59 protein-coding genes (1 of these 59 running past the window's edge) are annotated in these 55586 nt (G+C 72.7%); 36 read left to right on the forward strand and 23 right to left on the reverse strand.

The genetic code is table 11. From position 1 onward, the window contains the following. Together ACIRFL_RS04965 and ACIRFL_RS04970 are read left to right on the forward strand one after the other, a co-directional pair. Positions 1–568: electron transfer flavoprotein subunit alpha/FixB family protein (locus ACIRFL_RS04965; RefSeq protein WP_404023933.1), on the forward strand; the 568-nt coding region annotated here is incomplete at its 5' end. A gap of 130 nt (positions 569–698) precedes the next feature. Next, positions 699–1046, forward strand: coding sequence for a DUF190 domain-containing protein (locus ACIRFL_RS04970; RefSeq protein ID WP_404023936.1), 348 nt, complete (start codon positions 699–701; stop codon positions 1044–1046). A gap of 26 nt (positions 1047–1072) precedes the next feature. Here ACIRFL_RS04970 and ACIRFL_RS04975 read toward each other — a convergent pair whose 3' ends face one another. The 5 genes from ACIRFL_RS04975 to ACIRFL_RS04995 form a co-directional block, all read right to left on the reverse strand. Continuing rightward, entirely contained in the window at positions 1073–1426 is a 354-nt protein-coding gene (locus tag ACIRFL_RS04975; protein WP_404023938.1) for a DUF190 domain-containing protein, read from the reverse strand. Beyond that, entirely contained in the window at positions 1423–1869 is a 447-nt protein-coding gene (locus tag ACIRFL_RS04980; protein WP_404023939.1) for a hypothetical protein, read from the reverse strand. Before ACIRFL_RS04980 ends, ACIRFL_RS04975 begins: the two co-directional genes overlap by 4 nt. Before the next feature lie 40 nt (positions 1870–1909). Beyond that, complete coding sequence (locus ACIRFL_RS04985) at positions 1910–3097, reverse strand: SPFH domain-containing protein (RefSeq protein ID WP_404023942.1); 1188 nt, start codon at positions 3095–3097, stop codon at positions 1910–1912. Positions 3098–3156: 59 nt separating this feature from the next. Beyond that, positions 3157–3321 (reverse strand): hypothetical protein, encoded by a 165-nt coding sequence (locus ACIRFL_RS04990; protein WP_404023943.1) that lies wholly within the window; start codon positions 3319–3321, stop codon positions 3157–3159. A gap of 279 nt (positions 3322–3600) precedes the next feature. Next, a complete protein-coding gene (locus ACIRFL_RS04995; RefSeq protein ID WP_404023946.1) occupies positions 3601–4215 on the reverse strand; it encodes a TetR family transcriptional regulator in 615 nt (204 codons plus the stop codon). A 97-nt stretch (positions 4216–4312) separates the two neighbouring features. Between ACIRFL_RS04995 and ACIRFL_RS05000 the strand changes: the two genes are divergently transcribed. Next, positions 4313–5356 carry an NAD(P)-dependent alcohol dehydrogenase gene (locus ACIRFL_RS05000; protein WP_404023949.1) on the forward strand — a complete coding sequence of 348 codons (1044 nt, stop codon included), beginning with the start codon at positions 4313–4315 and terminating at the stop codon, positions 5354–5356. 840 nt (positions 5357–6196) lie between these two features. Then, positions 6197–6781, forward strand: coding sequence for a TMEM165/GDT1 family protein (locus ACIRFL_RS05005; RefSeq protein WP_404023952.1), 585 nt, complete (start codon positions 6197–6199; stop codon positions 6779–6781). 59 nt (positions 6782–6840) lie between these two features. Here the strand turns inward: ACIRFL_RS05005 and ACIRFL_RS05010 are convergent, their stop codons facing one another. After that, the gene (locus tag ACIRFL_RS05010; RefSeq protein WP_404023954.1) at positions 6841–8853 is read right to left on the reverse strand and encodes a heavy metal translocating P-type ATPase; all 2013 of its coding nucleotides are present in this window, start codon (positions 8851–8853) and stop codon (positions 6841–6843) included. 125 nt (positions 8854–8978) lie between these two features. Here ACIRFL_RS05010 and ACIRFL_RS05015 point away from each other — a divergent pair, with 125 nt between their 5' ends. Further along, on the forward strand, positions 8979–9392 hold the full coding sequence (locus ACIRFL_RS05015; protein WP_404023956.1) for an ArsR/SmtB family transcription factor: 414 nt from the start codon (positions 8979–8981) through the stop codon (positions 9390–9392). 43 nt (positions 9393–9435) lie between these two features. Here ACIRFL_RS05015 and ACIRFL_RS05020 read toward each other — a convergent pair whose 3' ends face one another. After that, on the reverse strand, positions 9436–10419 hold the full coding sequence (locus ACIRFL_RS05020) for a phosphotransferase family protein (protein ID WP_404023959.1): 984 nt from the start codon (positions 10417–10419) through the stop codon (positions 9436–9438). A gap of 201 nt (positions 10420–10620) precedes the next feature. On the opposite strand from ACIRFL_RS05020, the gene ACIRFL_RS05025 reads away from it, so the two are divergent. After that, positions 10621–11244, forward strand: a complete 624-nt coding sequence (locus ACIRFL_RS05025) for a histidine phosphatase family protein (RefSeq protein WP_404023961.1) — start codon at positions 10621–10623, stop codon at positions 11242–11244. 72 nt (positions 11245–11316) lie between these two features. Here the strand turns inward: ACIRFL_RS05025 and ACIRFL_RS05030 are convergent, their stop codons facing one another. Together ACIRFL_RS05030 and ACIRFL_RS05035 are read right to left on the reverse strand one after the other, a co-directional pair. After that, a complete protein-coding gene (locus tag ACIRFL_RS05030; RefSeq protein ID WP_404023962.1) occupies positions 11317–11451 on the reverse strand; it encodes a hypothetical protein in 135 nt (44 codons plus the stop codon). After that, positions 11426–12226, reverse strand: a complete 801-nt coding sequence (locus ACIRFL_RS05035) for a hypothetical protein (RefSeq protein WP_404023964.1) — start codon at positions 12224–12226, stop codon at positions 11426–11428. The genes ACIRFL_RS05030 and ACIRFL_RS05035 overlap by 26 nt, the downstream gene beginning before the upstream one ends. Positions 12227–12764: 538 nt before the next feature. Here ACIRFL_RS05035 and ACIRFL_RS05040 point away from each other — a divergent pair. Both ACIRFL_RS05040 and ACIRFL_RS05045 read left to right on the forward strand, forming a co-directional pair. Beyond that, positions 12765–13571 (forward strand): SDR family NAD(P)-dependent oxidoreductase, encoded by an 807-nt coding sequence (locus ACIRFL_RS05040; protein WP_404023966.1) that lies wholly within the window; start codon positions 12765–12767, stop codon positions 13569–13571. Positions 13572–13667: 96 nt separating this feature from the next. Continuing rightward, entirely contained in the window at positions 13668–14480 is an 813-nt protein-coding gene (locus ACIRFL_RS05045) for a polysaccharide deacetylase family protein (protein WP_404023969.1), read from the forward strand. A gap of 104 nt (positions 14481–14584) precedes the next feature. Here ACIRFL_RS05045 and ACIRFL_RS05050 read toward each other — a convergent pair whose 3' ends face one another. Next, positions 14585–15772: a galactosyldiacylglycerol synthase gene (locus ACIRFL_RS05050; protein ID WP_404024418.1), complete on the reverse strand. Its 1188-nt coding sequence runs from the start codon at positions 15770–15772 to the stop codon at positions 14585–14587. Between the two features lie 231 nt (positions 15773–16003). Here ACIRFL_RS05050 and ACIRFL_RS05055 point away from each other — a divergent pair, with 231 nt between their 5' ends. From ACIRFL_RS05055 to ACIRFL_RS05070, 4 genes are all read left to right on the forward strand, one after another. Continuing rightward, positions 16004–16912, forward strand: a complete 909-nt coding sequence (locus tag ACIRFL_RS05055) for a DMT family transporter (RefSeq protein ID WP_404023971.1) — start codon at positions 16004–16006, stop codon at positions 16910–16912. 99 nt (positions 16913–17011) lie between these two features. Beyond that, positions 17012–17167 (forward strand): DUF6131 family protein, encoded by a 156-nt coding sequence (locus ACIRFL_RS05060; protein WP_404023973.1) that lies wholly within the window; start codon positions 17012–17014, stop codon positions 17165–17167. 247 nt (positions 17168–17414) lie between these two features. After that, positions 17415–18512, forward strand: coding sequence for a Dyp-type peroxidase (locus ACIRFL_RS05065; protein WP_404023976.1), 1098 nt, complete (start codon positions 17415–17417; stop codon positions 18510–18512). 19 nt (positions 18513–18531) lie between these two features. Then, entirely contained in the window at positions 18532–19368 is an 837-nt protein-coding gene (locus ACIRFL_RS05070) for a family 1 encapsulin nanocompartment shell protein (protein ID WP_404023977.1), read from the forward strand. Between the two features lie 49 nt (positions 19369–19417). Here the strand turns inward: ACIRFL_RS05070 and ACIRFL_RS05075 are convergent, their stop codons facing one another. After that, the gene (locus tag ACIRFL_RS05075; protein WP_404023979.1) at positions 19418–20176 is read right to left on the reverse strand and encodes a DUF1275 family protein; all 759 of its coding nucleotides are present in this window, start codon (positions 20174–20176) and stop codon (positions 19418–19420) included. A gap of 254 nt (positions 20177–20430) precedes the next feature. On the opposite strand from ACIRFL_RS05075, the gene ACIRFL_RS05080 reads away from it, so the two are divergent. The 5 genes from ACIRFL_RS05080 to ACIRFL_RS05100 all read left to right on the forward strand — a co-directional run bounded on the left by ACIRFL_RS05080 (position 20431) and on the right by ACIRFL_RS05100 (position 25064). Then, complete coding sequence (locus ACIRFL_RS05080; RefSeq protein ID WP_404023982.1) at positions 20431–20934, forward strand: hypothetical protein; 504 nt, start codon at positions 20431–20433, stop codon at positions 20932–20934. A 181-nt stretch (positions 20935–21115) separates the two neighbouring features. Beyond that, entirely contained in the window at positions 21116–21862 is a 747-nt protein-coding gene (locus ACIRFL_RS05085; protein WP_404023984.1) for a hypothetical protein, read from the forward strand. Between the two features lie 432 nt (positions 21863–22294). Continuing rightward, positions 22295–23437: a cytochrome P450 gene (locus ACIRFL_RS05090; protein WP_404023985.1), complete on the forward strand. Its 1143-nt coding sequence runs from the start codon at positions 22295–22297 to the stop codon at positions 23435–23437. A 108-nt stretch (positions 23438–23545) separates the two neighbouring features. Further along, entirely contained in the window at positions 23546–24145 is a 600-nt protein-coding gene (locus ACIRFL_RS05095; protein ID WP_404023988.1) for a cysteine hydrolase family protein, read from the forward strand. A gap of 10 nt (positions 24146–24155) precedes the next feature. After that, positions 24156–25064, forward strand: coding sequence for a GlxA family transcriptional regulator (locus ACIRFL_RS05100; RefSeq protein ID WP_404023990.1), 909 nt, complete (start codon positions 24156–24158; stop codon positions 25062–25064). 35 nt (positions 25065–25099) lie between these two features. Here ACIRFL_RS05100 and fumC read toward each other — a convergent pair whose 3' ends face one another. The 3 genes from fumC to ACIRFL_RS05115 all read right to left on the reverse strand — a co-directional run bounded on the left by fumC (position 25100) and on the right by ACIRFL_RS05115 (position 29331). Continuing rightward, positions 25100–26584, reverse strand: coding sequence for a class II fumarate hydratase (fumC, locus tag ACIRFL_RS05105; RefSeq protein ID WP_404023993.1), 1485 nt, complete (start codon positions 26582–26584; stop codon positions 25100–25102). Then, a complete protein-coding gene (locus tag ACIRFL_RS05110; RefSeq protein ID WP_404023994.1) occupies positions 26581–28254 on the reverse strand; it encodes an NAD-dependent malic enzyme in 1674 nt (557 codons plus the stop codon). Before ACIRFL_RS05110 ends, fumC begins: the two co-directional genes overlap by 4 nt. Positions 28255–28515: 261 nt before the next feature. After that, positions 28516–29331, reverse strand: coding sequence for an SAM-dependent methyltransferase (locus tag ACIRFL_RS05115; protein ID WP_404023996.1), 816 nt, complete (start codon positions 29329–29331; stop codon positions 28516–28518). A 162-nt stretch (positions 29332–29493) separates the two neighbouring features. Here ACIRFL_RS05115 and ACIRFL_RS05120 point away from each other — a divergent pair, with 162 nt between their 5' ends. Then, positions 29494–29817, forward strand: a complete 324-nt coding sequence (locus ACIRFL_RS05120; RefSeq protein ID WP_404023997.1) for a hypothetical protein — start codon at positions 29494–29496, stop codon at positions 29815–29817. A 105-nt stretch (positions 29818–29922) separates the two neighbouring features. After that, positions 29923–30873, forward strand: a complete 951-nt coding sequence (locus tag ACIRFL_RS05125; RefSeq protein ID WP_404023999.1) for an NAD-dependent epimerase/dehydratase family protein — start codon at positions 29923–29925, stop codon at positions 30871–30873. A gap of 45 nt (positions 30874–30918) precedes the next feature. Here the strand turns inward: ACIRFL_RS05125 and ACIRFL_RS05130 are convergent, their stop codons facing one another. The 3 genes from ACIRFL_RS05130 to ACIRFL_RS05140 are packed head-to-tail and all read right to left on the reverse strand — an operon-like array spanning position 30919 to position 34896. After that, entirely contained in the window at positions 30919–32253 is a 1335-nt protein-coding gene (locus tag ACIRFL_RS05130; protein ID WP_404024002.1) for an aldehyde dehydrogenase family protein, read from the reverse strand. 52 nt (positions 32254–32305) lie between these two features. Further along, complete coding sequence (locus ACIRFL_RS05135; RefSeq protein WP_404024005.1) at positions 32306–33406, reverse strand: alcohol dehydrogenase catalytic domain-containing protein; 1101 nt, start codon at positions 33404–33406, stop codon at positions 32306–32308. After that, entirely contained in the window at positions 33406–34896 is a 1491-nt protein-coding gene (locus ACIRFL_RS05140; protein ID WP_404024007.1) for an APC family permease, read from the reverse strand. The genes ACIRFL_RS05135 and ACIRFL_RS05140 overlap by 1 nt, the downstream gene beginning before the upstream one ends. Before the next feature lie 200 nt (positions 34897–35096). Here ACIRFL_RS05140 and ACIRFL_RS05145 point away from each other — a divergent pair, with 200 nt between their 5' ends. The 6 genes from ACIRFL_RS05145 to ACIRFL_RS05170 all read left to right on the forward strand — a co-directional run bounded on the left by ACIRFL_RS05145 (position 35097) and on the right by ACIRFL_RS05170 (position 40925). Then, a complete protein-coding gene (locus ACIRFL_RS05145) occupies positions 35097–35735 on the forward strand; it encodes a TetR/AcrR family transcriptional regulator (protein ID WP_404024009.1) in 639 nt (212 codons plus the stop codon). A 228-nt stretch (positions 35736–35963) separates the two neighbouring features. Next, on the forward strand, positions 35964–36683 hold the full coding sequence (locus ACIRFL_RS05150; RefSeq protein ID WP_404024012.1) for a GntR family transcriptional regulator: 720 nt from the start codon (positions 35964–35966) through the stop codon (positions 36681–36683). After that, a complete protein-coding gene (locus tag ACIRFL_RS05155) occupies positions 36680–37672 on the forward strand; it encodes an ADP-ribosylglycohydrolase family protein (RefSeq protein ID WP_404024014.1) in 993 nt (330 codons plus the stop codon). Before ACIRFL_RS05150 ends, ACIRFL_RS05155 begins: the two co-directional genes overlap by 4 nt. Before the next feature lie 144 nt (positions 37673–37816). Beyond that, on the forward strand, positions 37817–39295 hold the full coding sequence (locus ACIRFL_RS05160; protein WP_404024016.1) for a purine-cytosine permease family protein: 1479 nt from the start codon (positions 37817–37819) through the stop codon (positions 39293–39295). Continuing rightward, the gene (locus ACIRFL_RS05165) at positions 39292–40260 is read left to right on the forward strand and encodes a PfkB family carbohydrate kinase (protein WP_404024018.1); all 969 of its coding nucleotides are present in this window, start codon (positions 39292–39294) and stop codon (positions 40258–40260) included. The genes ACIRFL_RS05160 and ACIRFL_RS05165 overlap by 4 nt, the downstream gene beginning before the upstream one ends. Positions 40261–40619: 359 nt before the next feature. Then, a complete protein-coding gene (locus ACIRFL_RS05170) occupies positions 40620–40925 on the forward strand; it encodes a PadR family transcriptional regulator (RefSeq protein ID WP_404024020.1) in 306 nt (101 codons plus the stop codon). Between the two features lie 15 nt (positions 40926–40940). Here ACIRFL_RS05170 and ACIRFL_RS05175 read toward each other — a convergent pair whose 3' ends face one another. After that, positions 40941–42218, reverse strand: coding sequence for an APC family permease (locus tag ACIRFL_RS05175; protein ID WP_404024023.1), 1278 nt, complete (start codon positions 42216–42218; stop codon positions 40941–40943). 221 nt (positions 42219–42439) lie between these two features. Here ACIRFL_RS05175 and ACIRFL_RS05180 point away from each other — a divergent pair, with 221 nt between their 5' ends. The 7 genes from ACIRFL_RS05180 (at position 42440) to ACIRFL_RS05210 (ending at position 49046) form a co-directional block, all read left to right on the forward strand. Continuing rightward, complete coding sequence (locus ACIRFL_RS05180; protein ID WP_404024026.1) at positions 42440–43510, forward strand: glycoside hydrolase family 43 protein; 1071 nt, start codon at positions 42440–42442, stop codon at positions 43508–43510. A 164-nt stretch (positions 43511–43674) separates the two neighbouring features. Beyond that, positions 43675–44043 (forward strand): aldo/keto reductase, encoded by a 369-nt coding sequence (locus ACIRFL_RS05185; RefSeq protein ID WP_404024027.1) that lies wholly within the window; start codon positions 43675–43677, stop codon positions 44041–44043. 85 nt (positions 44044–44128) lie between these two features. Then, complete coding sequence (locus tag ACIRFL_RS05190) at positions 44129–44728, forward strand: DinB family protein (protein WP_404024029.1); 600 nt, start codon at positions 44129–44131, stop codon at positions 44726–44728. A 241-nt stretch (positions 44729–44969) separates the two neighbouring features. Next, on the forward strand, positions 44970–46205 hold the full coding sequence (locus ACIRFL_RS05195) for a hypothetical protein (protein WP_404024031.1): 1236 nt from the start codon (positions 44970–44972) through the stop codon (positions 46203–46205). A 92-nt stretch (positions 46206–46297) separates the two neighbouring features. Then, a complete protein-coding gene (locus ACIRFL_RS05200) occupies positions 46298–47806 on the forward strand; it encodes a sensor histidine kinase (RefSeq protein WP_404024033.1) in 1509 nt (502 codons plus the stop codon). 4 nt (positions 47807–47810) lie between these two features. Beyond that, a complete protein-coding gene (locus ACIRFL_RS05205; RefSeq protein WP_404024035.1) occupies positions 47811–48473 on the forward strand; it encodes a response regulator in 663 nt (220 codons plus the stop codon). Between the two features lie 93 nt (positions 48474–48566). Continuing rightward, entirely contained in the window at positions 48567–49046 is a 480-nt protein-coding gene (locus ACIRFL_RS05210; RefSeq protein WP_404024037.1) for a GNAT family N-acetyltransferase, read from the forward strand. A gap of 304 nt (positions 49047–49350) precedes the next feature. Here ACIRFL_RS05210 and ACIRFL_RS05215 read toward each other — a convergent pair whose 3' ends face one another. Next, positions 49351–49878 (reverse strand): GNAT family N-acetyltransferase, encoded by a 528-nt coding sequence (locus tag ACIRFL_RS05215; protein ID WP_404024421.1) that lies wholly within the window; start codon positions 49876–49878, stop codon positions 49351–49353. A gap of 104 nt (positions 49879–49982) precedes the next feature. Between ACIRFL_RS05215 and ACIRFL_RS05220 the strand changes: the two genes are divergently transcribed. Further along, positions 49983–50534: a DinB family protein gene (locus tag ACIRFL_RS05220; protein ID WP_404024424.1), complete on the forward strand. Its 552-nt coding sequence runs from the start codon at positions 49983–49985 to the stop codon at positions 50532–50534. Between the two features lie 42 nt (positions 50535–50576). Here ACIRFL_RS05220 and ACIRFL_RS05225 read toward each other — a convergent pair whose 3' ends face one another. Together ACIRFL_RS05225 and ACIRFL_RS05230 are read right to left on the reverse strand one after the other, a co-directional pair. Continuing rightward, positions 50577–50714: a hypothetical protein gene (locus ACIRFL_RS05225; RefSeq protein WP_404024040.1), complete on the reverse strand. Its 138-nt coding sequence runs from the start codon at positions 50712–50714 to the stop codon at positions 50577–50579. Between the two features lie 104 nt (positions 50715–50818). After that, entirely contained in the window at positions 50819–51688 is an 870-nt protein-coding gene (locus tag ACIRFL_RS05230; RefSeq protein WP_404024042.1) for an SDR family NAD(P)-dependent oxidoreductase, read from the reverse strand. 61 nt (positions 51689–51749) lie between these two features. Here ACIRFL_RS05230 and ACIRFL_RS05235 point away from each other — a divergent pair, with 61 nt between their 5' ends. Continuing rightward, the gene (locus tag ACIRFL_RS05235) at positions 51750–52205 is read left to right on the forward strand and encodes a MarR family winged helix-turn-helix transcriptional regulator (RefSeq protein WP_404024044.1); all 456 of its coding nucleotides are present in this window, start codon (positions 51750–51752) and stop codon (positions 52203–52205) included. Positions 52206–52390: 185 nt separating this feature from the next. On the opposite strand, the gene ACIRFL_RS05240 is transcribed toward ACIRFL_RS05235, so the two are convergent. Together ACIRFL_RS05240 and ACIRFL_RS05245 are read right to left on the reverse strand one after the other, a co-directional pair. Then, positions 52391–53224 (reverse strand): pentapeptide repeat-containing protein, encoded by an 834-nt coding sequence (locus ACIRFL_RS05240; protein WP_404024046.1) that lies wholly within the window; start codon positions 53222–53224, stop codon positions 52391–52393. A gap of 8 nt (positions 53225–53232) precedes the next feature. After that, positions 53233–53415 (reverse strand): hypothetical protein, encoded by a 183-nt coding sequence (locus tag ACIRFL_RS05245; protein ID WP_404024048.1) that lies wholly within the window; start codon positions 53413–53415, stop codon positions 53233–53235. Between the two features lie 388 nt (positions 53416–53803). On the opposite strand from ACIRFL_RS05245, the gene ACIRFL_RS05250 reads away from it, so the two are divergent. Together ACIRFL_RS05250 and ACIRFL_RS05255 are read left to right on the forward strand one after the other, a co-directional pair. Continuing rightward, a complete protein-coding gene (locus ACIRFL_RS05250; RefSeq protein ID WP_404024050.1) occupies positions 53804–54910 on the forward strand; it encodes a LacI family DNA-binding transcriptional regulator in 1107 nt (368 codons plus the stop codon). A gap of 82 nt (positions 54911–54992) precedes the next feature. Beyond that, a protein-coding gene (locus ACIRFL_RS05255) for an FAD-dependent oxidoreductase (RefSeq protein ID WP_404024051.1) crosses the window boundary here: on the forward strand, positions 54993–55586 show its 5' end (the start). 1005 nt of this gene lie beyond the right edge of the window; only the first 594 of its 1599 coding nucleotides appear in the window; the start codon lies at positions 54993–54995; its stop codon lies beyond the right edge, outside the window.

The following is a 55586-nucleotide window of genomic DNA, read 5'->3' on the forward strand; positions in this document are numbered from 1 at the left end:
CGCGGCGTCCTTCACCACCAAGTCCCGTGTTTCCAGGGGCACTCCGGTCATCACGGTCAAGCCCAACAGCGCGGCCGTGGAGGCCGCCCCGGCCGTGGGCGCGGTGGAGGCCCTGTCCGTGTCGTTCTCCGGGCAGGCGACGGGTACGAAGGTGACGGGGCGTACGGCGCGTGAGTCGACGGGGCGTCCGGAGCTGACGGAGGCGGCGATCGTGGTGTCCGGTGGGCGTGGTGTCAACGGCGCGGAGAACTTCGCGGTGATCGAGGCGCTGGCGGACTCGCTGGGTGCGGCGGTGGGTGCCTCGCGTGCGGCGGTGGACGCGGGCTGGTATCCGCACACCAATCAGGTCGGGCAGACGGGCAAGAGTGTGTCGCCGCAGTTGTACATCGCGTCGGGTATCTCGGGTGCGATCCAGCACCGTGCGGGGATGCAGACGTCGAAGACGATCGTGGCGATCAACAAGGACCCGGAGGCCCCGATCTTCGACCTGGTCGACTACGGCGTCGTCGGCGACCTCTTCGACGTCGTCCCGCAACTCACCGAGGAGATCACCACCCGAAATCCCTGAGCGGCCGACGCACGCTGTGCATGGGGTCCACGGTGGTGGTCCTGAGCATGCCCTGCCCTGCCTGGCACGGCCCGGGGCCGGGATTACGGTGGAGGTGTATCCGGTGCCCGGTGACGAGAGGACCGCGATCATGGCACTGAGTGGACGCGCACTGCGCCTGACGGTCATCGTCGACGACACCGACACCTGGCACCACAAGCCCCTGTTCACGGAGATCGTGCAGCGTGCGCATGCCTTCGGGATGGCCGGGGCGACGGTCTTCCGGGGTGTGGAGGGTTTCGGGGCGACATCGGTCGTGCACACGACGCGACTGCTGTCCATGGCCGACGACCTGCCGACGGCCGTCGTCATCGTCGACGAGGAGGACCGCGTCCGAGCGTTCCTCTCCCGGCTCGAAGAACTGCCCGTCAACGGGCTGATCACCCTGCAGCAGGTCGAGGTGGTCCACTACAAGGGCCAAGAGGCGACGGCCACTTGACGCACCTGCGGGCGCGGCCGGCCGGCTCAGGCGGGTGCCCGCGCCGTGTCCCGTGCGGGGTCGTGCATGACGTCGACACGCTCGACGATCACCAGCCCGCCCTCGACCAGGTCGCGCACGGTCGGAAGGAAGCGACGCACCCGCTCCTCCTCGTCGACGATCACGATCGCCAGCGGTACGTCCTGCTTCAGGGACAGCAGCCGGAAGCCGTGGATCACCGAGGAGGCCCCGAACCCCTCGATCCCCCGGAGCACCGTGGCACCGGCCAGCCCGGCCTCATGCGCGCGGTGCACGATCTCCGCGGACAGCGGCCTGTGATGCCAGGTGTCGCATTCCTCTATGAACACCGTCAGTTGCAGGGCCGGTCGCATCGGCGTCATGGCGTTCTCCTCTGCCGTCCGCCGTGGTGGATCCAGTGTGCCCGGCGCTGGAGCCGGGCCACGGGCGGGCCGGCCGGGGCGCCCTCCGTGGCGGGAGGCCCGGCGGCCGGTGGCGGCTTCGCCGGGGAGGCCGGGGGCGCCGGGGTGTCCTGGGGCGGGTGCAGGCCCTCCGTGGAGTACCGCGTACTGGCGATGCTGTCCACGATCTGCTCTTCGGTGAAGTTCTCCGAACCGGGCACATGGGGGACGAACCCGATGAGCACACCGTCGCTGACGATCTCCGCGTCCAGCCCCGATGCGCCGTCCATGTCCCACAGCGCCTCGATGCCCTCGTCCAGGACCACCCTGATCCCGAACTCGTAGACACCCGCCTCCACCAGATGGGCCATCACCTTTCGGGCCCGCAGTGCCGCCACCACACGCTTGGCACGATCCGCATCCATGACAGCCGTCCCTCCTTCGCGTCCAGGGCTCCCGGCGGGTTCAGGTCTGCTCCGGCTCGGCCCGTACCGGCTTGGTGCCGGCGGGCGACGGAGTCGAGCGGCGGAGCGTGTCGAGGATGGCGAGCCCCTGCGCCACCACTCCGGCCGCCACCTGGTTGATGCCGTCGGTGCCGTTGAGGACGGTGAGATCCGCTCCGGACATTCCGTGGGCCGCCGCCTCGGCGAGGGCGGGCAGATTCTCCACGACCCGGTTGGCCGCGATGAGTTCCTGGTTGCCGTCGCGGAGCGAGGCGGCCCGCGCCGTGTTGGCGTCGGCCTGGGCCTGGGCGATGGCCCGCTCGGCGTAGGCGGTCCCGTCGGCCTCGAACTTGGCCCGGTCGCGGCCCGCCTCGGCCAGGGCCCGCTGCCGGTAGGCCTCCGCGTCCGCCGGGCGCCGTACCTCCGCCTCCAGGCGCTGGGCCGCCAGACCGGCCTGCCGCTGGGCCAGCGCGGTCTGTTCCTCGATGACCTCCTGGGACGCCTTGGCCTGGGCGAGCGGGCCCGCCTGCGCGGCGCGGGCGTTGGACTGCTCGGTCTCGGCGGTGAACCCGGCGCGTTTGATCGCGGTGTCCCGTTCGTACTGGGCCTTGAGCGCGGCGGCCTGCTGCTCCCGCTCGGCCGCCTCCTGATCGGCCCTGGCCTGCGCGATCCGGGCCTGGCTGGCCACCGCGGCGGCGTGCGGCGCGGCGAGGTTGTCGATGTATCCGGTGGCGTCCTCGATCTCCTGGATCTGGAGGGCGTCCACGACGATGCCGAGCTTCTCCATCTCGCCGTGGCTGCCCGCCACCACTTCCTGGGAGACCCGGCTGCGCTCGCGGATGATCTGCTCGACCGTGAGCCCGCCGACGATGGACCGCAGATGCCCCGCGAAGATCCGGCCGACCAGCTCCTCCATCCGCTGCTGCTCCGACAGGAACCGGCGGGCGGCATTGGCGATCGACACCGCGTCGTCACCCACCTTGAACACGCACACCGCCCGCACCTTGAGCCGGATTCCCTGCTGGGTCACGCAGTCCTCCACGATCTCCGCCTCGCGCAGAGCCAGCGACAGCATCCGGGCCTTCTGCTTGACGGGCAGCACGAAACTGCCGTGACCGGTGACGATCCGGAACTGGGTTTCCTCGGCCCGCCGTTTGGAGCCCGAGATCAGCATGGCCTCGTTCGGAGCGGGAACGTGCCAGAAAAACATGAGGGACCACCTCGCGTCCTGCAAGGACCGGGAAGACGCTTCCCGTGGGGGAAGCCGCTTCAGGACGGCAGCGGCTCGACGATCACCGAGCGTGCCGAGACGGAGTCGACCACGATCACGCGGACGTCCCTGGCGACCGGCGCCGCGGACCAGGCCGCATAGGCTTCCGAGCCGCCCCGGACGGCCACGAGGACTTCCCCTGGGCCGTCCTGCGGGATCGCCACCGTCACTTTCCCCAGTGCCCCCACAGGACTCTGCGAAGAGTCGTCGGCTGCGCGCATACGCCCTCTTGACACACGGATACGGAACGTCACCTCACGTGGGCTCAGGGCGGCCGACGCACGAGGGCCGCTCGCGCCCGCCCACTCCTTCGGAGAACATCAAGCCGCTGGGCACATCAGCGAAGACGCTCCCGGCGTCCGGACACCGGTCGTCTTCGCACCTTCCACGCTACTCCGCCTCGCTTCCCCCGGCGCCCCGCGCCCGGGCACGGCCGCGGGCGCTCAGCCGGCGGCCATGGCGCTGCGCACGCTCTCGCGCAGCAGGGCACGCCGCCGCTCGTGCACGTCCTCGGGTTCCCGTGCGGTGGCCGCGTAGACGTTGCTGACCGGGGACCAGGCCATGGACATCGCGATGACCACGGCCATCACGTCGAACGGGTCGCCCTTCCGGACCAGGCCCGCGGCCTGGCCCTCGGCGATGGCGCGCAGCTTGCGGTCCTCACGGCGGTCGTGCTCCGCCACGAGATGGCCGGCGGGGCGGCGCTCCAGGCGGGACCAGGTGGCCAGCCGGATGAGGTCGGGGCGGCGAAGGTATTCGTCGTAGAGGCGTACGGCCCAGTCCGCGAGGCCGTCGGCGTCGAGCGGAGCGGCATCGGTGTCGGCGTCGATCGGCACGACGTTCGTGATCCGGTCCAGGGAGCCGAAGAAGATGGCGTCGAAGAGCCCTTCCTTGCTGCCGAAGTAGGCGTAGAGCTGCGCCTTGTTGGTGCGGGCCGCGGCCACGATCCGTTCGATGCGCGCGCCGGCGATCCCGTGCTCGGCGAACTCCTGGGTCGCGACATCGAGGATGCGCTGGTAGGTGGCGGCACCACGCGAGGTCAAGGGCTGCTCGGGCATGCCGTCACGCTACCAGACAGAACAGTTGGTTTGCTTGGCGATGCCGAGTGTGCCTACGCTGCGACAGACAGAACAGTCTGTTTGGAGGAGGCGTACTGTGCGGAAGACAACGGGCTGGCAGGCGGACGGCCGTACGGCGACGCTGCGGCGGACGCCGCTGACACGGCGCGACCTGCGCCCCGACGACATCGCGGTCCGCGTTGACTACTGCGGCGTGTGCCACTCCGATCTGCACGCCCTGCGCGACCACGACGGCACGGAGGGCCGGCCGCTGGTGCCGGGGCACGAGTTCACCGGCGTGGTGACCGAGACCGGGCCCGCGGTCACCCGCTTCGCCGCCGGCGACCCCGTGGCCGTCGGCAACATCGTCGACTCGTGCGGCTCGTGCCCCATGTGCCGGGCCGGTCAGGAGAACTTCTGCCACGGCTTCCCCACGCTGACCTACGGCGGCGTCGACCGGCTCGACGCAACGACCACGCTGGGCGGCTACTCCCGCGAGTACGTGGTCCGCGACCGGTTCGCCCACCCGCTGCCCGCCGGCCTGGATCCGGCCGCTGCCGCTCCGCTGCTCTGCGCCGGGATCACCGTGTGGGAACCGCTGCACGCCCTGGGTGTGGGACCGCACAGCCGGGTCGCGGTGGCGGGCCTCGGCGGCCTGGGGCATCTCGCGGTGCGGCTCGCCGTGGCGCTCGGCGCCGACACCTCGGTCATCAGCCGCTCACCCGACAAGGCCGACGACGCCCGCCGTCTCGGCGCCCGCTCGCTCGTCGTCGCCACGGACCCGGAGCGGATGGCCGCGGCACGTGACCGGTTCGACGTGGTCATCGACACCGTCTCCGCCCCGCACGACCTCGGCCCCTACCTCGGCCTCGTCGCCATGGACGGCACCCTCAGCCACCTCGGGCACCTCGGCCCCGTCACCGTGCAGACCATGGACCTCCTGGTGGGACGCAAGAAGCTCAGCTCCGCGGGCAGCGGCGGCATACCCGCGACGGCCGCCATGCTGGACTTCTGCGCCGAGCACGGCATCACCGCGGACATCGAACTGCTCCCTTCCCAGCGGGTGAACGAGGCCCTGGACCGCCTCGCCCGCAACGACGTCCGCTACCGCTTCGTCCTCGACATGTCCGACCTGGACTGAACGACCGGCCCCCCGGTCCCGCCCGGACCGCCCCCGACACACCGCCGCCACGCACACCGACGCACGGGCCCCCGGCCGCACCGACCAGGGAGCCCCACGCCGCCGCAGGGCCCGCCCGGCGGGCGATCGGGGCGGATGTGACCGCCGTAGCGGGCCCGCAGGACATGGCCGCCGCCGGGCTGCGGCCGGGCCGTGAAGCTGCCCTGGACCGAGACGAACTCCCTGATGTCGCTGAGCGCCATCCGGTCCGCGCCCGCCGCGCGGCCACCGGCGGCCGGCACCTCGCGGGTGAGTGCCCGGTTCAGGGTGAGGGAACCGGAGCGCAGATCGACGTACTCCTGGCTGGTGCCACGGTCCGCCTTCAGGACGAGCCGGCGGCGTCCACCACACGTCCGTCCGGTCGCCGCCGCGGGCCTCCGCTCGGATCTCGTTCGTGGACACCAGCACCGCGTGACGGGGTTGGATCGTGAATCCGGGTTTCACCCTCGGCCACGAGGGCCCCCGCGCGCGTCGTCTGCGTGCGGCCGTCGGGCGGACGGCGGCGTGAGGCGTGCCACCCGGCAGCGGCTTTGCCTCCGCCGTGCCGATTGCTTAGGCTGTGGGCGGCGAAGGGGAGTAGTCCCGCAACACCGCTGGTCGACACACTGGACGTCTTCACGGACGTCCCGGCCAGTGGGCCGGCCCGCAGCGACGGGCCGGTGGACGAGACCTTCGGCCACGGCACAACACGGCCCGCACACACGTGGGGGCCGCGTCATCGTGCCGGGCCGCAAGGGTCCTCCCGTCACCTGTGTGGGTGCCGTCCGAGCCTTCGGCCCGGCCCCAGGAGAAAGCACCAGGATGACCCTCGACCCCCTGGCGATCATCACCGCCTTCGGGCTGATTTTCCTCGCCGAACTTCCCGACAAGACCATGTTCGCGTCGCTGGCCATGGGCACCCGCATGCGCCCGCTGTACGTGTGGTTCGGGACCTCCACGGCCTTCGTCGTCCATGTCGCCCTCGCCGTCGGTGCCGGCAGCCTGCTCAGCCTGCTGCCGACGACGGCGGTCAAGCTCGTCTCCGCCGCCCTGTTCGCCTTCGGAGCCGTGATGCTGCTGCGCGGAGGGGACGACGACGAGGACGGCGAAGGCGGCTCCAGGACCGTCACCGGTTTCTGGCCCGTCTACACCACCGCCTTCATGGCCGTCTTCATCAGCGAGTGGGGGGACCTCACCCAGATCACCACCGCCAACCTCGCCGCCACCAACGGCTGGCTGCCCACCGCCATCGGCTCGGCCGCCGCCCTGATGTCGGTGTCCGCGCTGGCCCTGCTCGCGGGCCGCTTCATCGCCAAGCGCGTCCCGCTGAAGACGGTGCAGCGCATCGGCGGCATCTGCATGGCCGGCCTGGCGATCTGGACACTGATCGAAGCGTTCGCCGGCTGACGGCCCGGCCCGTCGTCGGTGCCCGACGCGCACCGACGACGGGCCGCGCCGCCCGGGTGTCACCCCGTCGCGGGGGTGCGGGCGGCCTGGCCGCCGCCCGGGACGGCCGCCCGTCGCCAGGCCGCCTCACGCAGCAGCCGCAGTCCGTTGAGTCCGACGATGACGGTGGAGCCCTCGTGACCGGCGACGCCGAGCGGCAGGGGCAGGTCGCCCGCCAGGTCCCAGACGACGAGACCGGCGATGAACACCGCGGCGATCACGAGGTTCTGGACGACGAGCGCGCGGGCCCGCCGGGACAGCGAGATCACCGCGGGCACCGCGGCGAGTTCGTCGCGGACTACGACCGCGTCGGCGGTCTCCAGCGCCAGATCCGAACCCGCCCGGCCCATGGCGACACCGGTGTGGGCGGCGGCCAGCGCCGGCGCGTCGTTGACGCCGTCCCCGACGACCATCACCCGGCGCCCGGCCGCCGCCAGTTCCCTGACCGCGCTCACCTTGTCCTCGGGCAGCAGTGCGGCCCGTACGTCCTCGATGCCGGCCTCAGCGGCCAGTCGCGCCGCCGCGCGCGCGTTGTCACCGGTCAGCAGCACGGGCGCGGCCCCGGTGCGCGACGTCAGGGACGCGACGGTCGCGATGGCGTCGGGGCGCAGCCGGTCGGCGACACCGATCAGACCGACGGGCGTACCGTCCACCGTGACCAGCACGGCGGTCCGGCCGCCGTCCTCCAACTCCGCCGTGACGGTTGCCGCCGCGTCGGCGTGGCCGGCCCCGGCGAGCAGCCGGGCGGGCGCACCCACCGCGACCCGGCGCGCCTCGACGGTGGCCACGACGCCGACACCGGGCGTCGACTCGAAGTCCTCCGCGTCCGCAAGGGCGAGTCCCCGCTCCCGTGCCGCGGCCACCACGGCGCGGGCCAGCGGGTGCTCGCTGGGGTGCTCGGCCGCGGCGGCGAGCCGCAGCAGCCCGGCCGCGTCGAGACCGGAACCGGCGAGCGGCCGGACGTCGGTCACCCGCGGGGTGCCCTCGGTCAGCGTGCCGGTCTTGTCGAGGGCGACCGCGTCGACCTCGCCGAGCCGTTCCATGACGACCGCGGACTTGACCAGCACACCGTGCCGACCTGCGTTGGCGATGGCCGAGAGCAGGGGCGGCATGGTCGCCAGGACGACGGCGCACGGCGACGCCACGATCATGAAGGTCATCGCCCGCAGCAGTGCGCCGGTCAGCTCGGCGCCGAAGGCGAGCGGGACGAGGAAGACGGCCAGCGTCGCCGCGACCATCCCCAGCGAGTAGCGCTGCTCGACCTTCTCGATGAAGAGCTGTGTGGGCGCCTTGGTCTCGGACGCCACCTCCACCATGCGCACGATCCGGGCGATCACGCTGTCGGACGCGTCGCGCTCGACGCGCACCCGCAGCGCGCCGGTGCCGTTGAGGGTGCCGGCGAAGACCTCGTCGCCCCGCTCCTTGGCCACGGGCAGCGGCTCGCCGGTGATGGTCGCCTGGTCCACCTCACTGGCGCCGTCGAGGACGCGGCCGTCCGCGCCGACGCGCTCACCGGGCCGTACGAGCACGGTGTCGCCGATGGACAGGTCCTCGACGGCGACGCTCTCCTCACTGCCGTCGGCGGCGATGCGGGCGGCCTTGGCGGGGGCCAGGTCCAGCAGCCCCCGCACGGAGTCGGCGGTGCGGGCGGTGGCCAGGGCCTCCAGCGCGCCCGAGGTGGCGAAGATGACGATCAGCAGCGCGCCGTCCATGACCTGTCCGATCGCCGCGGCACCCAGGGCGGCGACGACCATCAGCAGGTCGACGTCCAGGGTCTTCTCGCGCAGCGCCCGCAGTCCCGCCCAGCCCGGTTCCCAGCCGCCCGCCGCATAGGTCAGGGCGTACAGGGGCACCCACGTCCAGGCCGGGGCGCCGGTCAGCTGCAGGGGCAGCGCGATCAGGAACAGGGCCAGGGCCGCCGCTGCCCAGCGGGCCTCGGGCAGGGCGAGGACACGGGTACGCCGCTGCTGCCCGGCGGGGGCGCGGCCCGGCGAGGTCCGCTCTGCCGGGGCCGGGGCGAGGGTGGAGGTCATCGGGGTCCTTCACACAGGCGTGACAGTTCGCGCGCAGCCGGAAACCCGGCGCTCCTCACCACCGTACAGGAAAGAATGAAGACTCATTCATGCGTTCATGGTTCGTTCTCCGTACGATGATGCCCATGGGTCACGGAGCCGACAGAACCACGACCGCCACCGCGCGCGACCGCCTGGAGACGGTCGGCGCCGCCGATGTGGCCGCCACCCTCCAGGCGCTGGCCACCCCCTCGCGCCTGCGCATCCTGGCCCGCCTCCAGGAAGGCCCCTGCGCGGCCACGGAGCTGGCCGACGCGGTCGGCATGGAACAGTCCGCCTGCTCCCACCAGTTGCGCCTGCTGCGCAACCTCGGCCTGGTCACCGGCGAACGCCGGGGCCGCTCGGTCATCTACGCGCTCTACGACAACCATGTCGCCGAACTCCTGGAACAGGCCCTCTACCACGTCGAACACCTGCGCCTCGGGCTGCGCGACGCCCCGGCCGTGACCGACGCGGCCACTGGGGCGCTCGGGGCCGACGCGGCTGCCGGGGCGCGCTGATCCCTGACCGGCGCATCGGCCGCCGGCGGGGACCGCCGGTCCTTCACACCAGTTCCAGCGCCGCCTTCAGGTTGTGCTCGGCGATGCCCGCCATGGCCTGTCGGTCGGGGAAGCCGCCGTCGAGGAGCCTGAGCGGGCCCGCCGTCAGCGAGAGCCGCTGGGCCAGCGTGTAGAGCGCGAGCCGGCCCTCGTCCAGTTCGTCCGCCCCGAGCGGGCGATAGGCGTCCGCGAAGCGGATGCGCAGGAAGACGTGCTCCCATTCCACGTCGAAGTACATCAGGCCCTCGATGTCGATCAGCACGGGGTGCCCGTCACCGTCCATCCGCACATGGTCGGGCCCGAGTTCGCCGTGCACTACGCAGTGCTCCGCGCGCGGTCGCACCCCCGCCGTGAGTTTCCGCAGCCGCTCCTCCAGCCGGTCGCGGGCCGCCGCGACCCGGGGGTCACGCGACGCCGCCTCAGCGAGGTCGCGCAGCGCACGGTCCAGGACGATCCCCTCGCACGACGTCCCGCGCGAGGTGCCTCCCGCGTCGACCACGGCCACTTTCCCGTACCGGGGCGCGCGATACGACCGCATCGCCGCCAGCGCCTCGGCCAGCCGAGCCGTGACCGCGGCGGCCGCGCGTGGATCGCGGGCGAGCAGATCCTCCAGGCTCCGGCCCGCGATGTCCTCGACGATCACCAGATCGGCAGGGCCGCCCTCGCCCGCCCGCTGGACGAGCCGGATCCGCGGGACTCGGACGCCGAGCCCGTCCAGGCGTGCGTGCGCGGCCTCGAACAGGCGCAGCCCGAGGCCGGGCGAGAACGGATCCGTCAGGTCGTCGTCGCCCTGTGCGGCCGGCCAGTAGTTCTCGCTGTCGTCCCACAGGTAGGCGATCGCCGTCGTCGCGTCGTCCATCACGAGGCGGTACACGCCCTTCTTGCTGCCGCCCGCCACTCGCTCGGCCGCCGCCAACTGCCGCCCACCACCCAGGGCGTCCCGCGCCGCTCCCGCCAACCGCTCCCGCTTTACCCCTGTGGGCACCATGCCTTCGAACCACCTCTCCGCCGCGACGACCTCGGCAACCTACGCGATCACCGACACCGCCACGAGCGGTTTGCTCCCTGACCGGCGGCCGACGGGCCGCAGACCGGTCCGCGGCCGGGTCCGGGGAGATCCGGAACCGGGCCGGCAAGGAACGACGTCGTGTCCACGAGCCCCTTGCCTGATCGTGAAGGAGTCACGGGTATGACACCGACGGCTGCGCGCCACCTCTATCTCGTACGGCACGGCGAGGCGCTGCCGGACGAGAGCGGGTTGTCGCACAACGGACGGCGGCAGGCGGCGCTGCTCGGCCGGCGCTTGGCGAAGCACCCCATCTCCGTGGTGCACCACGGCCCACTGCCCCGCGCAGCGCAGACCGCGGAGCTGATCGGCGAGCACCTGGACGGCGCCGTACTTCGGGTTTCGGAGGCAGCCGGTGACTATGTTCCGTACGTCCCGCGGCGGGAGGAACTGCCGTCCGACAGCGCCGACCACTTCCTGCGTTTCCTCGCCGGGGCCACGGCCGAGGACCGCGAGCGCGGCCCGGAGCTGGCGGAACGGGCCCTGGCACAGTTCACCGGACCCGCCGAGGGCGACCAGGAGCGCCATGAGGTGGTCGTCACCCACAACTTCCTGATCGGCTGGCTGGTGCGGCATGCGATGGACGCGCCGAAATGGCGCTGGCTCGGGCTCAATCACGGCAACGCCGCCCTCACCGTCATCCGGTATGCGCCGGGCCGGCCGTCGTCCGTGCTGGTTCACAACGACATGCGGCACCTGCCCGCCGAGTTGTGCTGGTCGGGGTTCCCCGCCGAGTTGCGGTTGTGAGGCGCTGTGTGACCGGCGGCTTCTTCGACGCCACGGTGGACGGGCCGGCCCCGGCCGTGTGCTGAGGGGCGCCTACGAGATCAGGCACCAGTAGCTGCCGTAGTGGCCGATGGCGATGCGGGCGGCCCGTGGGACGAGGCGTGGGTCGGGTTGGCCGACGGCCGCCATCGAGCATGCCGGGTCACCGACCGTCCGGGCGGCGGCCATCCGCTGAGCAGCGGACTCGGCGGCCTGGGACGTGTACCACGTCGTGGTGATCGTCGTGTAGCGGGTGGCTGTCGGTGTGGGGGTGGGCAATGGCGTAGGAGGCACCGGCGTCGGTTGTGCGGCGGTGGCGGTGGCGGTGGTTGTGGCGGTGGGCGTGGGTGTCGGTGGGGGCGTGCGGGACGGGACCTGTGGCGACGGGCCCGGCCTTGTCGGCTGCGGCTGGGGTTGCGGCTTCGGCGGAATCGGTGCCGGTGTCGGCGCCGCTGTCGGCTGTGCGGGTGCCGGTTTCTGGGACGGCGTCGGTGCCGACGGCCGCGGGTGCGCGGACACCGGGGTCGCCGTCGGTGTCCTCGGCGGTGTGGGCGGTGCCGGTGTCGGCGTGACCGGCGTGGGTGGTGCCGACGTCGCGGACCGGGTCGGTTTCGGTGGCGTCTGGGACGTCGGTACGGGGGACGGGAGCGCCGTCGTCGGACTGGGCGCCGTCGGGTGGGCCGGTGGCGTCGCGGGCCGAGCCGTGGCCGTCGCCGTCGGCCGGGGCGCCGGTGGGCGCGTCGCCGTCGGCCGTGGGGCGCTGGGTGTCTGCGTCGGCGTCGGCCGCGTGGTGCCGGATGTCGGGGTCGGCGGTGTGGTGCTGGATGTCGGGGTCGGCGGCGTGGTGCTGGGTGTCGGGGTCGGCGGCTGAGGCGTTCGTGATGGTGGTGTCGGGAGGGTCAGGTTTCCCGAGGGGGACGGTGTCGGGCGGGGCGTGCCGCCGTGCGGTCCCGTCAGGAACCACACGCCGATGCCGCCACAGACGGCCACGGCCGCGCCCGCCGCGATCCACGGGGCCTTCCGGGGTGGGCGTCGGTGACGGTTCATGGTTCTCACTGTCCGTCCGGCGATCGGGTACTTCAAGCGGGGCCGGTGGCGTCCCAGCGCCCTCTCCGACGCCGCTGACCTGCGGTTATGGCATAGCGTCGGGTCATGCCCCGGACCTTCACCGGCCCATGACGCCCGGTGCGGCCCGGCGTCGGCGGAGCGGGTCCGGTACCGCCGCGGCACAACGGGTCGCCGCATTGCTCCATTCGGCTTCGGCGAAGGCGCCCTCCCCGTCCGCGATCCGTGGCGCGACGGTCCGGAAAACCGGCCGCCGAAGCGGGCCGCGGCCGGTGCGCCGGCGGGTTTGAAACCGGCGAGCCGCGGCTACCCCTCGATGGTCGTCGTCATCGTCGAAGGCACGCGTGCGCGAGGACCGACGGGGCTCGGCAGGCGCGCTCAAGGCGGCCCGCGGACTCCGGCGCCGTGCCGAGGCCCGCCACGCCGAGGAGGTCAGCTTGGGACGCGTCACGGTGGATCCGTACACGGGGCCGACCACCCGCGCACCGGGCACCGAACCCACGGCGGGCGTGGCGCTGGTGACGGGTGCCTCGTCCGGGATCGGAGCGGCCGTCGCACGCTCCCTGGCGACCGAGGGATGGGAGCTGCTGGTCTCCGGACGCGACCGTGCCCGGCTGGACACGGTGGCGCGCGAGACGTCCGCCGTCGCGATCCCCTGTGACCTGGCCGCCGCCGACGGCCCCCGGCAACTGGCCCACCGGGCCTTCGGGAAGGCGCAGGACATCGATCTGCTCGTCGCCGCGGCGGGAGTGGGCTGGGCCGGGCCGTTCGCCTCGATGCCCGCCGACGAGGTGGACCACGTACTCACCGTGGACCTGGCCTCGGTGGTGCACCTGGTCCGGCAGCTGCTGCCCCACATGACGGCGCGCCGCCAGGGCCGGCTGGTGCTGATCGGCTCCGTCGCGGGAAGCGTCGGCGTACGGGAGGAAGCGGTGTACTCGGCGGCGAAGGCGGGGCTCGGCGCCTTCGCGGACGCGTTGCGGTACGAGTTGAAGGGCACCGGCGTGCGGGTGACCCATGTCGTGCCCGGCGTGGTGGACACCCCGTTCTTCGCCCGCAGGGGGGTGCCCTACGCGCGTACCCGCCCGCGTCCGGTGCCGCCCGAGCGGGTGGCCGCCGCGGTCGTCACGGCGGTACGCCGCGACCAGCCCGAGGTGTTCGTGCCCGGCTGGCTCCGAATGCCGATCGCGGTGCGCTCCCTGGCACCCACCACGTACCGGCGGCTGGCGGGCCGGTTCGGTTGACGGCGCCACGAGGCCACGGCACCGCGACGCCACGGCGACCGCGCGGGAGCCGTGTTCGGGCCGGAGGACCGCACGGGGACGCGAAGGGAGACGGACATGCCGGACGACATCCACTGGGGCCGGTGGTGCACCGGGGCGCTCGCCGTGCCCGCGCTCGTCGCCGCCGCCCACCTCGGGCCGGCCGGAACCTGGCTGCCCGGTCCGCGACGCGCCCTGCTGCCCGTGCTGGCGGGCACGGGCTCCCCCGACCATGTGGCGCTCACCTTCGACGACGGTCCCGATCCCCGTTCCACACCCGCCTTCTTGGCCGCCCTCGACGAACTGGCGGTCCGTGCCACGTTCTTCGTGCTGGGCGAGCAGGTGCTGGGCCACGGGCGGCTGAGCCGGGACATCGTCCGGCGCGGTCATGAACTCGCCGTCCACGGCTGGACGCACAACCGCCCCTGGCGGCCCGCCCCGCGCCGGGAGACCCGGCTGCTCGCACGGGCCGCGCACGCGGTGGCGCAGGTGTCGGGCACCGCACCCACCTGGTACCGGCCGCCGTACGGCATCCTGACCGGCGACCGGCTGCTGGCCGCGCGCCGCACCGGACTGCGCCCGGTGCTGTGGACGGCCTGGGGCCGCGACTGGACCGGCGACGCCACCGCGCGGTCCGTGACCGCGACCGTACTGGCCGACCTGCGGGGCGGCGGCACGGTGCTGCTGCACGACACCGACCGCCATGCGGCACCGGGATGCTGGCGGGCGACGCTGGCCGCCCTGCCCGCACTGGTGGGGGCGTGCCGGGCGGCCGGCCTGTCGGTGGGCCCGCTCGGCGAGCACGGCGTGGCGAGCCCGGTGCGTACGCCCGATGCCGGGGCGGCGGGCGTCACCGGCAGATGGCCGGGCACCGGCGCCGGCCTGCGATGATCCGGTACGGGCACGGCCGCTGGTGCCGCACACCGCGGCGCGCCGGACGCACCCGGCCGCGGCGCGGGGCCCCGACCGGTCCGGTGGCCGACGCGGACCGGGCGTCAGGCGTCGCCGTCGGACCCGCCCGTCACCCCGCGGGCGGTCAGCAGCTCCAGCGGACGGACGACGTCCCCCCGGACCAGGCGGCGGCCGGGCACCGAGCCGTCCGGGCCGAGACGGTCCAGGGTCCGCACCAACTGCCAGGCGTCGTCGGCGTACTCGGTCAGGCCGAGGGCCGCCATCCGGTGCACGCCCTCGGCGCCGTGGCCGGGAATCGGACGGTACCCGATGACCGGGACACCGACGGCGAGCGCTTCCAGCGCCGTCTGCCCCGCGGCGTTGTCGACCACGGCGTAACAGGCCGCGATCAGGCCCGGCATGTCGTCCACCCAGCCCATGGCGAGCGTCCCGGGCACCCGCGCCAGGGCGCGGCGCAGCCGCTCGTTGCGCCCGCACAGGGCGACCGGCAGGTATCCGGCGCCGGACAGCAGCCGGGCCGTCGCGCCGAGCCGGCTCCCCACCCCCCACGCCCCGGCGGACAGCAGCACGGGCGCGCGGCGCCCGGCGGCGTCGGCGAGCCGGCGCCGCCAGGACGACTCACCCGCCGGGTGCGGGCTGAAGCGGTCCGGCAGCAGCGGACCGCACGCGGTGGCGGGCCGCCCCAGGCGCCGCCGTACGTCCTGGGCGATCTCCTCGGTGAGGCAGAGATGGAGGTCGTTCCCCCGGTGCAGCCACTGCCGGTGCACGGCGAAGTCGGTGATCACCACCGCGCTGGGGACCGTGAGCCGGCCGCGGGCACGCATCCGGCCGGTCAGCTGTGCGGCGAGATGGAAGACCGCGACGACCGCGTCGGCGCGACCGTGCGCCACCTCGGCGCGCAACCGGTCCTCGGCGAGCACGGCGAGCGGGGTGCTGCCCGGCCGCGGCCCGTCGCCGGCCCGGAAGAACGCGGTGTAGATACCCGCGTACACCAGCGGGGCGTGCCGGATCGACGAGCGGTAGAAGCCGCGCAGCCCCGCTCCGATGCGGGCGGGCAGCAGCTCCAGTACGTCCGTGTGCAGCGCCTCGTGTCCGGCCGTGCCAAGACGCCGGGCCAGCTCGACCGCCACCGCGTCATGGCCCGCCCCCATGCTCGCGCTGACCACCAGCAGCCGGCTCACGGCCGGCGCCGCACCGGTTCGGCGGCGCCCCGCCGGGGCGCGGCGGTGTGCGGGGGCGGGCAGGGATCCGGCGGGCACGGACGCGGGCACGGACACGTATGGGGCATGATCACCTTGTATCGCACAGTGGGCCACAGGTATCCGCACGACCGGCCGCCAAACGGGGGCCGGTCGGTATCCACCCGACGTGCGTAGCCTCAAGAGGGCAGGTTTATCCGTGCGCACGGCGGTTACCACTGTGTTCGTGCCGCCGGCTGCTGCTCGCCCAACGGCTGTGCGGTGGCCGCTCGCCGGGACTTCCCGCGAACGACAGGCATCCGCATGAACGTGCTCACCGTCGTCACGGCCCTGCTGTCCGCGCTGTGCAACGCGGCGGCGTCCGTCCTGCAGCGCAGGGCCGCGGTCCAGCCGGACGGGGTCCGCGGCCGGGGCGCGAAGGCGGCGGTCGCCCGGCTCGCGCGACTGCTGAGGCGTCCGTTCTGGTGGGCCGGCGCGATGGCCATGCTGCTGTCCGCGGTCTTCCAGGTCATCGCCCTCGATTCCGGGGAACTCTCCCTCGTGCAGCCCCTTCTGGCCAGCGAGCTGCTGTTCACCCTGCTCATCGGGGCGGTGGTGTTCCGGCACTCGCCCGGCGCCCGGACCTGGCGCCCCTTCGTAATGCTCGCCGTCGGCCTGGCGGTCTTCCTGCTCAGCGCGTCCCCGTCCCAGGGCGGCGAACGGGCCGGCGACTGGCGCTGGCTGCTGGTCGGAGGCGGGCTGGCGGGCTGTGTCGCCGTCCTGCTGGCGACGGCCCTGCGGTTGCGCGGCCCGCCGCAGGCCGCCACGCTCGGCACCGCGACCGCCGCGTGCTTCGCGGTCACGGCCGCGCTCATCAAGGAGGTGACCGGGCGCTTCCCGGACGGACCCACCGCGGTCCTCACCACATGGCACACCTACGCCGCCGCCACCACCGGTGTGCTGAGCGTGCTGCTGCTCCAGTGGACGTTGCGGGCCGGCACCCTGGCCGTCTCCCAGCCGGCCCTGACGCTGGGCGATGCCCTGATCAGCGTCGCCCTCGGCGGCCTGCTGTTCGGGGAGAGCATCGCGCTGGGCTGGCGCCTGCTGCCCGAACTGGTGGGCGTCGCCCTCATGGCGGCCGGCATCGTCGGACTGACCCGGTCGCCCGTGGTCAGCGGCGGCGGCAGCTGGGACGAGGCGGAGTCGGAGGATTCGGCGCCGCGACGCCGCTGACCCGGTGCTGCATGCCGCCCCGTTTTGGCGCCGGCGGACGGGATATTCGGCGGTCATGAGGTCGATGAGGTTCGTACAACGAACCCCGAGGGAGTGACCATGATTGTTCTGGGGATCATTCTGCTGGTCGTGGGATTCCTCACCACCCTGCACTTTCTGTGGACGATAGGAATCATCATCCTGGTGATCGGGCTGATCCTGTGGATCCTCGGCACCGTGGGACACGCGGTCGGAGGCCGCCGTCACTACTGGTGAGCACACCAGGGGGCGCCGGGCCGGGGACCCCGGCCGGGCAGGACCGTCTGACCCAACCGGCCGGTGGCGGGGGCCGAGGCCGGGCCATACGGTGAAATGAGTGCCCCGGAAGCACCCGATCGGGTCAGTGCCTGCGCGCGGATTCCGGGCCGCCGCAGGCCGGAGCCGCACACACGTGTGCGGATGTGTCTCCCCGTTCGCGATCATCGCCACTTCTGCCCGTGACCGTCAGGAAGGGGAGCCCTTCATGCCCGCACACTCCCATCGGCCGGTGCCCCAGCCCGTGTTGTCGCCGCTCACCAGCGCGGCGATCTTCTTGGTGGTGACCATCGACGAGGGTGGCGAGCCGGTCGTACGGGAGACGCTGTCGGACCTGACCGGGCTCCAGCGGGCGGTCGGCTTCCGGGCGTCACAGGACGGGCGGCTCAGCGTGGTCGTGGGCATCGGCTCCGCCGCCTGGGACCGGCTGTTCGCCGGTCCCCGCCCGGCCGAGCTGCACACCTTCCGCGAGGTGGCCGGCGCCCGGCACCGCGCCGTATCGACCCCGGGCGACCTGTTGTTCCACATCCGCGCGGCCCGGCTGGACCTGTGCTTCGCGCTGGCCGCCGAGATCATGGAACGGCTGCGCGGTGTGGTCACCACCCGCGACGAGGTCCATGGCTTCAAGTACTTCGACGTGCGTGATCTGCTCGGGTTCGTCGACGGCACGGAGAACCCGACGGGCCCCGCCGCGGACGCGGCGGTCCTGATCGGTGACGAGGACCCGCCGTTCAGCGGCGGCAGCTATGTGATCGTGCAGAAGTACCTGCACGACCTCCAGGCGTGGAACGCCCTTCCGGTGGAGGCCCAGGAGTCGGTGATCGGGCGCCGGAAGCTGTCCGACGTCGAACTGGACGACGCCGTCAAACCGGCCGACTCCCATGTGGCGCTGACCACGATCGAGGACCCGGACGGGACGAAGCACGAGATCCTGCGCGACAACATGCCCTTCGGCAGCGTCGGGGACGGCGAGTTCGGCACCTACTTCATCGGCTACGCCCGCACCCCGGCCGTGACCGAGCGGATGCTTGAACGCATGTTCCTGGGCGACCCGCCGGCCTCCCACGACCGGATCCTGGACTTCTCCACCCCGGTGACCGGGTCGCTGTTCCACGTCCCCACCAGTGACTTTCTCGACAACCTTCCCGATCCGCCGACCGCGGGCCAAGCCGAGGAGACCATCGACGCGGACGAAACCGCCGGCGCGGACGAGACCGTCGGCACCGGCGCGGACGAGGCCATGCCGACGGCGCTCCCGGCGGCCGTCGCCGACGGCTCCCTCGGCATCGGCGATCTGAGAACGTGACAGGAGGCGATCCCGCACGATGGACAATCTGCACCGGGAACTGGCACCCATCTCCGCCGCGGCGTGGGCCGATCTGGAGGACGAGGCACGGCGCACGTTCAAACGGCACATCGCGGCCCGCCGGATCGTCGACGTGCCCGAGCCGGGCGGCACCGAACTCGCGGGTGTGGGCAGCGGCCACCTGGCGGACGTGGCGCCGCCGGCCGAGGGGGTCACGGCGCGCGTACGCCGTTTCCAGCCCCTCGTCGAACTGCGGGTGCCGTTCACCGTCGACCGGCAGCAGGTCGACGACGTCGCGCGCGGTGCCAGGGACGCGGACTGGCAGCCGGTCAAGGACGCCGCCCGGAAGATCGCGTTCGCCGAGGACCGCGCCGTGTTCGAGGGCTACGCCGCGGCGGACATCACCGGACTGCGGCAGAGTGCGTCCAACGCCGCCCTGGCCCTGCCCGCCGAGGTACGCGCCTACCCGGACGTCGTCAGCAAGGCCCTGACGGCGCTGCGGCTCGCGGGCGTCGGCGGGCCGTACGCGCTGGCGCTGAGCGCCGAGGCGTACACCGCCGTCAGCGAGACCTCCGACTACGGCTACCCGGTCATCAAGCACATCGCCCGGGTCCTGGACGGCGACATCGTCTGGGCGCCCGCCATCGACGGCGCCTTCCTGCTGTCGAAACGCGGCGGGGACTTCGAACTGCGCATCGGCCAGGACGTGTCCATCGGCTATCTGTCGCACGACGACACGAGCATCCGGCTGTACTTCCAGGAGACGCTGACCTTCCTCGCGTACACCGGCGAAGCGGTCGTGCCCGTAGGTCCGCAGACCCCGCCGACCGACCGCCCCCGGGAGACGAGGCTGTGAAGGCCGCGGTTCTCGGAACCGGTGCGGTCGGATCGGCCGCGCTGGACCCTCAGTCCGGCGGCGCCGGGGCGTCACCCTGCCCGGCCGGGGCCCGACGCATCCGGAGCAGTGGCCGGCACGCTGTCAGCAGGGCGCACAGGACCAGCACGGCGGGAAGGACGGCGGCCCACGCCGGAGCCGTCCGCAGCAGTGCCATGCACGCGCCCGCACCCACGATCAGGGCGCCCAGCCGGGCCGGCACCCACCGGTCCGGGCGGGCCACGCCCACCCCCTTGACGATGTACGTGGCCAGCGTGCCGGTGAGATAGGTGGTGGGCGCCGCGGCCCGCCCGGCCGCCACCATCGCCGCGGCCTGGATCCCCATGGCCGCGGCGGCACCGAACTGCAGCACGTCCCGCATCACGTCCCCCGGCCTGCCGTCGACGGCGGCCCAGATCCCCGCGCCCACGGCGAGCAGGACGGCCTCGCCGCCCAGGCAGAGCAGCACCGGTGCCGGCCAGTGCGTGACGACGCCCGTGCGCCGCCGTGTGAGCCACGCGACCGCCGCGGCGCCCAGCCCGAACCCCGCCAGTGCCAGCAGCGCCGCCGTCACCCCCGTGTTCTGCCCCCGGCCGATCGCCATTCCGAGCAGCGCGAGGTTGCTCGTCATGACCCCGGCGAAGACATGGTCCAGTGCGGTGAACGAGACGGCCTCCACCGCCCCGGAGGCCGCGACCAGCAGGACCACCGCCAGACGCAGCGCCGCCTCCGGTCCGGCAGGCGGTCGCGCCGGGTGCGGTCCGGCTCCCTCTCCGCTGACCTCGCTCACAACGCCGGAGCGTAACGCAAGCGAACTGCCCGCCCAGGTCGCCTGCCTCGTGTTGCCGGTGCCCCGCAGGCCCCTGAGCCGGACCCGGACCACTCGGCGCGGTACGCCGGGTACGGCGTACCGTCCGGGCCCCGATGATGCGCCCTTGTGTTCGGGACCCGCCCCCGCGGTGTGCCCGCAGGAGGCCCGTGGAACGGAAAGACCGTGAAAGGCCCGTGCGGTACGGGCGCTCGCATGCGGTGAGGGGCTGGGCGATGAGGATGGGAGCGCACCGGGGCGCGGTGGCGGTGCTGGGCCTGGGCATGGCGGTGGCCGTCGTGGGCTGCGGATCGGGCGGCGGAGCGGCGGACGGCGGTCCGGGCAGGGGCGGCTCGGGGGAGGGGGCCGGGCCGCGTCCCCCGACGGCCGCTTCCGCACCCGACGTCGCCGACGGCACGGACGGCACGGACGGCACGGACGTCGCCGATGTTGCCGACGGCACGGTCGGCACCGATGTCGCCGGCTGCTTCGACGGGCGCTGCCGGATCCTGGTGACGCAGCAGCCGACCCGCATTCCGGTCGACGACCGGTTCGGGGTGGGCTCGCTGGAGGTCACGAGCGTCACGGCGCGCTCCGTGGTCGTACGGGCCTCGGGCGGCGGCACGTTCCTGTCCACGTCGGTCGGAGAGGGCGGCACGGGAAGCCTCAACGGGCTGGGCTTTCGCGTGACGGAACTGCGCGACGGGAGGGCCGTGCTCGACTTCTTCCCGCAGAAGTAGCCCGGCCGGCTCTCGGACCACGGGTCCCGGTGCCGCGGACGGCGCTCTGCGCGGGCGTCGCCCCGCTCATTGCCTTGTTCCGGCAATCCTGCCGGGACGCGCACTGCCGGTGGCAGCCCTGGGCGGTGCCCGGCCCCCGTGTTCCAATGCGCTGACGAGGTTCTACGGGGAGGAACGTACGGTGAGGTCGTCAAGGCGGGACGCGCTAGGGGCCGTCGTATGGCTGTTGTTCGCGGTTCTGACCGTCGGCGGCGGGGTGGCGATGGCCTACGAGATTCCGGGAGCGCTGGAACGCGAGCGGGAGTACCGTGCCGCTCCGGCCTGCGCCTCGGTACCGGTGGTGGCGTCGGGGTGCCGGTGGAACCAGGAGTTCACCGTGCGCAAGGCCGCCTTGCACCGCGGCAATAAGGGCCGTCCGCCGGAGGCCGAGTTGTTGCTGCCGTCCGGCAAGCAGTGGGACGTGACGTTCCCTCAGACCGATCCGGTGGTCTCCGCGATGGAGCCGGGCGACAAGGTCGTCGGCGTCATCTGGTACGGGGAGGTGGTCGAGGTACGGGACGCCGCCGGACAACGGCAGCAGACGTACGCCGGGCCCGTGGGGTGGCCCGAGGACCGGTTCGGCGGCATGCTCGCCTGTTTCTCGTTCGGCCTGGCGGCCCTCGTCGGGGGACTGTGGTCACTGTTCGCGCGGGGCGACCGGCGGCACGGGAGAGCGGCGGCCGTGGTGCGGTGGCACGGCGTCGGCATGGGCGTCGCCGCCATCCTGACGCTCTGGGCGCAGGCCGCCAACGACTGGCCGATGTGGGCGATCCCGGCGATCTGGGGGCCGGTCGCGCTGCTGCTGCTCGCCTCCATGGTGGCCTTCTCTATCGCCGCGCTCCGCGGTGACCTGGACGACGACACCCCGGCCACCGCCCCGGCCGCCTGACCGCCCCGAAGCGGCGCGGCGCAGCCCCGCGCTTCAGGCCGCCCGGACGGCGACCACGTACGGCGGCGCCGGTGCACGACGGACCAGTCCGTACGACGGCACGGTGCACGCTTCACCGGCCGCCGACCCGTGGTGACCGGAGCCGCCACCGCCGAACGCCTCGCGGGCGGGAGCCGCCGTCGTGCTCGCCGACAACGCGGACGCACATGGCACCGCCGTGGCCAAGGATCACCGACGGCGACGGGCGCGCCCACTGCGTACCGGCGATGGGACGGCAGGGCGCGGACCCCGCCCACACCGTCGAGGCCGACCTCGCCACCAGGAGATCGGGCGGCTCCTCTACCTCACAGAACGGGACGGGAAGCGGGCCCCGGCCTCCGACTGGTCTGGGCGGAGCGGGAACTTGCCACCTCACTGGCCTAGTCTGGTGGCATGATCACGCTCGCCCAGTTGGCCGAGGACCCCCATCCGCATCTGGCCCGGCTCAGGGGCACCGCCCCGGTGGTGTGGCTGGCGGCGCTGGGCGGGTGGATGGTCACCTCACGCGCCCAGGCGCTCGCCGTGATGCGGGACGCCGAGACGTTCACCGTGGACGACCCCCGGTTCACCACGGCGCGGATCACGGGACCCAGCATGCTCTCCGTCGACGGTGCCGAACACGCCCGTCACCGTGACCCGTTCACCGACCCCTTCCGTCCCGCGGCGGCCCGGGACTCCTTCGCGGACACCGTGCGGCACGAGACCGACCGGCTGCTGGACGGCCTCGAAGGACGCGGGGAGGCCGAGTTGCGGCGGGAGTTCGCCGGGCCGCTGGCCGCCCGGACCATGGCGCGGGCGCTCGGCCTCGACGGTGTTCCCGTCGACCGGGTGCTGCGCTGGTACGAGGCCATCGTGATGTCCGTGCACGAGCTGACCGAAGGACGTCCCGCCGGCGCCGAGGGCCCCGCCGCCTACGCGGCGCTGCGGGAAGCCGTGGCCGCCACGGTGGACGCCGGATCACCCCGGTCCCTGCTGGTCACCGCCGCCCGGGACCTGGACCTGCCGGACCTGGCCGCCAACGCGGCCGTTCTGCTGTTCGGCGGGATCGAGACGACCGAGTCGATGATCACCAACCTCCTGTCCCACCTCCTGCACGCACCACGGCGGCTGGCGGAGCTGCGGGCGGAACCGGAGCTGCTGGACAACGCGATCGAGGAGTCCCTGCGGCTGGAACCCGCCGCCGCTGTGGTCGACCGGTACGCCACCCGTGACGTGCGGCTGGCCGGCGCGGACATTCACCGGGGCGACCTGGTCACCGTGTCGCTGGCAGCGGCCAACCGCGACCCGGACGTGTTCCCCGACCCCGACCGCTTCGATCTGCGCCGCCCCAACTCCCGGCAGCACCTCGCCTTCGCGCACGGTCCGCACTACTGCCTGGGCGCCCACCTGGCCCGTCTGGAGACCCGGATCGCCCTGCGCTCCTGCCTCGACCGCCTGGACGGCCTGCGTCCCGACTCCGACCGCCCGTCCGCCGTCCGCGGACTGGTCTTCCGCAAGCCGCCCGCCCTGTGGGCCCGTTGGGACCGCCGGCACTGAGGGACCGGCACGGTCCGCCGTGCCGCCGGCTCGGGTGACCGGATCGGTCCGCTGCCGGACCTGATGCTGCCTGTCGCCGGCCCCCTCGGACACCGGAGGCTGGTCGGCATGACCCGAGCACTGATCGTCATCGACGTCCAGGAGTCCTTCCGCGCCCGCCCGCTGTGGGAGACCATCTCCGACCCGGAGATCGCCGGCAAGGTGAACCGTCTGGTCCGGCTGTCCCGGGAACGGGGGGACCTGGTCGTGTGGGTCCTGCACGCCGAGCCCGGCAGCGGCGATGTCTTCGACCCGGCACTCGGCCACGTCCGGCTCATGGCGGGACTCGAACGAGCCGACGGCGAGCCCCTGGTCCACAAGACATCGCACAACGCCTTCACCACCACCAACCTGCAGCGACTCCTCACCGAACACGGAATCCGCGACCTGACCGTGTGCGGCATCCGCACCGAGCAGTGCGTGGAGACCACCACCCGCGTGGCCAGTGACCTCGGCTTCCGGGTCACCTTCGTCACCGACGCGACCGCGACCAACCCCATCGCACACCCCGACGCCCCCGCCGACCGGAGCGTCGCCGAACTGCTCGCCGACCCCCGGACCCTGCCCGCCGAAGAGGTCGTCCGGCGCACCGAGTACGCCCTCGCCGGGCGCTTCGCCACCCTCACCACGATCGACCGGCTGGAAGCGGCGGCAGCACATCGGGCATGATGACCGGATCGTGACCCACGTCGTCTTCTTCCTGGTGCCCGGCGTCCATGTGCTCGACCTGGCCGGTCCGGCGCAGGTCTTCTCCACGGCCGCCGACCTCGGGCACCCCTACACGCTCGCCTACGTCGCCGAACAGCCCCAGGTCCCGACCGCGCAGGGCCTGCCGCTCGTGGCCCGGCTCGACTGGCCCGCACTGGGTCCGGACGACCTGATCGTCGTGCCCGGCTGGCGGGCGAGGACACTGGCCCGAAGCCCCGCCATCGCCGACGCCTCCCTGCGGGTGCTGCGCGACCACCATGCCCGGGGCGGGACGGTGGCCAGCGTCTGCGCCGGAGCCGAGGCGCTGGGCCGGGCCGGTCTGCTCGACGGCCGGCGCTGCACCACCCACCACGACGTACAGGACGAACTGGCCCTGCGCCACCCCGGCGCGACCGTGGTCCGCGACGTGCTGTTCACCGTCGACGACCGGGTGATCACCTCGGCCGGCATCGCCAGCGGCATCGATCTGGCCCTGCACCTGGTGGCGACCCGGCACGGCCCGGCCGCCGCGGCCCGGGTGGCCCGGGACATGGTCGTCTACGCCCGCCGCAACGGTCACGAGCAGCAGTCCAGCGCGATGTTCCGGCACCGCTCCCATCTCGACGACACCGTGCACCGCGCCCAGGACATCATCGACGCCCGCTTCGACCGGCCGCTCCCGCTGCCCGCCCTGGCCGCGGCCGTCGGCGTGAGCGAGCGCACCCTCACCCGGCTCTTCGGCCGCGCCACCGGCCTCACCCCACTGCGCTACCAGCAGACCCTCCGTCTGGAACGCGCCGAACACCTCATCGGCCAGGGCACGACGGTCGATGCCGCGGCCCGCACCGTCGGCTTCCAGGACGCCCGTATGCTGCGCCGCCTGCGCTCCCGCACCGGCTGAACGCCCCGTGTCCGGCCGCAGTCGCCCGGCCCGGTTCATCCGTGCGGCGGGGCCGGGCCGACCATGGCGGCGGGAGCGACGACGCGGTCGAATTCCTCGGCGGTGACGTCGCCGGTGGCCAGCGCGGCCTCGCGCAGGGTGGTGCCCTCGTCCTCGGCCTTGTGTGCGATCGCGGAGGCCCTGTCGTAGCCGATGACCGGGGACAGGGCGGTGACCAGCATCAGCGAACGGTCGACGAGTTCGGCGATCCGGTCGCGGTCGAGCCGGGCGCCCTCGATGCAGTACTGGCGCAGCTTGGTGCACGCGTCGCCCAGGACGGTGGCCGCGTGCAGGAAGTTGTTGATGATCAACGGGCGCATGGCGTTGAGTTCGAAGTTGCCCTGGGAACCGGCGAAGGCCACGGCGGTGTCCTCGGACAGCACCTGGATGCAGACCATGACCATCGCCTCGCACTGGGTCGGGTTGACCTTGCCCGGCATGATCGAGGAGCCCGGTTCGTTCGCCGGCAGGATCAGCTCGCCCAGGCCGCAGCGCGGCCCGGAGGCCAGCCAGCGGATGTCGTTGGCGATCTTCATCAGCGCTACGGCGAGGGCCCGCAGCCCGGCCGACGCCCCGGCCATCGCGTCCAGGCCGCCCTGCGCGGCGAACTTGTTCTCGGCCGTGGTGAACGGGTGGCCGGTCGCGGACGCGATCTCGGCGGCGATCTGCTCGGCGAAACCGGGCGGGGCGTTCAGCCCGGTGCCGACCGCGGTGCCGCCCGCTGCGAGTTCGAGCAGCCCCTCGGCGGATCCGCTGACCCGGCCCAGAGCCTGTCTCAGCTGGTGGGCGTAGCCGGACCACTCCTGCCCGACGGTGAGCGGGACCGCGTCCTCCAGGTGGGTGCGGCCGATCTTCACCACGTCCTGCCACTGCTCGGACTTCGCTTCGATGGCCTGAACCAGCGCCCGCACGCTGGGCAGCAGATGTTCGTGGACCGCCTTGATGGCGGCGATGTGCATGGCGGTGGGGAAGGTGTCGTTGGAGGACTGCCCCATGTTGACGTGGTCGTTGGGATGGACGGGCGACTTGCTGCCCAGCTCGCCGCCGACCAGCTGGATCGCCCGGTTGCTGATCACCTCGTTGGTGTTCATGTTGGACTGCGTACCGGATCCGGTCTGCCACACGTACAGCGGGAAGTGCTCGTCGAGGCTGCCCGCGATGACCTCGTCCGCGACCTTCCCGATCAGCTCGGCCTTCCAGGCAGGCAGCCGTCCGGCGCGCCCGTTGACCAGCGCGGCGGCCTTCTTGACATAGCCGTAGGCGTGGTAGACGGCCTTGGGCATCCGGTCGTCGCCGATGGAGAAGTGGATCAGGGACCGTTGGGTCTGCGCGCCCCAGTAGCGGTCGGCGGGTACGTCGATGGCGCCCATCGAGTCGGTCTCCCGCCGGGTGCCGGTCGCCTCCAGTCCGACGGGGATGTCGAGGATCTTCGGGGCCCGGTCCTCCGCGGTCCGCTCCGCGCCGGAGCGCCGCGCGGTCACGAGGCCGCCCCGTCGCCGTAGACCGGCTCCCACATGGCCTCCCGGACGGCCCGGCCCGGATCGGAGGGCTTGGCGGTCGCCCCGCCCTCGTCGATCGCGGCCTGGACCACGGCGGTTGCGGTGATCGCCGACGACCGCCGGAGGTCTTCCACCGGCGGCAGCAGACAGGCGCCCGCTCCGGTCGGGTCGACCTGGTCGGCGACCGCCTGCGCGGCGGCGAGCAGCATGCCCGCGGTCACATGGGAGGCACCGGAGACGATGGTGCCAAGGCCCACCCCCGGGTACAGCAGGGCGTTGTTGGCCTGCGCGATCTCGTAGGTCACACCGCCGTACTCCACGGGCGGGACGGGGATGCCGGTCGCGACCAGCGCCTTGCCGCCGGACCAGGCGATCACATCGGCGGGCATGGCCTCGATGCGGGAGGTGGGGTTGGAGATCGGGAAGACGACCGGCCGCTCGGTGGCCGCCGTCATGGCCTCGACGACCTCGCGGGTGAACGCGCCGTGCACGGTGGAGGTGCCCAGCAGGATGGTCGGCTGTGCCCGCCGGACGGTTTCCAGCAGCGAGACGCCACCGGCGTCCCTCGCCCAGCCCCTGATGTCCTCGGGGTCGCGCGCGTAGGGCCGCTGGAAGTCGCGCAGGTCGGTCATGTCACGGGTGAGCAGCCCCTGTTTGTCGATCAGCCACACCTGTGCGGTGGCCCGGCCGGGCTCGGCGCCGTCGCGGATCATCGCGTCGCGCAACTGGTCGGCGATGCCCACGCCCGCGGTGCCGGCTCCGAAGACGACCAGCTTCTGCTCCCGCATCGGCACACCGCTGACCTTGACCGCCGACAGCGCGGCGGCGAGCGTGATGGCGCCGGTGCCCTGCATGTCGTCGTTGAAGATCCGGTGGCGTCCGCCGTACCGCTCCAGGATCCGCCGGGCGTTGCCGGGGCCGAAGTCCTCGAAGTGCAGCAGCGCGCCGGGGAACAGGGACGACGCCGTTTCCAGATACTTCTCGACGAACGCGTCGTACGCGGCGCCGCGCACCCTGGGATGCCGGTTGCCCAGATAGAGCGGGTCGTCGAGCAGTGCCGCACGGTCCGTGCCCACGTCCAGTGACACGGCGACGGCACGCCGCGGGTCGATGCCGGCCGCGGCGGTGTAGACCGCCAGTTTGCCCACCGAGATCTGGATCCCGCCCACGCCCCAGTCGCCGATGCCCAGGATCTCCTCGGCGTCGGTGCACACGATCAGGTCCACGTCGTCGGGCCCGAGCCGGAGCGTGCCGAACGCCTCCTCGATGTCGTCCGGCCGGTCGATCGACAGGAAGATGCCCCGTGGGCGGCGGTACTCATGGGAGTACTTCTGGATCGCCTCGCCGACCGTGGGGTCGTACACGATCGGCAACAGCTCCACCAGATGATCGGTGAGCACCTTGTAGTACAGCGTTTCGTTGCGGTCGTGCAGCTGCTCCAGGTACACGTTCTTGGCCAGGTCGTCGCCCTGGCCCTGCATCTGCTGGTAGGCACGCTGCGCCTGCTGCTCCAGGGTCAGCACCCCGGAGGGCAGCCGCCCGGTCAGGCCCAGCTCGGCCCGCTCCGCCTGTGTGAACGCCACACCGCGGTTACGCAGTGGATCCTCAAGTACGCCTGGAGTGACAGGGGTCCGCGCGGTCTTGTCGGTCATGAAGCTCTCCCCGCGTGCGCGAGTCTGTGTACGCCGCCCGCCGATCGCGGGCAGGGGCGCCCCGCCGCCCCTTCTACCGTGCGCACACAGGTGTGACTGCCGCGCGTCGAACCCCGGCCCGGCCCGCCGGCCGGCGCCTGCCGACCGCTCAGCAGGTCCAGTGAAGTCTGCCAGCGCCCCGAAGGGGCGCGGGGAACTGCGCGACAAGCCACAACGGTGCCGCAGACAACCGACGGCCCATCGCGGCATTTCCAGCGGAGCTCAGGGCTTCCGGGCGAGTCCGCCGTGCTCGGCGATGATCTCCCCGGTGGGCGAACCGGGTTCCGGACGCCATCGCGTGACCGGGACGACCCCGGGCTCCAGGAGTTCGAGGCCGTCGAAGAACGCGCTGATCTCCTCGACGCTGCGCAGGTTGTACGGGACGGCGCCGCTGTCGTTGTACGCGTCCTGGGCCCGCTCGAAGACGGGGTCGATGCCGCGTGACCCGTCGTTGACGGAGAGGTAACTCCCGGAAGGCAAGGCGGCCATGAGCCGGGCGACCAGCGAACGGGCCTGACCGTGGTCGGCGATGTGTCCGAGGATGTTGCTGAGGACGAGCGCGGTGGGCCGGCCGAGATCCAGCGTCCCGGCGGCCTCCGCGAGGATGCGCTCCGGGTCCGTCACATCGGCGTCGACATACGCGGTCGCGCCCTCGGGGGAGGAGGACAGCAGGGCGCGGGCGTGGGCGAGGACCATCGGGTCGTTGTCGACGTACACGATCCGTGCCTCGGGGGCGAGGCGCTGGGCCACCTCATGGGTGTTCTGGGCCGTGGGCAGACCGGTGCCCACATCCAGGAACTGCCGGATTCCCGCCTCGCGGACCAGGAACTCGATGTTCCGGCGCAGGAAGGCACGGCTGCTGCGGGCGATGGTCACGATGCCGGGGAAGACGGCGGTGTACGCGTCGCCGGCCTGCTCGTCGACGGGGTAGTTGTCCTTGCCGCCGAGCCAGTAGTTCCAGATCCGGGCGGAGTGCGGCACGGACGTGTCGATCGTGGAGCGCGCCGCCGGGTCGGGCGTCGCCGCGGGGTCGGTCATGAGTCGTGTCCGTCTTTCAGCCGGGGCGTGGACCGTGCACGGCCAACCTATGTCCGAACGTCCCTGTCCCACCAATCAGTTCGGGTCGACCGCCGGACGACGGCACCGACTCGTGCCCGCCCGCGGGAACTCGGCGGCGGCCACCGTGCGTCCCAGACGACTGTGAAGGAACAGAGCAAGGGATGCATCGGCCTCCTGGTGGCGGCCTTCGGTGCCGCTGTGGCGGTGGTCTGCTGGGCGCCGATGGCTCGGGTCAACATCGAGGGCGGATTCGAGCAGACGCGGCGTGACCTGAGAGTCCTCTATATCGACCTGCCTCTCATCGCGGTGGGCGGCGCCGTCGTGCCCCTGGCGGCCTGGCTGCTGACGCTGCGCTGGTTCCGGCGACCGTGGCTGGCGGCAGTCGTCGCGGCCGGCGCGCTGGCCCTCGGACTACGGGGGCTGACCGGCTGGTGGGAGCCGTACGGGCACCCCCAGTCCTGGTAGCGGGACGCGGCGGCCGGAGGAACGCCGCCGCCGTTGACAAAGCGGAACGAGGCTCCGTATTCTTTTCCGGAACGAGGATCCGCTTGCTGTCAGGAGGTTACAGGGATGATCTTGGTCACCGGAGGTCTCGGTTTCATCGGCTCCCACACCGTGCGGGCGCTCCTGGACAGGGGCGAGGACTGCGTGCTGGTCCAGCGCCGCAAGGCCGAGGTGCCGGCCTTCCTCGACGCCGCACATGTGACGGTGGAGCAGGGCGACATCACCGACCTGACGGCGCTGCTCGACATCGGCACACGTCACAAGATCACGGGCATCGTGCACCTCGCGACGGGTTCCATGCCCTGGCCCCCCAGCTCCGATCAGCCCGTGGAAGCGGCACGCAAGGCGCTGGGCGGCCTGTTCAACGTGCTGCAAGCCGCCCGGGAGTGGGGGGTGCGGCGCGTGGGCGTCGCGAGCACGATCGGCGTGTACGGCGGCGTCGCCGACGAGGGCCCCCTGAGCGAGGACCTGCCCCTGCCGATGCGTTCCTTCCATGTGATTCCCACGTTCAAGAAGATCGGGGAGCTGCTGAACGACCACCTGGCCGACGCCACCGGCATCGAGGTCGTCAACTACCGCATCTCCGGCGTCTGGGGACCACGGGACCCGCACGGCGCGCTGTTCTTCGCCGCCCCCGAACTCGTCCAGGCCGCGGCCCGCGGAACCGAGCCGGATCTGTCCACGCTTCCCGGGCCCGCGTACGCGGAGGACGCGCTCGACCTGTGCTACGCCAAGGACACCGGCCGGGCGATCGCGCTCCTCCAGCTCTCCGAGCACCTGAACCACCGCACCTACAACGTCGCCTCCGGCCGGGCCACGAGCAACGCCGAGATCATCGCCGCGATCAAGAAGGTCGTCCCCGACGCCCGGGTCGACCTGCCGACCGGCGGATCCGGCCGCAGGAGCTACCTCGACATCACCCGCATCCGGCAGGACACCGGGTACCGGCCCGAGTACGACGTCGAACGCGCCGTGGCCGAGTACATCGACTGGCTGCGGGCCGGCCACACCTGCTGAGCACCCCGCCCCGCACACCCCGGCGGTGCGGGTGTGCCGCGTTCTTCACCCCACCGTGCGGATGAGCTTCTTGTTGACGAACTCCTCGATGCCGAGGCGGCCGAGTTCACGTCCGAAACCGGACCGCTTGACGCCGCCGAAGGGCAGTTCGGCGCCCTCCGCGCCCACCCCGTTCACAAAGACCATGCCGGCCTCGATGCGGTCGGCGACGCGCGCGGCCTGCGCGGGATCGGTGGTGAACACATAGGAACCGAGGCCGTACGGGGTGTCGTTGGCGATGCGGACGGCGTCGTCCTCGTCGGCGGCGGAGAAGACCATCGCGACCGGCCCGAAGAGTTCCTGGCGGGCCGCGGCGTCCCCGGTGGTGAGTCCGGTGAGGACGCCCGCCGGGAAGTAGGCCCCGTGCCGCTCGCCCGCACTGTGCAGCGTGGCGCCCTCCGCGACGGCGGCGTCGACCTGCCGGGCCAGGGTCTCGGCGGCGGCGGCCGAGGCGAGCGGCGCCCCCGTGGCCGAGGCCGCCAGCCGGACGGTGAACTTCTCCACGAACGCGTCGTACAGGTCCTTCACCACCACGAACCGCTTGGCGGCGTTGCACGCCTGGCCGGTGTTGTCGAGGCGGGCGGCCACGGCGGCCTCGACGACGGCGTCCAGGTCGTCGGTGGACAGCACGACGAACGGGTCCGAGCCGCCGAGTTCGAGAACGACCTTCTTCAGGTGCCGTCCGGCGATCTCGGCGACGGCGGCACCGGCCCGTTCGGAGCCGGTGAGGGACACCCCCTGGACCCTCGGGTCGGCGATGACGCCGACGATCTGCTCGTTGTCGGCGTACACGTTGACGTACGCCCCTGGCGGGAAGCCGGCTTCGGCCACCAGGCGCTCCAGCAGCGCGGCCGTGGCGGGGCACTGCGGGGCGTGCTTGAGGACGAGGGTGTTGCCGACGGCGAGGTTCGGGGCGGCGAACCGGGCCACCTGGTAGGCGGGGAAGTTCCACGGCATGATGCCGAGCAGCACCCCCACCGGGCCGCGCCGGACGACGGCGGTGCCGGGTCCCGAGGCGACGTCGACCGGTTCGTCGGCGAGGAACTCCTCGGCGTGGTCGGCGTAGTAGTGGTAGATCTCGGTGCAGAAACCTATCTCGCTCTCCGCCTCCGCGAGGGGCTTGCCCATCTCCCGCACGATGCTCGCGGCAAGGGCGTCGCGGTGCTGTGTGTGCAGGTCGCCGAGGCGGCGCAGGAGCGCGGCACGTTCGGCCACGGTGCTGCTACGGCCCCAGGCCGTGGCGGCGTGGGCGGCGTCGACGGCCGCCGCGACCTCGGCGTCGGTGGCGGTCGGGTAGGTCGCGACGACTTCCCCGGTGGTCGGGTCGGTGACGGCGTACATGGAGTTCTCCAGGAAGGGATGCGGGGGAGCGGGGGAGAGCGCCGGACGGCGGTCAGGGCACGAGGATCGTCCGGACTCCGGTGGCGGACCTGAGGTCGTCGAAGGCGGCAGCGGCCTCGCTCAACGGGCGTCTCGCGCCGATCAGTTCGTCCAGCGGCAGCCGGCCGGCGAGATGGAGCCGGGCCAGCTTCGGGATGTCTATCTCCCCGACGCTGGAGCCGTAGTTGCAGCCGAGGATGCGCTTGCCCTGGTCGGCGAGGTCGAAGAGGTTGAACGAGCCGGTGGCGTCGGTGGCGGCCATGCCGACCAGGACGGCCGCGCCACCGGCGGCGAGCATCCCGGGAAGCGTCTCCACGACCTTGGGGCTGCCGATGGCCTCGAAGGCGTAGTCCACTCCGCCCAGTTCACGCCGGCACCAGGCGGCGACGTTTTCGCGCGCCCCGTCGAGGGTGTGGGTGGCGCCGAACCGCTCGGCGACGGCGAGGCGTTCGGGGGAGAGATCCACGGCGACGACGGGGTCGGCGCCGACCAGGCGCAGGCCCATCACCACGCTGAGGCCGACCCCGCCGGTGCCGATGACGACCGCGGACTCGCCGGGCCGTACACCGGCGGTGTTGACGACCGCGCCGACGCCGGTGGTGACGGAACAGCCGAGCAGCGCGCCGGCGTCGAACGGCAGCTCCCGGGGAACCTTCACAGCGGCCGACTCGGGGACGACCAGACGGTCCGTGAACGCGCCGAGACCGAGGTAGGGCCAGATCTCCTCGCCGTCGGCGCCGGTGAACGGGGTGGTCCCGTCCGGGAGGGTGTTGGCGACGGCCTTGGTGCCGGTGCACAGCCATGCCTGGCCCGCCGCGCACCGGCGGCAGCGGCGGCACGGTGCGAACCAGGACAGCACCACGTGGTCGCCGGGCCGCACGGAGGCGACGCCGTCACCGGTGCCCGTGACCACGCCCGCCGCCTCGTGCCCGAGGACCAGCGGACGGTCCGTCGGCCAGTCGCCGGCGACGACATGCAGGTCGGAGTGGCAGACACCCGCGGCACGGACCTCGATCTCGACCTCGCCGGGTCCGGCGGGCCGCCGGGAGACCTCGCGGATGTACAGGCCGCGCTCGGGGTCGAAGACGACGGCGGGGGAGAGTGGGGACGGCATCAGGACGTCTTCACCTCTTGGGAGTTCGGGCTCGGCACGGCTTCGGCGAGCTTGGTGTGGGGTCGGGCGGCCAGGACATAGCCGAGGCCGAGCAGGAAGAGGACCGAGAAGACCAGGACCACGGCCCAGACCTGGATCCAGCTGCCGCCGACGGGCGCGAGTTCGGTGCGCGGCCAGGCGATGTTGACCGCCTCGAACAGCAGCCACAGCACCGCGAGGACATTGACGACGAGACCGGTGCGGCCGAGCCTGACCTGTCCGGCGCCCGGGTTCCAGCGGCCGGTCAGCCGCGCGACGAGCGCCACGACGGCGACGGCGAGGAAGATGAAGTAGAAGCCGCCGGAGCCGAACGCGATCAGGGTGGCCGCCGCGTTGCCGTTCAGACCGAGCAGCAGACCCAGACCGGCGAGGACGGCGGTGGCGATGAGCGAGACGTACGGGATCTGCCGGTCGCCGACGGTCGCCAGCGTGCCCGAGAAGGGCAGCTGGCGGTCGCGGGCGAAGGCGTACACGGCGCGGCCGATGTAGGTCTGGATGGAGATGGCGCACGCGAAGAACGCGATCAGTACGACGACGATGAAGGGTTTCTCGCTCCAGCCGCCGAGCCCCGCGGTGACGGCCGCGAAGACGGGGTCGGTGACGGAGCCGGACATGGCGTCCTCGGGAGTGTTCAGGGCGAGCGTCACGGCGAGCCCGGTCAGCAGGACGGTGAAGGCGACGAAGAGGTAGGCACGCAGGAGGGCGCGCGGCACGCTGCGCCGCGGCTGTTCGGTCTCCTCGGCGACCTGCGTGGTGGCGTCGAAGCCGAGGAACGCCCAGCCGGCCACCGCGAGGCAGGTCAGGAAGCCGGCCGTGACGGAACCGCCCGAGGCGCCCTGCGCGCCGAGCGTGTCGAACAGGATGCCGAAGCCGTTGTGGCGGGCGAAGACCAGGAGGATCAGGCTGACCGCGATCGAGGCGACACCCTCGGCGATGATGCCCGCGTTGAGGAAGTGCTTGACCGGGTCGACCCCGAGGAGGTTGATGCCCAGCGCCACGACGACGAAGACCACACCGAGCAGCACATGGACGGTGGCCGACGGAGTGCCGCCCGCGAACAGCAGGTACAGCCAACTCGCCCCCAGATAGGCCACCGTGGTGAGCGAGGCGACCGCCGAGGCGAGGTAGATCCAGCCGACCAGCCAGCCCAGTCGCGGCCCGGCCAGCCGGCGCACCCACTGGTAGACACCGCCGGTGATCGGGAACTGGGACGACAGTTCCGCGTAGACCACGGCGACGAGCAACTGGCCGAGGAAGGCGACGACGACCGCCCAGATCCAGGCCGGTCCAGCGAAGACGAAGCCCAGCTGGACGACGGCGTAGATGCCGACCACGGGCGAGATGGTCGCGAACCCGATCGCGAAGACGGCCCACGCCGACAGGGTTCGTCTCAGCTCCTGTTGGTATCCGTACTCGGCGAGCTCGCCGGCATCGGTGCGAGTGTCGTCCACCTTGGTCTCCTGACAGTGATGCGCGTCGGTCCGCCGCGCACCGCGACCCTGCCGGGTGGTGTCGGTGCCCTGGGCGCGGCCGGTGCGGAGGTTCACGCGCCGTCCGCGGCACGCCCGTGAGCGGCGGTTTTCGGCCGATCCCGCTTATTGGGCGCACGACCAATTGCTTTATTGGTCACGTACTCAATAGCATTCACCGCATGACGTCAAGAGGTCCGGGCAAGCGCGTTCGCAAGGCACCCGCCGAGCGCCGCAACGAGATCGTCGCCACGGCGGCACGGATCGGGCTCACCGAGGGCCTGGAGTGCGTCACCCTGCGTCGGGTGGCCGACGAACTGGGCGTGCAGCCCGGACTGGTCGGCCACTACTTCCCGGCGGCCGACCACCTGGTGGCCGAAGCCTTCACCAGCGCCACCATGGCCGAACTGGACGGTCTGCTCCCCGAAGCGGCCGCCGGGCCCGGACCCGACGGCCCGCTGCACACCTTCAGGGCCTTCTTCGGACTGACCGCCAGCGCCGAGTTCGACAATGTCAGCAGGCTCTGGCTGAACGCACGGCACCTGTCGCGCTACCGCCCCGTGCTGCGCGACCACGTCGTGGCGCAGGAACTGCTGTGGTGCGAGCGCATCGAGAGGATCGTCATCGCGGGCACACGGGCCGGCGCCTTCTCGTGTGCGGACCCCTGGGCGGCCGCCACCCGCATCCTCGTGGCGATCGACGGTGCCAGCGCGTACATCAACACCAGCGCCGAGCACCGCAGGGCACCGACGGCGGACATGGCGCGCACCGTCGCGGAGAGCGAACTCGGACTGCCGCCGGGCACACTCGCGCCCTCCTGAACAACGCGGCTCACCGCCGGCGGTCCGGCGATCGGTAGCCCGGCCTCCGGTGTGCACGGTCCTGGAGTTCGAGAGCGACGCCGATGACGAGGCCCCGCCCGCCCGCGCGGCGGAGCCGCATATCAATACAGCCCCGCGCCCCTTCGGGGCGCTTGTCGAACCGCAACCGAGCAACGTGTTTCTCGGGCGGCTATGGACGGAGCGGGCTTGTTCATTTACTGTCTAGACATGCCTGGACAGGTACACAAGCATCACCGCATCGCCCGCGTCCTCGCCGACGAGATCCGCGCCGGGGTCCACACCGACGGCAGCAGACTCCCGGGGGAGCACGCGCTCACCCAGCGCTTCGGCGTCAGCCGCACCACCCTGCGGCAGGCGCTACAGGTCCTCGGGGAGGAAGGGCTCATCTCCACCCACGCCGGGATCGGCTCCTTCGTCACCTACGAGGGAACGCCGCTCGACAACCGCCTCGGCTGGACCCGGGCCCTGGCCGAGCAGGGCACCGAACTGACCACCGAGACCCTGCGCTTCGAGGAGGTGACCGACACCGACCTGGCCGCCGAACTGGGCCTCGCGTCGAGCGCGTTCATCGCCCTCGACCGGGTCAGACGGCTCGCCGACGGACGGGGCGTCTCGCTCGAACGCAGCAGGGTCCCGGCCACCGGGGAACTGGCCGGGCTGCCCCAACGCGGCCTCGACGGCGGCTCGCTCAACCGGGCGCTGATCGCCGCCGGCCGCATCACCGACTCGGGCGAGGGCGTGGTGGCGGTGCGCGGGCTGGACGCCGCGGAGGCGGCCGCACTGCACCGCTCGCCCGGCGAGTCCTTCCTGCGGCTCGCCCAGGTGTACCGGGCCGCCGACGGCTCGGTCGTCGAGCAGGTCACCAGCCTGCTCGACCCCACCAGATTCGAACTGCACGTGAGCTCGGGCCGAGGAGGCCGACTGTGACCGACCGACTCGACCACGCCCTCGGCGCCTACTACGGACTCGCCCTCGGCGACGCCCTCGGCATGCCCACGCAGGTGATGTCCCGCGAGGAGATCGTCCGCGTCTACGGCACCCTCACCGGCTTCGAGCCCGCCCGCCCCGACAACCCGGTCAGCGCCGGCATGCCCGCCGGGTCCGTCACCGACGACACCGACCAGGCCGTCATCGTCGGCCGGCTGATCGACGAGGGCCACGGCAGGATCGACCCGCTGCGCCTCGCGCACGAATTGCTGGACTGGGAGAAGGAGATGAAGGCCAAGGGTTCCTTCGACCTCCTCGGCCCGTCCACCAAGGCCGCGCTGGACGCGGTGGCCCGTGGCGTCCCGACCCAGGAGGCGGGCAGACACGGCACGACGAACGGCGCCGCCATGCGGGTCACGCCCGTCGGGATCGCCTTCGCCGCCCGGCCACTGGACACCTTCCTGGACCATGTCGTGGAATCCTGCCAGGTCACGCACGACACGAGCATCGGGATCGCGGGCGCGGCCGCCGTCGCCGCCGCCGTCAGCACGGGCGTCGACGGCGGCACGCTGGACGACGCCGTGACCGCAGCGGTGACCGCGGCCCGGGCCGGCGCCCGGCGCGGGCACTGGATCGCCGGAGCCGACATCGCGTCCCGGATCGACTGGGCGTGGCACCTGGTGCGGGACCTTCCGGAGGCCGAGGCCCTGGACCGGATCGTCGCACTCGTCGGCACCAGCGTCGCAAGCCAGGAATCGGTGCCCGCCGCGTTCGCGGTGCTCGCCGTGGCCGACGGCGATCCCTGGCGCGCTGCCCTGCTCGCCGCCAACCTCGGCGGCGACAGTGACACCATCGGTGCGATCGCCGGTGCGGTCGCCGGATCGGTCGCCGGGCTCTCGGGGCTGCCCGCCTCGGCCGTCGAGACACTGCGTACCGTCAACTCCCTCGACCTGGAACCACTGACCGCCCGACTGCTCGCACTGCGCTGAGCCGCCCGCACACCCGGAGCCCGGCGGGGCCCACGCGCCCCCGCCGCTCCCCTCCTTCCACCCCCCCTTTCACCCCCCTTCACCCCCCTCTTTTCCGTTCGTTCCCACCACCCGCCCTTCCGCATCCAGCAAGGAGGTTCCGTCATGGCCGTTTCGAAGACGAACGATCGCGTCGGTGCCATCGAGACCCGAGGGATCGAACCGGTCCCCGACAACGAGCGGCACGGCCAGGCCGGCCAGATGTTCTGGACCTGGTTCGCCGCCAACATCAGCATCCTCGGGCTCCCGCTCGGTGCGACCCTCGTCGCCTTCCGGGGCCTGAACATCTGGCAGGCGGCACTCGTCGCCGTCATCGGTTCCTTCGGCTCGTTCGCGCTGGTGGGAGCCCTGAGCCTGGCGGGCAAGAAAGGCGGCGCGCCCGCGCTCACCCTCTCCCGCGCGGTCTTCGGACAGCGGGGCAACGCGGGTCCGACCCTGATCACCTGGCTCAGCCGGGTCGGCTGGGAGACGATCACCACCACCACCGCGGCCTATGCGCTGCTGGCCATGCTGGACACCGCGTTCGGGGTCGGCCAGAACACCGTGCTCACCCTCGTCTGTCTGCTGGTCTTCATCAGCTGCACGCTGCTGATCAGCGGACTCGGCCACGCCACCATCATGTGGATCAACAAGTGGGCCACGATCGTGTTCGGCGTTCTCAACCTGGTCGTGATGGGTTTCCTCGTCGCCACCGTCGACTGGAGCAAGGTCCTCGACGCCCCCGCCGGACCGTCCAGCGGAGTGATCGCGGGGATCGGGTTCATCGCCGCGGGCACCGGTATCGGCTGGGCCAACGCCGGCGCGGACTACGCCCGCTATCTGCCCCGCGAGATCCCGGGCCGCCGGCTGATCGGGGCCTCCGCGTTCGGCGCGGGCATTCCCCTCGTGCTGCTGATCTCGCTCGGCTCGCTGCTCTCGGCGGGCGACCCGGCGCTCGCCACCTCCTCCGACCCGGTCGCCACCATCAACGCCATGCTGCCCTCCTGGATGGCGATCCCCTATCTCGTCGCGGCCTTCGGCGGGCTGCTGATGTCGAACCACCTGTCCACGTACTCCGCCGGGCTGACGATGATCACCCTGGGGCTGCGGGTGCCGCGGGCCGCCGCCGTCGCCCTCGACGTGGTGCTGATGTTCGCCGGCGGCATCTACCTCATGCTGATCGCCGACGACTTCTACGGGCCCTTCTCGACGTTCCTGACCCTGCTGGCCGTACCCATCTCGGCGTGGATCGGGGTGGTCGCGGTGGACTCGATACGGGGCCGCACCTACGACTCCGAGGCGCTGATGGACACCACCCGCACCAGCCGGTACTGGTACTCGGGCGGGTTCCGGCTGCCCGCCGTCGTCGGCTGGGCCGCCGCCATCGTGGCCGGTCTGCTGTTCACCAAGGCCGCGACGAGCGCGAGCGACGTCTGGTTCGAGGGACCGCTCTCCGGCACCTGGTTCGGCGTGAACGGCCTCGGCTGGGCGATCTCCATGGTCGTCGGCGGTGTGGTGTACGCACTGTTCGGCCGCCCCACCGGCGCCGGCGCGGGCAGCGCGCACGGCTCCGCCTCCCCCGCCCTTCAGGAGGCCGGACGATGAACGGCCGTCTCGTCCTCGCCGGGAACGTCATCGCCGATCTGGTGATCGAGATCCCCGCACTGCCCGAACGCGGCGGCGACGTCATCGGCACCCGCACCGAGACGACCGCGGGCGGCGGTTTCAACACCCTGGTCGCGGCCCGGCGCCTCGGCACCGAAGCGGTCTTCGCCGGGCTGCACGGAACGGGGCCGTACGGCGATCTCGTCCGCACCGCGCTCGCCGCCGAAAACGTCGAAACGCTGCTGCCGGCCCGCACGCACGGTGACACCGGCTTCACCGTGGCCCTGATCGACGGCGGTGGCGAACGTACCTTCGTCACCAGCTTCGGGGTCGAGGCCACGCTGACGCAGGCGGACGTGGACACGGTCACCGCCCGGCTGCGCCCCGGTGATCTGGTGCAGCTGTCCGGCTACGGGCTGGTGCTGCCGGGCAACGGCCCGCTGCTGTCCGGCTTCACGGCCGGGCTCCCGGCAGACATCACCGTCTGCTTCGATCCGGCGCCGCTGGTCGCCGACATCCCCGAGGCCGTGCTCGCGCCGGTCCTCGCCCGTACCGACTGGCTCAGCGCGAATGCCCGCGAGGCCCGCCTGATGTCCGGGCACGAGGACCCGCGGGCCGCGGCGGCTGCCCTGCGGGAGCGGCTGGCCCCGGGCGCGGGCGTGCTCGTACGGGCCGACAAGGACGGCTGCTGGCTGGCCGCGCCCGGCCAGGCGCCGACCCATGTGCCGGGGTTCCCGGCCGAAGCGGTGGACAGCAACGGCGCGGGCGACGCCCATGTCGGTTCGTTCCTGGCCCTGCTCGGCCAGGGCCACGACCCGCTGACGGCCGCCCGCGGCGCCAACGCGGCGGCGGCCTACGCGGTGGGCCGCCGCGGCCCCGCCACCGCGCCGGACCGGGCGGCCCTCGCGGCGTTCCTGGGCCCGGACCCCCTCGCGGAGCGGCTGTTCGGAGCCGAAGGCCACTGAGCCACGGCGCCGGCCCGTGTCCTTACCTCCTGGCACGCCCGGCATCTTGGACGGCGGCGAAGGCGTGCGCGTCGTACGACCGCCCCGGCCCGTCGCCCACGTCCCGCAGCCGGGACTCCTCCGGCGACCCGGGCGACTCCTGTTGCCTCCGCTCGGACGCTCGGGGCCGTATGCCACTGCGCCATGGCTCCCGCTGTGTCGGGCCGTATGCCACTGCGCCATGGCACGGGCCGCCGCCCCATCGCTCGTCCCCGCGGGGTGTGCCCTGACGGGTCCGGGCGGCCCGCGCCGGCGGCGTAGGATCGGGAACCGATATCGGTTTCGTCACTGCCGGTCGGGCGGCGTGGAGGTGGGAACGGGTGCGGGAGTTCCAGCGGGGCGCGGTGCGGTTGCACATCCTGCACCACGCGGCCGAGGAGGAGATCCACGGCGCATGGATGACCGAGGAACTGGCCCGGCACGGTTACGAGATCAGCCCGGGCACGCTGTATCCCACGCTGCACCGGCTGGAGGCCGACGGGCTGCTCACCTCCGAGCAGCGCGTGGTCGACGGCCGTGCCAGGCGGGTCTACCGGGCGACGGACGACGGGAAGCGGGCACTGGACGCGGACCGGCGGGCGCTGCGCGAACTGGCCCGCGAAGTCCTCGGCGACGACGCCCCGTAGGGGAATAGGCCGGGCTCAGCCGGCCGATCGGCCGGTGAGCGTGCGGCGGATGCCGTAGGCCGCGGCTCCGACGGCCAGGACCGCGGCTCCCGGGACCACCGAGTCGAGGGGCAGGGCGAACGCGAGGACGAGGCACCCGGCCAGGCCGACGACGGGGATGATCCGCGCCGGGCGGCCCTCCTGCGGGGTGAGGGTCCAGGCGGAGGCGTTGGCGACGGCGTAGTACACCAGCACGCCGAACGAGGAGAACCCGATCGCCCCCCGCACGTCCGCCACCGCAGCGAGGACGGCCACCACGGCGCCCACCAGCAGCTCCGCCCGGTGCGGCACCTTGAACCGGGGGTGGACGGCGGACAGCACGTGCGGCAGATGCCGGTCCCGGGCCATGGCCAGCGTGGTGCGCGAGACACCGAGGACGAGCGCGAGCAGCGAGCCGAGCGCCGCCACCGCCGCGCCCACCCGGACCACCGGCGCCAGCCAGCCGACGCCCGCGGCCCGCACCGCCTCCGACAGCGGCGCGGCGGCCCCGGCCAGACGGCTCGGGCCGAGCACCGTCAGGACGGAGACGGCCACGAGGGCGTAGACGACCAGGGTGATGCCCAGCGCGAGCGGGATGGCGCGGGGGATGGTCCGTGCCGGGTCCCGTACCTCCTCGCCCAGCGTGGCGATACGCGCATAGCCGGCGAAGGCGAAGAACAGCAGGCCACCGGCCTGGAGCACCCCGCCGAAGGACGCGTCGGCGCCCAGGTGCACACGGGTGGTGTCCGCGACGCCGGAGGTGAGGGAGGCGACCACGACCGCGGCGAGCACCGCCAGCACGATCGCGACGATCACCCGGGTCAGCCACGCCGACTTCTGCACTCCCGCGTAGTTCACGGCGGTCAGCGCCACCACCGCCGCCACCGCGACGGCGTGCGCCTGCCCGGGCCACACATACGCGCCGACGGTCAGCGCCATCGCCGCACACGAGGCGGTCTTGCCGACGACGAAGGCCCACCCGGCCAGATAACCCCAGAACGCGCCCAGTCGCTCCCGCCCGTACACATAGGTGCCGCCCGAGGCCGGATACCGTGCGGCCAGCCGCGCCGAGGAGGTCGCGTTGCAGTACGCCACCACGGCCGCCGCGGCCAGCCCCAGCAGCAGGCCCGAACCCGCCGCGTGCGCGGCCGGGGCGAGCGCGGCGAAGACGCCGGCGCCGATCATCGACCCCAGACCGATCAGCACCGCGTCCGGCACTCCGAGCCGCCGCTCCAGCTCGTCCGGCACCGCGGCCGCCGTCGAAGCCCTGCCCATGGCCCACTCCCTCACCGCGGTGCATTTTCGGATCCCGATATCGGATGACGATATAGGAGCGGCGCCGAATGGTTCCAGGGCCCCATCAGTCTCCCCGGCCGATGCCCTCGGCCGGCAGACGCCCACATACTTGACATGAGCAGAACTGGTCAGGATCCTGCCGGAGTGGCTTTCATCGATGTAAAGGCCCGTTCCGCGGTGCCCGACCAGGGAGCGTGACCATGAGGATTCTCCGAGGTCTGTACGGCGCCGTCGGCTTCGCCCTGGCCGCGGTCCTGGCGGCCGCGCTCACGCTGACCTCCGGCGGCCCGGCCCACGCGGGACAGACGCCGCTGCGGGCCGCGGACCCGAGCGTGATCCGGGTCGGGGGCACCTACATCTCCGTGCAGTCGACCGGCGGGGGCATCTCGGTCCGGCAGGCGGCCTCCACGGACGCACTCGCGTCCGCGCCCGCCCGGCAGGTCTGGTCGGACACCCGCGGCCGTGGTGAGGTGTGGGCTCCGGAGCTGGTGCGCGACGGCGGCCGCTACTACATCTACTTCACGGCCGGCGCCGGAGCGAACCACCGCATGTTCGTGATCAGCTCCGCCTCGGCGGACAGCGGGTACACCGCCGAGACTCAGCTCGCCCTGCCGGACGACAAGTGGGCGATCGACGGGACCCTGTTCACCTTCTCCGGGCAGCGCTGGTTCGTCTGGTCGGGATGGGCCGGTGACACGAACGTCGAGCAGAACCTGTACATCGCGCGGATGAGCAGCCCGACCACGCCGACCGGGGCGCGGTACATCATCTCGCAGCCGCGGGAGAGCTGGGAACGGGTGGTCGGCAACCCCTTCATCAACGAGGCACCGGAGGCCATCAAGGACCCGAACGGCCAACTGCACATCGTGTACTCGGCCAACGGCAGCTGGAGCAACCAGTACTGCCTGGCCGACCTGAGGCTGCGGCCCGGCGGCGACCCGACGTACGTGTGGGACTGGTACAAGTCGAACGGCTGCCTGTTCGGCTCCAACGCCGCGACGATGATGCGGGGTTGGGACCCCACCCTGTACGTCGACGGTCCGGGGCACCACAGTTTCGTGCTGCTCGACGGCGACATCGCCACCAGCCCGCCCGCAGGGCCCAGGTTCCCCCTGATGTTCCACGCGGTGCCGAAGGGGACGCCGTACTCCTGGTCGAACCGCTACTGGTACACGGGCACCTTCTGCTGGTGGGGCGGGGTCACCTACAGCCGCGCCAACGTCCCCGGCCCGAACACCGACACCGGCTGGGGCCTGAAGTTCTTCGAGTGAGTCCGGCCGGCCACGCGGAGGAGCGGCATGCGCGCGGACGACCCGGTACCGCTCGGGCGGACCGGACTGACGGTCAGCAGGCTCGGCCTCGGGCTTGCCTCCATCGGGGGACTCTTCCGGCCCGTGCCGCAGCAGCAGTTCTCGACCAGTCGGCGCTCACGGAGTTGCTGCCGCTGCGCCAGGAGCGCGGCGTCGCGGTCCTGGCCGCCGGAGTCCTGCAGTCGGGACTGCTCGCCGACCCCCGTCCGGGCGGGCCGCACGGATATGAGCGGGTCCCGCCCGCGCCGGCCGCCCGGGTGCGGACGGTCCATGAGGTGTGCGCACGCCATGGCGTCCCGCCGGCCGCCGCCGCGCTGCAGTTCCCCTTCGGCCACCCCGCCGTGACCGCCGTCGTCGTAGGAGCCCGCTCGCCCCGGGAGATCGAGGAGTCAGCCACCCTGCTCGCCCGCCCCCTCCCCGACCGGCTGTGGTCGGACCTGCGAGACGCCGCCGTACTCCCACCCACCTGGCACCCGCCCGCCCCTTCCCCATGAGGGGGCGTCGGTCGGTGCCGGAGCCACGGCCACCGGAACCTGCGTACCACCATCAATGTCAGTGCCGGGTGGAAGACTTTCCGGCATGACCGAACCGAACCCGAAAGCGGACCTCCTCCGGTATCTGCAAGAAGGGCGTGACGCCCTCCTGTGGAAGCTCGACGGACTCTCGGAGTACGACATCCGCCGCCCGCTGACTCCCACGGGCACCAACCTGCTGGGGCTGGTCAAACACGTCGCCGGCGTGGAGCTGGGGTACTTCGGCGACACGTTCGGGCGGCCGTTCTTCGACGGGGAACGGCCGCCTTGGTGGTACACGGAGGACGCGGCACCCAACGCGGACATGTGGGCCACGGCCGACGAGTCCCGTGAGGACATCGTCGGGCTGTATCAGCGGGCGTGGGAACACTCCGGCAGCACGATCGCGGCGCTGGCCCTCGACGCGATCGGCCATGTCCCGTGGTGGCCCGAGGAGAGACGGGAGGTGACGCTGCACCACATCCTGGTGCGTGTGATCTCCGACACCCAGCGGCATGCCGGGCATGCCGACATCGTGCGCGAGCAGATCGACGGGAGCGTCGGGCACTTGAAGGGCAAGGACAACCTGCCGGCGGAGGACCGGGCGTGGTGGGAGAACCATCGCCGTCGACTGGAGCGGGTGGCACGGGGCTTCGCAAGCGGCTGATCCTTCCCCGTGGCCGCTCCCTAGCGCGCACCGTCCAGTCGGCTCAGTGACCGGAGGCCGCCTCGGCGGTGGACTCGACGCGTGGATCACGATGTCGGACTCGTAGCGCCCTCCAACTGAACGGCGCGTGCGGGAGCGCGGCCGATCGGATCGGGAGACTGGCCGGTCGGCCGATGTGGTGGCGTGGCGGCTGCGCCTAGCGTTCTTCTGGTCAGGCCACCGCGCTTTGAGGGGAACGTAGATGGGTCAGCGAGCAACGACCGGTGCACATGCCGACGGCACGGCCATGGCCGGGGCGACCACGGAGTTCGAACAGGACGTCATGGACCTGCTCGTGGAGACACTGCGCCGTGCGGTCAGGCGAGAGGTGCCGGTGGTGGGGACGGACACCCTGCTGGGGGAGCTGGTGTCGGGGGACACGGACGCCGGTGCGGCGATCGCCCCGGGGATGCGGAAGGCCGGCTCGCTCAGCGGTCTGATCTCCGGCCGGGCGGGCCTCGGCTGGGTGAGCGACGACGAGGCGGGCGCCGCGCCGGTCCCGGCCGGCACCGACGAGGAAGCCGATCGTGAGGCCGACGAGCGGGAGGTCGAGTTCGCCTGGCGCGAGGCGTGGTGGCGCGTCGGCCTCGCGTCCGGCCGGTCCGCCCCGGACAGCGACCGGGCGCAGCCGGCGATGACCGGGGCGCTGCGCGGATGCCTGCTGCTCGCGCTCGGATCGGCCCGCGCCGAGGCCACGGTCTCGGTCCGCTGCCGCCATGTGGCCCGCGCCCTCCTGACGCTCCCGGACACCAGGGCACGCGAGGCCCTGACGCTCCAGCGGCTGGACACGGCCGCCGCGGCACACGCGCTCGACCGGCTGGACGAGGCGGAGACCGAAGGGGTGGAATCGCGCGGCGTCACGCTGCTGCGGCGGGCCGGAACGCTGGGCAGGAGCGGTAACCGCCTCAGCCGCGCGATTGCTTCCTGGACCTCCCAGAGCACGGTCAACGGCTCACCCGTTCTGTTCGCGGTGTCCGTCGAGGCGATACGGCAGGCGGTACGGTGCGGGCGTGCCGCGGCGGAGCCGGTGGACCTGCTGCTGGGGATGCTGGCCCTGGACCGGGCCCTGTCCGTCGCCGGGCACTCGCTCCCCGCGAGCCTGGCGGACGTCAACTCGGCCGCGGACCTGATGCGCCGGCACGGCGCACGGCAGGCTTCCCTCGTCCCTGCGGCCGCGGCGCCCCGGCCCGAGTCCGTTTCCGACGGCGACGGTGTGCAGTTGTCGGCCGCCGCCGACCGGATGATGGCGGTGGCGCGGCTGTCGGCCGCCGAGCACGGTTCGCCCACGGTCGGCACGGTCCATCTGCTGGCCGCCCTGCTCGACGCGGCGGAGACGGACGCGGACGCGGCGGCGGGCAGCGTCGTACGGCTGCTGACCGCCGAGCGGGTCGACGTGGACGCGTTGCGGTCAGAGCTGAGCCTCCGGCTCGGCGCATGACCCCCAGGGCCCGCCGTGCGGCCACCGCCACCGCGGCTACCGTTACCCCCGGACTGGTCCGAGGCGGCGGAGCGGGAACGATGAGGAGTCAGGTGCGCGCAGGAACAAAACCGTTGCGGCTGTCCGAACGGCTCGGGCGCACGGTGGCCGGCTGGCCGCGGCGGATATGCCGTGAGGCGGCCGGGAGCCGGGCCGCGCTGCGTGCCGCCCCGCCGCGTACGGTCGTCGTCGAGAGCCTGCTCCTCGCCCTGGCGGCGGCCTTCGGTCTGGTGCCGCTGCTGCTGGCGCCCCCGGACCGGCTGGTGTGGGCGGTGCTGGAAGGGGTGTGGGCGGCGCTGCTCGTGCCGGTTCGGCGCGCCCGCCCGGTCGCCGCGGTGCTGGGGTCCGCCCCGCTGGTCGTGGGCGACAACGTATGGACGATGGCGGTGGCGCCGCTGGTCGTGCTGGCCGCCACCCGTCGTCTCGCACCGCCGCGGCGCGCCTGGCAGATGGTCGCGGTGGCCTGCGCCGTCGTCGGTGTCCTGACCGTCGCGCGTGGCCTGGCACGGCCCGAAGCGCTGCCCCTGGCCCTGGCGGGCAACGCGGTCTCCGCGGTGCTGCTCCTGCTGCTGCCCGCCCTGGCCGGGACCCTGCTGGGACGGCGCCGGCTGCTGGTCAACCTGCTCCGGGAACGCAACGCCTATCTGGAACAGGCCCGCACGCTGACCGCCGTGGCCGCCAGGACGGAGGAACGGAACCGGATCGCGGGCGAGATGCACGACCTCCTGGGCCACCGGCTGAGCCTGATATCGGTGCACGCCGGGGCGCTCGAACTCGCCGTCGCACGGAAGGCACCCGCCCTGGCCGAACAGGCCGAGCTGCTGCGTACGACCGCCGGTACGGCGATGGAGGAACTGCGGGACATCCTCGACGTCCTGCGGCACGAGGACATGCCGGACCCGGCGGACGGCACCGGGGACCAGAGGGGAACACGTGACGACATCACCGCCTTGGTGAAGGAATCACAGCGGACGGGCGGCACCGTCGAGCTGGACTGGTCCGTTCCCGACCCGGCCGAGGTGGGGCCGCGTACCCGTCAGGCGATCCACCGGGTGGTCCGCGAAGGGCTGACGAACGTGCTGAAACACGCGTCCGGCGCGCCCACCCGGGTGGCGGTGAAGGGCGGGGACACCTGGATCGAGGTGTCCGTCACCAACGGGGCACCGCACGCGGCGGGCCCCTCCCGCGGAGGGAACCGCAGCGGTCTGGCCGGCTGCCAGGAGCGGGTCTCGCTGCTCGGCGGCACGTTCGAGGCGGGCGCCCTGACGAACGGGGGCTTCCGGATGGCGGCCTGGCTGCCCGCCCACGGGAACGGTTCCCCGGACACCGCCGCGCGCCCCCGGGCCCTGCCCGCACCCCTTGCGGACGCCGCGCGCTCCCGCGCCGACGGCAGCGCACCCGAGCCGTCCGACGGCAAGGAACGGAGCGGGGCGCGCGCCCCGCTGCCGGACGAGATCCTGACCTGGCCGCGCGTCCTCGGGTCGGGCTGTGTGGCGCTGCTCGTGGTCCTGCCGACGGTCGCCTTCCTCGTCATCCTGCTCGCGGAAGCGGCCCTAAGATGAGCTGATGATCCGAGTCCTGATCGCCGACGACGAGGCGCTGATGCGCGCGGGAATCCGGCTGATCCTGGAGAACGCCGAGAACCCCGAGGACATAGACGTGGTCGCCGAGGCCGGTGACGGCCGGGAGGCCGCCGCGGCATGCCGCGCCCAGGACATCGACGTCGCCCTGCTCGACATCCAGATGCCGAACGCGGACGGGATCGCCGCCGCCGAGGAGATCGCCCGGCTCTCGCCCCACACCCGTGTGGTGATGCTGACGGCGTTCGGCGAGGAGGCGAGCGTGACGCGCGCCCTGCGGGCCGGGGCCGGCGGTTTCCTCCTGAAGGACACCGGCCCCGCCGAGCTGATACGCGCCGTGCAACTCGCCGCGAAGGGCGAACCCGTACTGTCGCCCCGGATCACCCGGCGGATGATGGAACGGCATGTGCGCACCGGCCGGGAGACCGAGGCCGCGCTGCGCAAGACCGAGGAGCTGACCCCGGCCGAACGGGACGTCCTGCGGCTGCTCGGCACCGGGCTGTCCAACGCGGAGATCGCCGATCAGCTGTATCTGAGCGCCGGCACGGTCAAGGCGCACATCAGCCGGATCCTCACCCGCACCGGCTGCGCCAACCGCGTACAGGCGGCCGTCCTCGCGCATGACGCGGGCCTGCTCGACGGCCGCTGACGCCGCTGATCCGGCACCGGCGAGGTCCCCGGGCCCCGGGCTTTCCGGCTCAACCGGCGTACCGACGCCGGGCGTTCGGGGAACATCGAGGGCATGGACACCGTTGCACTGCGCCCGGCGCTGCCGGCCGACGACGAGTTCTGCTTCCACCTCCACAAGGCGGCCATGGGCAGTGTCGTCACGGCGATATGGGGCTGGAACGAGCAGGACCAACGCGCCCACCACGCCCGCGTCTTCGATCCGAGCCGATGGCAGATCGTCACCGTCGACGGAGCGGACGCGGGCATTCTGGTCGTCGAGCACCGCGACGTCGAGGTCTATCTCGGGCGGATCGAACTCCATCCCCGCTACCAGGGACTCGGCATCGGCGCCCGGCTCGTCAGGACCGTCATCGAGACGGCGGCGCGGCTTGAGCAGGACCTGGTGCTCGACGTGCTCGCCGCCAACGTGCGCGCCCACGCCTTCTACCTGCGAGAAGGGTTCCAGGATGTCACCCGGCACGGCGACGAGAACCACAAGATCCGTATGCGCTACGCCCTACAGTCGGCCCACCGCGCCGGGACGGATGGGTAGGCACGGCGCGCGGTACGTCGCGGGGCCCAGGGACGAAGGAAACACCCGATGGTCGCCGGGGCCTGAGCGGCAGGGACGGCCGACGGAGCGGCGGCCGGACGGATGCAGGGGGGCGTCATCTCACCGACGCGCACCCCCGGTCCACCGTGTGCGAGGTCAGGCCGTCGAGCCGCCTGGCGGTCGCCACGACGACGGTCGCCGCAGGCCGTCCGGCACGGCTGCGCGCCTGCTGCTAACCCGCCGCTGGCCGGGGGAGTGCTTGCGGCCCGCGAGCTGACGGGCCACGACCGCGGTGGGCGGCGGGTCAGCCGCGGGGCGCTTCGGCGCTCCCCGTCGCGTAGATCCGGACCGGACGTCCGCACGTAGGGTCCACCGACTCGCGCTCCGGACGCATCCCCAGCTTCGTCATGACGCGCTCGGATGCGCCGTTCCCCACTTGGGTGATGCCCACGATCCGCTCCAGCCCCCGATCACGGAACCCGAACCGCAGTACGGCGGCGGCAGCCTCGGTCGCAAACCCCTGGCCCCAGCAACGGCGCCCCAGCCGCCACCCCACTTCGACCGCCGGCATCACCTCGGGCAGGAACTCGGGAACCGACAGACCGGTGAAGCCGGCCAGTTCACCGGTGGATCGCACCTCGACGGCGAACAGGCCGAAGCCGTCGGCCTCCCACTGCCGCTCCATGGCCTCGATGCCGGCCAGGGTCTGGGCCGTATCACGGGTCGACCCGTCACCGATCCAGCGCATCACGTCCGGATCCGCATTGACGGCGGCCAGCGGCTCAAGATCGTCATCGCGCCAGCGGCGCAGGACCAAACGGGCCGTCTCCATCCTGATCACCCGCGGATCCTATCCGCAGCCCGGCGGGCCGGCGCGCGCCTCGATACTCGGTTGCCCGCCGGTCCGCCGCCCGGCATAGTCGGCGCGTGAGCGATATGCCCGAGCGGTGGAGCCAGGCCCGTGTGTACCCCGACATGTGGGCGGATCCGGACGAGGACCCCCGTAACCGGGACGGGGCCACCGCGGTCGGCGAACTGGCGACGCTGCAGGAGTTCCTGAGGGACTATCGGCTGACCCTGCGGATGAAGTGCGAGGGCCTGGACCCGGAGCAACTGGCGCGCCGGTCGGTGCCGCCGTCGACCATGTCCCTGCTGGGGCTGGTCCGTCATCTCGCCGAGGTGGAGCGTGACTGGCGCAACTGGGTCGTGCCACAGGACCCGGCGCCGAAGCTGTACGGAGCGCGTGACGCCGACTTCGACGGTGCCGTCGCGGAACAGGCCGTGGTCGAGGGCGCGTTCGCCGATCTCGCGCGTGAACAGGCGGCGACCGATGCGGCGCTGGCCGGGTTCCCGGATCTGGGCGCGCGGGTGGGCAAGGACGAAATCGCCGTCCGCGAGCTGTGGGTTCACCGGGTCGAGGAGTACGCCCGCCACTGCGGACACGCCGATCTGCTGCGCGAATGCGTCGACGGCCGGGTGGGGCAGTAGCACGGGGCGCGGCTCATCAGCCGGCGAACGCGACGACCGAGGTCAGGAACCGGTCCGCAGGGTCAGCGCGGACAGTTCGCTGTCGCTGACACCGCGTACGCTCTGCCCGCCCAGGAGGGCCCGGACGGTCTGTACGTCGGCACCCCGGCCGGTCAGGCCGGCGCGGGCGCGGGCGTCCACCGCGGGATCCCCTGTCCATGTCCTCCTGCCACAACCGACGTGACGATCTGTCATATCTCCTCGGATCTACGGCGGTTGGATAGCCGCCGGACGTCGACTCCGCGTCACGGAGCCGTGAGGCCGGCGAGCAAGGCCATTGTTTCCGACCACAGTTCGCCCTGAACACTCTCATCACGGCCGGGCTCGGGACATGCCAGGGGTCTGGCGTCGCGTACGGAGAAGTAGCCGCCGCTTGTGTGCGCGAACGCCGGATCGGTCGCCAGCCGGACGATGATGCCGGCGCCCTTGCGCGGGTCACCCACCCCGAGGGTGTTCAGCGTGCGCCGCAGCAGGGCGGACCCAGGCAGGTCCCGCCCCAGGCCGGTGGCGTTGAAGCCGGGGTCGCAGCAGTTCACGGTGACCTTCGCGGGATCCAGGCGCCGGGCGAGTTCCTGGGTCCACATGATGGTCATGAGCTTGGTCCGGCCGTACAGCGCCATCGACTCGCGCCGGGTGTAGGGGGCGGTGCTGCGCAGGTCCTGCCGCGGCGAGACGCTCCTGGCCTGCCGGGCCGCCTCCGAGGCGACATTGACGATACGTGCCGGGCCGGACGCCGACAGGGTGTGCGTCAGAGCCCGCGTCAGCGCGAACGGGCCCAGGTAGTTGACCGCGGTCATCTCCGCCGTTCCCTCCGCCGTGACGCGCTGGGAGAACGCATGCAGGCCGGCATTGTTGACCAGCACGTCGAGTCGTGGATAGCGCGCGGCGATCTCCTCGCCCGCCCGACGAGCCTGGGACGTGATCCCGAGGTCCGCGTGGAAGACGTCGGCCTGCGCTTCGCCGACCGTGCTCCTCAGTTCACCGAGCAGCGCCTCGGCCTTGGGCCGGGACCGTGCCACGACGCCGATGCGGTAGCCGCGGCGGGCCAGTTCGAGAGCGGTGATCCGGCCGAGTCCCGAGGTGGCACCGGTGATCACTGCGACAGGGCGGTTCATCGAGTCGACTCCCTATTCGTGAGGTACCTCATGAATACCTTGTGGGAGGATACCCGACACGATGAGCGAACACGAAGCGGAGCGCACCGGCCCCGACCCGGCCCACGTGGGGCTGCATTTCCTCTCCGTCGCCTACCAGGTGCGCCAGGAGGTCGACCGCCACATGGCGGCGGCGGGAGTGTCGTTGTCCCGCACCAAGATGCTCCGGCTGCTGGCCGAGCGCGGCACCCTGCACCAGGCCGAGCTGGCCGACGCCCTCGGCCAGGCGCCGCGTTCCGTCACCCAGGCACTGGAGGCACTGGAACGGCTCGGCCTCGTCACCCGGGCCGGCGACGACAGGGACCGCCGCCGCAAGGCCGTGACGCTGACCGGCCAGGGACGGGCCGCCCTCGCGGCGGGAGAGCAGGCGGGGACGCGGCACCTGCGGCAGCTCTTCGGTTCCCTCGACGCCCGGCAACTGGCCGGTCTGGAGGCGGCGCTCACCGCCGTCGACGCGGCGGCCACCGGCAGGGACTGAGGCCGGCCCCAGCGGGAGCATATGCGTCGCGGCCCGGCCGTCCGCCCCACGCGACGCCGAAGGCCACCGGCATCGACCGCGCGCGCCGGCCCGCGAAGCGGACCTCGGCCGCCCGTGACCGCGCCCGCCGGCCCGGTGACGGGCTGGAACGGCAAACCCTGCACCGCGCCGGCCGGGACGAACACTCACGGGGAGGCGTTCGTCGCCTGTGAGCGCGGTGGCCTCGTGGTGCTGCTCGGCAGGTCATCGGGCAGGTCCCCTTCGGGGCGACGCGCACCCGCGAGGTTCGTGTCGTTCCATGTGACCTCGGCCAGATATGCGCCCTCCAGGTTGGCGCCCGCCATGTCCACCCCGCTCAGGTCCGCGCCGGTCAGGTCCGCGCCCCGGAGGTCGGCCTGTTCGACGTGGGCATGCGTCAGATCCGCGCCGGCCAGGACGGCGCTCTTCAAGTCGGCTTTCGACGCGTCGGCTTGGGAGAGATCGGCCCCCGTCAGTTGTGTTCCGTGCAGCACGGCCCGCTCCAGACGCGCACCGGACAGAACGGCCTTCTCGGCGTTCGCGCCGGAGACTACCGCTTCGGTGAGGTCCGCGTTGGCCAGATTCATCCCTTCCAGCTTGGCCTCTTTGAGATGGGCGCCCCTGAGGTCGATGACGGCGTTTCCGTCGTGGGAGGGGTTGCGGTTCCCGAGCGCGTAGAGGGCCGCCTGGATGTCCGGGGACTTCTCCGTGGTCTTCAGGTTCTTGGTGGCGCGGTCGCGAATGTACTTGGACAGCATGTCGATGACCGCGGGCTGCATTCGAGGAGAGTCCGTCATGATGCTCTGCATGGAGTAGATGGCCCCCCTGCGCACATCCATGGAGTCGTCGACCAGCTTCTCCACGGCGGTGTCGTACCGATCAGCGATCTGCCCCTGCTCGGATATGGTCAATTCATCCGATACCTGGGCGACGGAAATCCAGGTGAAGATCAGCGCGGCGACCGCCGCCAGCGCGGGCAGTGTCGTTGCGAAGAGGTTCACCCAGTGGTTCAGGCCCGCCGCCTGCTCGGCGGGAGCGCCAACTGCCCGGCGGGCGTGGGGTCGTTCGGGTGCCCGCCGTCGGTGTCCGGGGCGATGGGCCCCCAGTGGCGGCCGGGATCGCCGGGGACCGCGTCCGGACCGGTCTCGGCGGGTGACGATCCGGCGCAGCTGTCTACTGCGTGCTCCCGCACGGGGTGTGCCTGTGCTCATGGCTGCTATTTGAGCCGGTGCCGACCGCAGAGCGAAAGTCGGCCTGCCGGAGCACCGCCGCAAGCCCGGCCGCTGCCGCGCAGCCGACCGCTTTAGCGCGTATGTCCCCGGTGGCGTGGTCGGCACGGCCGCCCGTGGCCGGGCGCCGAAGGGTGCGGCCCGTGGTCCGGGTGGCCCGTCCGCTCTCCGTCCGGTCCGGAGCGTGCCGTGCTCGTCCTTCGTCGGCGGCACCTGTCTCACGCAGAAACCTCAAGCGCGGCCCGGCCCGTGAAGCCGGCCCCGTCACGGGGGTTGACTTGAAACCGCCGCTCCCGCACAGTGCTCGTTAATGCGCATTACCTAATACGCATTAACAGCGAGGAGAGCGGCGTGGCCAAGGAAGTCGCGGGACGTGCCCGGCCGGGGCGTACCCCTGTGCCGCCGGGACGGCGCTCGCGCCCCCGGCAGGCCGAGGTGGCCCAACTGGCCGGTGTGTCGCAGGCGACGGTGTCCCTGGTGCTGTCGGGACGGGACGAGGCGACGGCGCGGCCGATCTCCGAGGAGACCCGCCGGAAGGTCCTCCAGGCCGCGCAGAGCCTCGGCTACGTGCCCGATCCGGCCGCCCGCCGGCTCGCCGCCGCCCGCAACAACCTGCTCGGCGTGTTCAGCTTCACCGCGACCTTCCCGACCGATGTCCGCCACTCGTACTACCCGTTCCTGGTGGGCGTGGAGCAGGAGGCCGCCGCACAGGGCTACGACCTGGTCCTGTTCACCGGCTCCAGCGCGGGCGGCGCCGACGCGGCCGGCGCGGGCGCGCTCAACCGGGTACGGCTGGCGGACGGCTGTCTCTTCCTGGGCCGGCACGCTCCCGCGCGGGAACTGGCGCGGCTCGTGCGGGACGGCTTCCCGGTCGTGCATCTCGGCCGCCGCGAGGACACCGACCAGGTGGCCTGGGTGGGTGCCGACTATGTGAGCGCAAGCCGGGACGTCGTCACCGCGCTCGCCGACGCCGGCCACCGGCGCGTCGTGCTGGTGCGCGAGGACGACGACGCGCCGGCCTCCGCCGACCGCGAGCGCGGCTTCCTGGACGGCCTGCGGGCCGCGGGCCTGCCCGCGGGGCCGAGGGTCGTCTTCCGCTCGGCCGATCCGGCATCCGAGGTCACCGCCGCGCGGATCCGCGCCTGGCACAGGCAGGGGGTGACCGCGTTCGTCGCCGAGGAGACCGACACCGGTGACGCCTGGCGCGCCCTGCGGGCCGCCGTCGCCGAGGCGGGCCTCGGCTGCCCCGGCGATGTGTCGCTGGCTGTCCTGGGCAGCCCGCCGCCGGACCTGGCGAGCGAGCCCGTACCGATGGGGTTCGACATCCCACGGGCGCGGCTGGGCGCCGAAGCCGTCCGGCTGCTGTCCGCCCTCATCGCGGGCGAGCCGACCGAAAGCACGCTCGTCGCCTGCACGTTCAGGGTCGGCGTCAGCGCCGGTCCGCCGGGCGCCGGCTGAGCCACGGCCGGCCACCGAGCGAACCCCGCACCCGACCGGCCGCACCCGGGCCGGTCGGCCCCGAAGACCAGCAAGGAGAAGCGTGATACCGGAAGCCGACATCCTCATCGTGGGCGGTGGGCTCGGCGGCGTCGCCGCCGCGCTCGCGGCCTGCCGGGCCGGATGCAGCGTCGTGATGACCGAGGAGACGGACTGGATCGGGGGCCAGCTCACCAGCCAGGCCGTGCCGCCGGACGAGCATCCGTGGGTGGAGCAGTTCGGCGTCACCGCCACCTACCGGCAACTGCGCGAGGCGATCCGCGGCTACTACCGCCAGTGGTACCCGCTGCGCGCCGAGGCGCGGGCGGTGGCCGAACTGAACCCCGGTGCCGGACGGGTGAGCAAGCTGTGCCACGAACCCCGGGTGGCGCTGGCCGTGTTGGAGGGCATGCTCGCCCCGCACCGGGCGGCCGGACGGCTGACCGTCCTGACCGAGCACCGGCCGGTCGCCGCCGAGTCCGACAACGATGTCGTACGGTCGGTCACCGTGCGGGACCTGCGCGACGGCACCCGCCGCACGCTGACCGCCCGTTACGTCCTGGACGCCACCGAGACCGGCGAACTGCTGCATCTCGCCGGCGTCGAACACGCCACCGGTGCCGAGTCACGAGCCGAGTTCGACGAGCCGCACGCTCCG

The sequence above is a fragment of the Streptomyces sp. NPDC102462 genome (genome assembly GCF_044765425.1).
GTDB lineage: Bacteria > Actinomycetota > Actinomycetes > Streptomycetales > Streptomycetaceae > Streptomyces.

What these genes read in the sequence shown, in the direction of transcription:
- ACIRFL_RS05130 (WP_404024002.1), bottom strand. Translation starts at nt 32,253, where the DNA reads ATGTACGCCGTCACCGACCCGACCACCGGGGAAGTCGTCGCGACCTAC.
- ACIRFL_RS05020 (WP_404023959.1), bottom strand. Translation starts at nt 10,419, where the DNA reads ATGGTGCCCACAGGGGTAAAGCGGGAGCGGTTGGCGGGAGCGGCGCGG.
- ACIRFL_RS05150 (WP_404024012.1), top strand. Translation starts at nt 35,964, where the DNA reads ATGCCTGGACAGGTACACAAGCATCACCGCATCGCCCGCGTCCTCGCC.
- ACIRFL_RS05010 (WP_404023954.1), bottom strand. Translation starts at nt 8,853, where the DNA reads ATGACCTCCACCCTCGCCCCGGCCCCGGCAGAGCGGACCTCGCCGGGC.
- ACIRFL_RS05025 (WP_404023961.1), top strand. Translation starts at nt 10,621, where the DNA reads ATGACACCGACGGCTGCGCGCCACCTCTATCTCGTACGGCACGGCGAG.
- ACIRFL_RS05230 (WP_404024042.1), bottom strand. Translation starts at nt 51,688, where the DNA reads ATGAACCGCCCTGTCGCAGTGATCACCGGTGCCACCTCGGGACTCGGC.
- ACIRFL_RS05015 (WP_404023956.1), top strand. Translation starts at nt 8,979, where the DNA reads ATGGGTCACGGAGCCGACAGAACCACGACCGCCACCGCGCGCGACCGC.
- ACIRFL_RS05210 (WP_404024037.1), top strand. Translation starts at nt 48,567, where the DNA reads ATGGACACCGTTGCACTGCGCCCGGCGCTGCCGGCCGACGACGAGTTC.
- ACIRFL_RS05195 (WP_404024031.1), top strand. Translation starts at nt 44,970, where the DNA reads ATGGGTCAGCGAGCAACGACCGGTGCACATGCCGACGGCACGGCCATG.
- ACIRFL_RS05030 (WP_404023962.1), bottom strand. Translation starts at nt 11,451, where the DNA reads ATGGCCGCCGCCCGGACGGTCGGTGACCCGGCATGCTCGATGGCGGCC.
- ACIRFL_RS05175 (WP_404024023.1), bottom strand. Translation starts at nt 42,218, where the DNA reads ATGGGCAGGGCTTCGACGGCGGCCGCGGTGCCGGACGAGCTGGAGCGG.
- ACIRFL_RS05135 (WP_404024005.1), bottom strand. Translation starts at nt 33,406, where the DNA reads ATGCCGTCCCCACTCTCCCCCGCCGTCGTCTTCGACCCCGAGCGCGGC.
- ACIRFL_RS05070 (WP_404023977.1), top strand. Translation starts at nt 18,532, where the DNA reads ATGGACAATCTGCACCGGGAACTGGCACCCATCTCCGCCGCGGCGTGG.
- ACIRFL_RS05220 (WP_404024424.1), top strand. Translation starts at nt 49,983, where the DNA reads ATGCCCGAGCGGTGGAGCCAGGCCCGTGTGTACCCCGACATGTGGGCG.
- ACIRFL_RS05055 (WP_404023971.1), top strand. Translation starts at nt 16,004, where the DNA reads ATGAACGTGCTCACCGTCGTCACGGCCCTGCTGTCCGCGCTGTGCAAC.
- ACIRFL_RS05005 (WP_404023952.1), top strand. Translation starts at nt 6,197, where the DNA reads ATGACCCTCGACCCCCTGGCGATCATCACCGCCTTCGGGCTGATTTTC.
- ACIRFL_RS05190 (WP_404024029.1), top strand. Translation starts at nt 44,129, where the DNA reads ATGACCGAACCGAACCCGAAAGCGGACCTCCTCCGGTATCTGCAAGAA.
- ACIRFL_RS04985 (WP_404023942.1), bottom strand. Translation starts at nt 3,097, where the DNA reads ATGTTTTTCTGGCACGTTCCCGCTCCGAACGAGGCCATGCTGATCTCG.
- ACIRFL_RS05125 (WP_404023999.1), top strand. Translation starts at nt 29,923, where the DNA reads ATGATCTTGGTCACCGGAGGTCTCGGTTTCATCGGCTCCCACACCGTG.
- ACIRFL_RS05160 (WP_404024016.1), top strand. Translation starts at nt 37,817, where the DNA reads ATGGCCGTTTCGAAGACGAACGATCGCGTCGGTGCCATCGAGACCCGA.
- ACIRFL_RS05145 (WP_404024009.1), top strand. Translation starts at nt 35,097, where the DNA reads ATGACGTCAAGAGGTCCGGGCAAGCGCGTTCGCAAGGCACCCGCCGAG.
- ACIRFL_RS05060 (WP_404023973.1), top strand. Translation starts at nt 17,012, where the DNA reads ATGATTGTTCTGGGGATCATTCTGCTGGTCGTGGGATTCCTCACCACC.
- ACIRFL_RS04995 (WP_404023946.1), bottom strand. Translation starts at nt 4,215, where the DNA reads ATGCCCGAGCAGCCCTTGACCTCGCGTGGTGCCGCCACCTACCAGCGC.
- ACIRFL_RS04980 (WP_404023939.1), bottom strand. Translation starts at nt 1,869, where the DNA reads ATGGATGCGGATCGTGCCAAGCGTGTGGTGGCGGCACTGCGGGCCCGA.
- ACIRFL_RS05110 (WP_404023994.1), bottom strand. Translation starts at nt 28,254, where the DNA reads ATGACCGACAAGACCGCGCGGACCCCTGTCACTCCAGGCGTACTTGAG.
- ACIRFL_RS04975 (WP_404023938.1), bottom strand. Translation starts at nt 1,426, where the DNA reads ATGACGCCGATGCGACCGGCCCTGCAACTGACGGTGTTCATAGAGGAA.
- ACIRFL_RS05045 (WP_404023969.1), top strand. Translation starts at nt 13,668, where the DNA reads ATGCCGGACGACATCCACTGGGGCCGGTGGTGCACCGGGGCGCTCGCC.
- ACIRFL_RS05205 (WP_404024035.1), top strand. Translation starts at nt 47,811, where the DNA reads ATGATCCGAGTCCTGATCGCCGACGACGAGGCGCTGATGCGCGCGGGA.
- ACIRFL_RS05235 (WP_404024044.1), top strand. Translation starts at nt 51,750, where the DNA reads ATGAGCGAACACGAAGCGGAGCGCACCGGCCCCGACCCGGCCCACGTG.
- ACIRFL_RS05115 (WP_404023996.1), bottom strand. Translation starts at nt 29,331, where the DNA reads ATGACCGACCCCGCGGCGACGCCCGACCCGGCGGCGCGCTCCACGATC.
- ACIRFL_RS05165 (WP_404024018.1), top strand. Translation starts at nt 39,292, where the DNA reads ATGAACGGCCGTCTCGTCCTCGCCGGGAACGTCATCGCCGATCTGGTG.
- ACIRFL_RS05215 (WP_404024421.1), bottom strand. Translation starts at nt 49,878, where the DNA reads ATGGAGACGGCCCGTTTGGTCCTGCGCCGCTGGCGCGATGACGATCTT.
- ACIRFL_RS05095 (WP_404023988.1), top strand. Translation starts at nt 23,546, where the DNA reads ATGACCCGAGCACTGATCGTCATCGACGTCCAGGAGTCCTTCCGCGCC.
- ACIRFL_RS05065 (WP_404023976.1), top strand. Translation starts at nt 17,415, where the DNA reads ATGCCCGCACACTCCCATCGGCCGGTGCCCCAGCCCGTGTTGTCGCCG.
- ACIRFL_RS05090 (WP_404023985.1), top strand. Translation starts at nt 22,295, where the DNA reads ATGATCACGCTCGCCCAGTTGGCCGAGGACCCCCATCCGCATCTGGCC.
- ACIRFL_RS05180 (WP_404024026.1), top strand. Translation starts at nt 42,440, where the DNA reads ATGAGGATTCTCCGAGGTCTGTACGGCGCCGTCGGCTTCGCCCTGGCC.
- ACIRFL_RS04970 (WP_404023936.1), top strand. Translation starts at nt 699, where the DNA reads ATGGCACTGAGTGGACGCGCACTGCGCCTGACGGTCATCGTCGACGAC.
- ACIRFL_RS05080 (WP_404023982.1), top strand. Translation starts at nt 20,431, where the DNA reads ATGAGGATGGGAGCGCACCGGGGCGCGGTGGCGGTGCTGGGCCTGGGC.